Origin of the sequence: Klebsiella sp. JN_Kp122, assembly GCF_040062085.1 — a bacterium.
Classification (GTDB): domain Bacteria; phylum Pseudomonadota; class Gammaproteobacteria; order Enterobacterales; family Enterobacteriaceae; genus Klebsiella; species Klebsiella aerogenes.
In genome coordinates, this window is sequence record NZ_JBEAHW010000028.1 from 1 (window position 1) to 46,148 (window position 46,148).

Sequence of the window (46,148 nt, forward strand, 5' to 3'; positions counted from 1 at the left end):
CCTCCGACCGCTCGGTTCGTAGCCGAGTACTCTATCCAGCTGAGCTACGGATGCAAAATGGCGGTGAGGCGGGGATTCGAACCCCGGATGCAGCTTTTGACCGCATACTCCCTTAGCAGGGGAGCGCCTTCAGCCTCTCGGCCACCTCACCACACAACACGCCTCTTGCGAGTGCTTCGAAGAACTTGTTTCTGCTCTTCGTCGCTGCGATGGCGCACATATTACTTTCTGAGACTTATAAGTCAAACAATTTTTCGAGAGCTTTTTCCGTTTGCACACTTCACGCGCAATTAGCCTGCAAAAACGGCAAAAAGAGTATTTTATCAACAGGAAATAGCCCTTTACGGCCATTCAAAAGCGACAACGAAAAATGACGTACGGCGAATAAAAACAAAAGAGAGGATGTCGCGAGAGAAGAAACAGGAGAAGAAAAGAGAAAAACGACCGCCGGAGGGATGCGCCTCACAATAAAGCGAGGCGCGGAAAGCTTAGTAACTGGACTGCTGGGATTTTTCAGCCTGGATACGCTGGTAGATTTCTTCACGATGTACAGAGACTTCTTTAGGGGCGTTGACACCAATACGTACCTGGTTACCCTTAACCCCTAAAACTGTCACAGTGACCTCATCTCCAATCATGAGGGTCTCACCAACTCGACGAGTCAGAATCAGCATTCTTTGCTCCTTGAAAGATTAAAAGAGTCGGGTCTCTCGCATCCCGGCATTATCCATCATATAACGCCAAAAAGTAAGCGATGACAAACACCTCGCGGTGTAAGCAGTCACGGCATCACATTCTGTTAAACCTAAGTTTAGCCGATCTACACAACTTCAACCCGACTTTATCGTTATCAGTACTTATGACGCAAGGTGCCGTAATCCTCTGGTTACGGCACCTATACCCGTCATACTTCAAGTTGCATGTGTGTTGGCTTTCCTCGCTCACCCCAGTCACTTACTTGAGTAAGCTCCTGGGGATTCGCTGCGTCGCCGCCTTCCTGCAACTCGAATTATTTAGGGTAAATGCGTTTATAGTTATTACAGTTTTGCGCTGACCCAGCCTTTCACACTGGCTAACGCAGCAGGGAGAGCAGACGCATCGGTACCGCCGGCTTGCGCCATATCCGGACGACCGCCCCCTTTACCGCCCACCTGCTGGGCGACCATACCAACCAGCTCCCCTGCTTTCACGCGGTCTGTCACATCCTTAGACACACCTGCAATCAGAGAAACCTTACCATCCGCTACCGTAGCTAATACAACGACCGTCGAACCGAGCTGGTTTTTCAGATCATCAACCATGGTACGCAGCATTTTCGGCTCAACGCCGGCCAGCTCGCTGACCAGCAGCTTAACGCCGTTAATTTCTTCGGCTTTACTGGAGAGATTAGCGCTCTCCTGCGCTGCAGCCTGCTCTTTCAGCTGCTGCAGCTCTTTTTCCAACTGACGGGTACGCTCAAGCGCCGCGCGAACTTTATCGCCGATGCTGTGGCTATCGCCCTTCAGCAGCTGCGCGATATCACTGAGCTGATCGCTCTGCGCATGCAGGCTGGCAATCGCCCCTTCGCCGGTCACCGCTTCAATACGGCGCACGCCTGCGGCGGTACCGGATTCAGAGGTAATACGGAACAGGCCAATATCACCGGTACGCGCTGCGTGAGTACCGCCGCACAGCTCGGTGGAGAAATCGCCCATCCGCAGTACGCGAACGCGATCGTCGTATTTCTCGCCAAATAGCGCCATAGCGCCGGATTCACGCGCGGCATCGATATCCATAATATTGGTTTCGATAGCCAGGTTACGACGGATCTGCGCGTTGACCAGATCTTCTACCGCACGAATCTCTTCCGGCTTCATCGCTTCAAAATGCGAGAAGTCAAAACGCAGCGCTTTATCGTTAACCAGTGAGCCTTTCTGCGCCACGTGGGTACCGAGGACCTGGCGCAGCGCCGCGTGCATCAGGTGCGTCGCGGAGTGGTTGAGACGGATACGCTGACGGCGAGCCTGATCGACATCGGCCTGCACCGCGTCACCCACTTTCAGGGAACCGCTGGCGACTTTACCGATATGACCAATAGCCTGGCCGTACTTCTGCGTATCGCTGACCGCGAAGGAGAAGCCAGCGCCTTTCAGTTCGCCTTTATCGCCTACCTGACCGCCGGATTCCGCATAGAACGGCGTCTGGTCAAGGACTACAACCGCATCCTGACCCGCGCTGACGCTATCAACCGCTTTGCCGTCGATGAACAGCGCAGTAACTTTGCCGTTCAGCTCCAGATGATCGTAGCCTTTAAATTCCGATGCGCCGTCAACGCGAATCATCGCGTTATAGTCAGCGCCGAAACCGCTGGACTCACGTGCGCGGCGGCGCTGCTCTTCCATCGCGGCTTCAAAGCCTGCTTCGTCAACCTTGATGTTGCGCTCGCGGCAGACATCCGCAGTCAGGTCAACCGGGAAGCCATAGGTGTCATACAGACGGAAGGCGGTTTCGCCGTCCAGCGTGTCGCCTTTAAGCTTCGACAGTTCCTCATCCAGCAGCGCCAGTCCACGCTCCAGTGTGCGCGCAAACTGCTCTTCTTCGGTTTTCAGCACCTGCTCAACCAGAGCCTGCTGCTGTTTCAGCTCTTCACCGGCGGCGCCCATCACGTCGATAAGCGGAGCAACCAGTTTCCAGAAGAAGGTGTCCTTCGCGCCCAGCATGTTGCCGTGACGAATCGCGCGGCGAATGATACGACGCAGCACGTAGCCGCGGTTTTCATTCGACGGGATCACGCCATCAGCAATCAGGAATGCGCAAGAACGAATGTGGTCGGCGATAACGCGCAGCGACTTGTTAGTCAGATCGGTCGCGCCGGTGACTTTCGCCACGCTCGCAATCAGATTGCGGAACAGGTCGATGTCATAGTTGGAGTTAACGTGCTGCAGAACAGCGGCAATACGCTCAAGCCCCATACCGGTATCAACGGACGGCTTCGGCAGCGGCTCCATAGTACCGTCAGCCTGACGGTTGAACTGCATGAAGACGATGTTCCAGATCTCAATGTAACGGTCGCCATCTTCTTCCGGGCTTCCCGGAGGGCCGCCCCAGATGTGGTCGCCATGGTCAAAGAAGATTTCGGTGCATGGGCCGCACGGACCGGTATCGCCCATCTGCCAGAAGTTATCAGAAGCAAACGGCGCGCCTTTGTTGTCGCCGATGCGGATAATACGCTCGCGCGGAACGCCCACTTCATTGGCCCAGATGTCGAAAGCTTCGTCATCGGTCTCGTAAACGGTAACCCACAGTTTTTCTTTCGGCAGGGCGAACCAGTTCTCACCGGTCAGCAGTTCCCATGCGTATTTGATGGCATCCTGCTTGAAGTAATCGCCGAAGCTGAAGTTGCCCAGCATTTCGAAGAAGGTGTGGTGACGCGCGGTGTAACCGACGTTTTCCAGATCGTTGTGTTTACCGCCCGCACGCACGCAACGCTGCGCGGTGGTCGCGCGCGAATAATTACGTTTGTCGAGACCAAGGAAGACATCCTTGAACTGGTTCATCCCGGCGTTGGTAAACAGCAGGGTCGGATCGTTGTGCGGCACCAGGGAGCTGCTGGCAACTACCTGATGTCCCTTACTATGGAAAAAGTCGAGAAACGCCTGACGGATCTCAGCGGTGCTCTTGCTCATAATTATCCTGAAATCAAGCTACACTTCATCCTTCAAGTCGCCTCTGACCTGGCGGAACGTCCTCTCCCGGTAGTGAACTCACGTACGCCCCAGAAGCTGTTCTCTCTTGCCGCCGTGATGCAGCTTGAATGATTTTGTGTATAAGGAATAATCGCCCTGGACGCTGATTATGCAATCACAAGCAGCGGCCCGACGGAATAAAGTGGGAATAAGATAAGTTTTCTTTAGAGGGAAGTAAAATCCCCGATGGGTCAATCTGCAAAATTTCGCCAGATTTCCTGGATATCTTCCATCAGATAGCCGCGGTACAGCAAAAATCGCTGGATTTTAACTTTTTCAGTAAAGGCGGTAGGTAACGGTTCGCCGTATTTACGCTGCGCCTGCTCTTTCGCCAGCGCCGCCCAGTCGATTTCACACTCGCGCATCGCGCTTTCGATGTCGCTGCGGCCAATGCCCTTTTGATTCAACTCCTGGCGGATACGTGCCGGCCCGTAGCCCTTGCGGCTCCGGCTGGCAATAAACTGGCGAACAAAACGCTGGTCATCAAGATAGCGGTTTTCCAGGCACCAGCCGACCACCTGTTCGAGCTCTTCCGGCGTGATGTCCAGTTTTTCAGGGCCGTTTTTACTCATTACCGGCGCCGCCAGCTTACGCCGCAGCTCCTGTTCGCTATGATCGCGCATCGCCAGAATACGAATTGCGCGATCCAACAGACGCGCATAGCCGGAGCGGCGTGGTGAAGTCTCAGTCACAGGCACCTCGATAATCTAAGAAAAGCAAAAGGGCCGCATCAGCAGCCCTTTGTCACTCTTTTAGACGATATCAGAAATCTTGTTCGGTTTCTTCTGCGTCGTTGCCGTCAACCGCGAAGTCCGGCGTGGAGTCCTGGTTGTTGAGCAACAGTTCGCGAACTTTCTTCTCAATTTCTTTCGCCGCCGCCGGGTTATCTTTCAGCCAGGAGATTGCGTTCGCTTTACCCTGACCGATTTTGTCGCCGTTGTAGCTATACCAGGCGCCCGCTTTTTCAATCAGCTTCTCTTTCACGCCGAGGTCAACCAGCTCGCCGAAGAAGTTGATGCCTTCACCGTAGAGGATCTGGAATTCAGCCTGTTTGAACGGCGCGGCGATTTTGTTTTTCACCACTTTCACGCGGGTTTCGCTGCCGACAACGTTGTCGCCCTCTTTCACCGCGCCGATGCGGCGAATGTCCAGACGCACGGAAGCGTAGAACTTCAGCGCGTTACCACCGGTGGTGGTTTCCGGGTTACCGAACATCACGCCGATTTTCATACGGATCTGGTTGATGAAGATCAGCAGCGTGTTGGACTGCTTCAGGTTACCAGCCAGTTTACGCATCGCCTGGCTCATCATACGCGCCGCGAGGCCCATGTGAGAGTCGCCGATTTCGCCTTCGATTTCCGCCTTCGGCGTCAGCGCCGCCACGGAGTCGACGACGATAACGTCTACCGCGCCGGAACGCGCCAGCGCGTCACAGATTTCCAGCGCCTGCTCGCCGGTATCCGGCTGGGAGCACAGCAGGTTGTCGATATCAACGCCCAGCTTGCGGGCATATACCGGATCCAGCGCGTGTTCGGCATCGATGAACGCACAGGTTTTGCCTTCACGCTGCGCTGCGGCGATAACCTGCAGCGTCAGGGTAGTTTTACCCGATGATTCCGGCCCGTAGATCTCAACGATACGGCCCATTGGCAGACCGCCTGCGCCGAGCGCGATATCCAGAGAAAGCGAACCGGTGGAGATGGTTTCCACGTCCATGGAACGGTCTTCACCCAGGCGCATGATGGAGCCTTTACCGAATTGCTTTTCGATCTGGCCCAGTGCTGCCGCCAACGCTTTCTGTTTGTTTTCGTCGATCGCCATTGTTACTCCTGTCATGCGAGGTGAAGCGCGTTCGCTTCGCCGTTAATATTTGTTCAGTTGAGGCAATTATACTGTATGGTCATACAGTATCAAGTATTTTGTAGAAATTGTTGCCAGAGCAGATTTAACGCATAGGCCGTCGCCTGACGACGCACCGCTTCGCGGTCTCCGGCAAAGCATTCGCGGCGGGTCACGCCCTGCCCGTTCGCACAGGCGACGCCGAACCACACGGTGCCGACGGGCTTCTCCGCGCTGCCGCCGTCCGGGCCGGCGATACCGCTGACCGATACCGCATAGGTGGCGCGCGCCGCGCGTAGCGCACCAATTGCCATCTCGACAACCACCGGTTCGCTCACCGCGCCGTTATCCAGTAACGTCACTTCGCTCACGCCAATCATCTGCGATTTGGCTTCGTTGCTATAGGTCACGAAACCGCGCTCAAACCACGCTGAGCTACCGGCAATATCGGTCAGCGCTTTGGCTATCCAGCCGCCGGTGCAGGACTCCGCGGTGGTCACCGTCGCGCCCTGCGCTTTCAGCGCCAGCCCAACCTGTTCGCTTAGCTGCATTAATTCTGAATCGGTCATTTTCGCCCCGCTTAAGCCAGATAAAGAGGCCATCAAAGATAGCACTTTCGGCAGAGATATGGGGACGAGCTGGTGATTTTACGAGGGGGGATCCAAAAATGGGCCGTCCCGCTGCAACCAGGACGACCAGACAACCCGTTACTTCATACTATTGACGATGAGCTCGACGTTATGGCGCAGCATTTTAACGTAGCTATCGGCCACGCCGCCCGGCTTAGACAGCGCTTCCGGATAGAGTTCGCCGCCCGGTTGCGCCCCCGTCGCGCCAGCGATTTGCTGCACCAGACGCGGGTCCAGCTGGTTCTCCATAAACCAGGTATGCACGCCATCGGCTTTGATTTGCTTAATCAACGCCGCCACCTGCGCCGCGCTAGCTTCGCTCTCGGATGAGAGTCCCTGCGGCGCAAGGAACGTCACGTGGTAAGCGCGGCCAAAATAGCCGAAAGCATCATGGCTGGTCAGCACTTTACGCTTCACCTGCGGGATGGCGCTAAACTGCGCCTTCGCCCAGCCGTCAATTGCCGTCAGCTGCTCGATATAACGCTTACCGCGGCTCTGGAGCGCCGCTTTATCCTGCGGGTCGGCTTTCACCAGGCCATCAAGGATATTCTGCGCGTACAACGCGCCATTAGCGGCGCTATTCCAGGCGTGCGGATCGGTCACCGTTTTACCGTCTTCATCGAGGGTATGCGTCTTAACCCCTTTTGACGCCACCACTAATTCGCCCTTAAAACCGGACGCTTTCACCAGCCGATCCAGCCACCCTTCCAGACCAAGCCCGTTGACCACCACCACGTCGGCTTTGCTGAGCAGCGCGCTATCCTTCGGTGAAGGTTCAAAGGTGTGCGGATCGCCATCCGGCCCTACCAGCGTATCGACATGAACATGCTCGCCGCCGACCTGCTGCACCATATCGCCCAGCACCGAAAAACTGCTTACCACGTTCAGCGTTTTTGCTATCGCCCCCTGCGCCATCAGCCCCACGGCTAACGCCATCACCACTGCACTTCGTTTCATCATTTCCTTACCCCATTAATTTGCGCCAGCCAACGACCAGCCGGCTGCGCGTGCCAAAAAACACTGAAATAAAAAACAGTACGCTGGCGGTCAGCACGATGGCGGGCCCGGCGGGTAAATTCACTGCCCACGAAAGGCTCAATCCCATCCAGGCGCAAAATGCGCCGATCGCCGCCGCCAGCAACAAAATGCCCGGCAGCGTTCGTGCCCAGCAGCGCGCCGCTACCGCGGGCAACATCATCAGCCCTACCGCCATTAGCGTGCCGAGCACCTGGAACCCCGCCACCAGATTCAGTACCAATAGCGCGAGAAACAGGCCGTGCAGCAGCGCCGGTAGCCGCCACGCGTTGACCTGTAGCCAGGCGCTATCGAACGCCTCGCTGACCAGCCCGCGATAAAACAGCGCAATGCACAGCAGCGTCAGGCTCGCCACGCCGGTGACAAAGAACGCCGCGTCGCTATCCACCGCCAGAATCGAACCGAACAGCAGGTGCAGCAGATCGACGCTGGAGCCGCGCAGCGAGACCAGCGTGACGCCAAGGGCCAGCGAGCCGAGGTAAAACCCGGCAAAACTGGCGTCCTCTTTCAGCGGCGTTCGCCGGCTGACCCACCCCGCCACCAGCGCCACCGCGATCCCGGCGATAAATCCGCCAACGCTCATCGCCAGCAGCGACATGCCGTTAAGGAGATAACCCGCCGCCACTCCTGGCAGAATGGCGTGCGACAGCGCATCGCCCATCAGGCTCATCCGTCGCAGCAGCAATAGCACGCCTAACATGGTGGTGCTCAGCGACAGCGCGAAGCACACCACCAGCGCCCGGCGCATAAAGCCAAATTCAATAAAAGGTTGAAAAAAGGTATGCCAGATCATGCCTGCCTCGCGGTGTTGAAGGCGGGAAGCACGCTTGACGTCTCGCCCCAGCGCGCGTGCTGGGGTTCAAGCAGCAGCGTCTCGGGAAAGAAATCGGCCACGCACTGGTTATCGTGCAGCACCGCCAGTATCGTTTGCCCCTGGCGGTGCATATCGACGATAAGCGCCATCAGCTCGCGGCTGGTGGCCTCATCGACGCCGGTAAACGGCTCGTCCAACATCACCAGCGGCGCCTGTTGCACCATCACCCTAGCAAAGAGCATACGCTGGAACTGGCCGCCCGAGAGCTCTTCAATTGGCGTATTAGTCAGCGCGCTGATCCCCACCCGCTCAAGCGCCGCGGCGATGCGCCGACGCTCGCCGCCGCCCAGACCGCGCAGCAGCGAGACCCGCGGCCAGGCCCCCTGACTGACGACATCGCGCACCAGCAGCGGAAACTGTGATTCCAGGGCATGGCGCTGCGCCAGCCAGCCAACCACGGGCCGCCCTTTGCGCCAGTTCAGCCGGCCGCTAACCGGCGGAATAAATCCAGCCAGCGTTTTCAGCAGCGTCGATTTACCGCAGCCATTAAGCCCGACAATCGCCGTCAGGCTTCCCGCCGCAATCACGCCGCTCATCGCCGGAGTGATTGCCATGCCTTCATACCCGGCAACCAGATGATCCAACTCAATCATGGCAGCGCCACCGCCCACCATGTGGCCAGCCATAGCGCCGCCAGCAGTCCGCAGGCGATTGCCACGCGCGCCGCGCCGGATGCCATAAAAACCGATGTGAACATATTCCCGCCCCAATAAAATGTTATAACATAACAGTATGGGATTCAGAAAAGAATGTAAATCTGCGTCAGCAAGAGGAAATGTAACAAAGGTCAACAAAAGGCATGCAGAAGGGAAAAAACGGATGGATAAGCGCGGCGTCCCGGGGCTACCAACCGGATACCAGACCGTAGCCCGGATAAGGCGCTACGCGCCGCCATCCGGGGAACTCGAAATATGTCGGCTGGATGAAAGGATCAATACCCGCCGCGGGCCTGCGAAACCGCCAGCCCCAGCTGCCAGACAGCCATCGCGTAGTGGGTGCTGTGGTTATATCGGGTGATAGTGTAGAAGTTCGGCAGACCATACCAGTACTGGTACCCGGTGCCGATATCCAGCCGCAGCAGACTGGCCTGCTGATGGTTGCCAAGCGGCTGCGTTGGGGTTAATCCCGCCGCCGACAGCTGTGAAACGCTGTATTTGGTTTTAAAGCCGTTATCCAGACCCGGCGCCTGGCCCAGCGCCTGCACCGCGACGGTATCGCCGCTCACCCAACCGTGCTGTTTAAAGTAGTTCGCCACGCTGCCGATGGCATCAACCGGATCCCACAGGTTGATATGACCGTCGCCGTTGAAGTCCACCGCGTATTGCTTATACGACGACGGCATAAACTGGCCGTAGCCCATCGCGCCGGCAAAGGAGCCTTTCAGATCCAGCGGGTCATCGCTTTCGCTGCGCGCCATCAGCAGGAAGGTTTCCAGCTCAGAGGAGAAGTATTCAGCGCGGCGCGGATAGTTAAACGACAGCGTCGCCAGCGCATCGAGGATGCGGGTTTTGCCCATCACCCGGCCCCAACGGGTTTCCACGCCGATAATGCCGACGATGATTTCCGGCGGTACGCCGTAGACCTGATATGCGCGGTTCAGCGCGTCCTGATACTGGTTCCAGAACACCACGCCGTTCTGCACGTTATCCGGCGTAATAAACTGTTTCTTATAGCGTAACCAGGCGCCGTTTGGCCCGGTCGGCGGCAGCCCGCTCGGCGCCTGGCGATCCATCAGTCGCAGCACGTAGTCCAGGCGCTTAGCCTGCGACAGGATCTCCTGGAGCTGCTGTCTATCAAAGCCGTGCTTCGCCACCATCTTATCGATGAACTGCGCCGCCGCTGGGTTATTGGCGAAATCGCCGCCCATCTGCATCACGTTATGCTGCGGTTCCAGCAAAAAGCCGCCGGTTCCGCTCGCCATCTCCGCTTCCGCGGGGGTCTTAGGTTTGCTGCTGCAGGCAGCCAGAAGTGCACATAAAGGGAGTAAAGCCAGATAGCGACGCTTCAACATGGGAATTCCATTTAACAAAATCGGCAAAGGGTAATTATGGTAAAGCATGCGCCCGCCAACAAGGAAGCGGCAATACATTTGCAGACAAAATAGTCCTTTTTTTGCACGTTCTCCGAGTTCGATCCGCACGTTAATTTTTTCACTCATCGCGAACAAACTTTCAAAATAAAATATTTATCTTTCATTTTGCGATCAATTTAACACTTTTAAACCTTTCAAAGTGATTAAAATCAGCCTCCAGTTAGCAAGAAAAATAACACGCTGAAGGAGAGAACAATGATTGAAATCGTTACCCACGGCGCTGAGTGGTTCATCGGCCTGTTTCAGAAAGGCGGCGAGGTGTTTACCGGTATGGTGACCGGTATCCTGCCGCTGCTGATAAGCCTGCTGGTGATCATGAACGCGCTGATCAACTTTATCGGCCAGCAGCGGATCGAAAAGCTGGCGCAGCGCTGCGCCGGCAACCCGCTTACCCGTTACCTGCTGCTGCCCTGCATCGGCACCTTTGTCTTCTGCAATCCCATGACCTTAAGCCTTGGCCGCTTTATGCCGGAGAAATACAAACCGAGCTACTACGCGGCGGCCTCCTATAGCTGTCATTCGATGAACGGGCTGTTTCCGCACATCAACCCCGGCGAGCTGTTTGTTTATCTCGGCATCGCCAACGGCCTCACCACGCTAGGCCTGCCGCTTGGCCCGCTGGCGGTGAGCTACCTGCTGGTTGGCCTGGTAACCAACTTCTTCCGCGGCTGGGTCACCGACCTGACCACCTCTATTTTCGAGAGAAAAATGGCGATTCAACTTGACCAGAAAGTGCGTCTGTCAGGAGCGACATCATGAGCCGTATTCGTATTGAAAAAGGGACCGGCGGTTGGGGCGGCCCGCTTGAACTCGACGTTGTTGAGGACAAAAAGATTGTCTATATCACCGCAGGCACCCGCCCGGCGATCGTCGATACGCTCGCCAGCCTGACCGGCTGGCAGGCGGTTGATGGATTTAAAGAAGGTGAACCGGCGGAAAGCGAAATTGGCCTCGCCATTATTGACTGCGGCGGCACCCTGCGTTGCGGCCTCTACCCGAAGCGCCGTATTCCGACCATCAACATCCACGCCACCGGTAAATCCGGGCCGCTGGCGCAGTATATCGTCGAAGATATTTACGTCTCCGGAGTCAAAGAAGAGAACATCAAACTGCTGGAAGATAGCGGCGAGACGGCAGTGCACCCACTCCCCGCCGCGGGCCGCGATTACGATGCCAGCAAGAAGATTACCGAACAGAGCGACGGCCTGCTGGCTAAGGTCGGGATGGGGATGGGATCGGTGGTTGCGGTACTGTTCCAGGCCGGGCGTGACACCATTGATACGGTGCTGAAAACCATTCTGCCGTTTATGGCCTTCGTCTCGGCGCTGATCGGCATCATCATGGCCTCCGGCATCGGCGACTGGATTGCCCACGGCCTGGCGCCGCTCGCCAGCCATCCGCTGGGGCTGGTGACGCTGGCGCTGATCTGCTCCTTCCCGTTGTTATCGCCGTTTCTCGGCCCCGGTGCGGTGATAGCCCAGGTGATCGGCGTGCTGATTGGCGTCCAGATCGGCCTTGGCAACATTCCACCGCATCTCGCCCTACCCGCGCTGTTTGCCATTAATGCCCAGGCCGCCTGCGATTTTATCCCGGTAGGCCTGTCGCTGGCCGAAGCCCGTCAGGATACCGTACGCGTCGGCGTGCCGTCGGTGCTGGTCAGCCGCTTTCTCACCGGCGCGCCAACCGTGCTGATCGCGTGGTTCGTTTCCGGATTTATTTACCAATAAGAGGTTCCTGAAGATGACCGTCATTTACCACACCACTATTACCCGTATCGGCGCCAGCGCGGCGACGGCGCTGGAAGAACAGATGCTCATTACCTTCCGCGAGGGCGCCCCGGCGGATATCGAAGAGTATTGCTTTATTCACAACCACGGCGAGCTGTGCGGCGAGCTGCGCCCGGGCGCAGAGCTACAGCTCGGCGATCGGCATTATCCGGTGACCGCCGTCGGCGAGGTCGCCGAGCAAAACCTGCGCGAGCTGGGCCACATCACCCTGCGCTTTGACGGCCATCGTCAGGCGGAGTTTCCCGGAACCGTTCACGTCGCGGGCCCGGTACCGGACGCCATCGCGACCGGCTGTGTACTGAAATTTGTTGCTTAGAAGGAGAGAAAGATGAATCAGGTTGCTGTTGTCATTGGTGGCGGACAAACCTTAGGAGAGTTTCTGTGCCGCGGTCTAGCCGCCGAGGGCTACCGCGTGGCGGTGGTCGATATCCAAAGTGAAAAAGCCAGCCGCGTCGCCCAGGAGATCAACGCTGAATATGGCGAAGGTACGGCATACGGCTTCGGCGCCGACGCCACCAGCGAAGCCAGCGTCACGGCGCTGGCTCACGGCGTGGATGAGATTTTCACGCGCGTCGATCTCCTGGTCTACAGCGCCGGTATCGCTAAGGCCGCCTTTATTAGCGACTTCGCGCTGGGCGATTTTGACCGCTCACTGCAGGTCAACCTGGTGGGCTATTTCCTCTGCGCCCGCGAGTTCTCACGGCTGATGATCCGCGATGGCATTAAAGGTCGCATCATTCAGATCAACTCGAAATCCGGCAAAGTCGGCAGTAAGCATAACTCAGGCTATAGCGCGGCGAAGTTCGGCGGCGTCGGGCTGACCCAGTCGCTGGCGCTGGATCTGGCGGAATACGGCATTACCGTGCATTCGCTGATGCTCGGCAATCTGTTGAAATCACCGATGTTCCAGTCGCTGCTGCCGCAGTACGCCACCAAGCTCGGCATTGATGAGAGCGAAGTCGAGCAGTACTACATCGATAAGGTGCCGTTGAAACGCGGCTGCGATTACCAGGATGTGCTGAACGTGTTGATGTTCTACGCCAGCCCGCAGGCATCGTACTGCACCGGGCAGTCGATTAACGTCACCGGCGGCCAGGTGATGTTTTAAAAGGTTCCCGGATGGCGCTGCGCTTATCCGGGCAACAAAACTGTAGGTCGGGTAAGGCGTTAGCCGCCACCCGACAAAAAACGGTACCCGGGTTGTACCCGGCATCACACCTTCAGGAGACATTATGGTTACCGCACTCATTACCGTCGCCGCTATTGCCTGGCTTTGCCAACTGGCGTTCGGCGGCTGGCAGATCCGCCGCTTCAATCGCGCCTTTGATAGCCTTTGCCAGCAGGGCCGCGTCGGCGTCGGCCGCTCCTCCGGGCGCTTTAAACCGCGCGCGATTGTCGCTATCGCCGTCGATGAAAACGATCGTATTTGCGATACGCTGTTGATGAAGGGACTCACCGTCTTCGCCAGTCCGCAAAAAATCCCCACGCTTAGCGGTAAACATCTCGAGGAATTGCAGCCTGATGTGATCTTTCCCAATGATCCGCTCTGTCAGAATGCACTATCATTAGCGCTTAATCCGAAACATGCATAATTTCGTTGTGAAAGTTAATATCTTGCGAAATTATCACTTCGAAACTTAAACGCAGGATACAACGCCTATGAAACCACGTCAGCGCCAGGCAGCCATTCTCGAGTACCTGCAATCGCAGGGCAAATGCTCGGTCGAAGAGCTGGCGCAACACTTCGACACCACCGGCACCACTATCCGCAAGGATCTGGTGATTCTGGAGAATGCCGGGACCGTCATCCGCACCTACGGCGGCGTAGTGTTAAATAAAGACGAGGCCGACCCGCCTATCGACCACAAGACGCTGATCAACACCCATAAGAAAGCGCAGATTGCCGAGGCCGCCGTGCGATACATCCACGATGGCGATTCAATTATCCTCGACGCCGGCAGCACCGTGCTGCAGATGGTGCCGTTGCTGAGCCGCTTCAATAACATCACGGTGATGACCAACAGCCTGCATATCGTCAACGCGCTTTCCGAGCTCGATAACGAGCAGACCATCCTGATGCCGGGCGGCACCTTCCGTAAAAAATCGGCCTCTTTTCACGGCCAACTGGCGGAAAACGCCTTCGAACAATTCAGCTTCGACAAGCTGTTTATGGGCACCGACGGCATTGATCTGGTCGCGGGCGTCACCACCTTTAACGAGGTCTATACCGTAAGTAAGGCGATGTGCAACGCCGCCCGCGAAGTGATCCTGATGGCCGACTCATCCAAGTTTGGCCGTAAAAGTCCCAACATTGTCTGCGGTCTTGAACGCGTGGATAAATTGATTACCGATGCCGATATTGACCCTGAATTCCAGCGGGCGCTGGAAGCCAAAGGTATTGAAGTCATTATTACTGGAGAACATCATGAGTAACTTTTTGTTAGAGGCCGGACGCCAGACCCTGATGCTTGAGCTGCAGGAGGCGAGCCGCCTGCCGGAACGCCTGGGCGACGACTTCATCCGCGCGGCGGAAACCATTATCCACTGCGAGGGCAAACTGATTGTCTCCGGTATCGGTAAATCCGGCCACATCGGTAAAAAGCTGGCGGCAACCTTCGCCAGCACCGGCACCCCGGCCTTTTTCGTCCATCCGGCGGAAGCCCTGCACGGCGATCTCGGTATGCTCGATAGCCGCGACGTGATGCTGTTTATCTCCTACTCCGGTAGCGCGAAAGAGCTGGATCTCATCGTGCCGCGGCTGGAAGAGAAATCCATTCCGCTGCTGGCGATGACCGGCAAATCCACCTCGCCGCTGGCGCTGGCGGCGAAAGCGGTGCTGGATATCGCCGTGGAGCGCGAAGCCTGCCCGATGCATCTGGCGCCGACCTCCAGCACCGTCAACACGCTGATGCTGGGCGACGCGCTGGCGATGGCGGTGATGCAGGCGCGCGGTTTCAATGAAGAAGATTTCGCCCGTTCCCACCCGGCGGGCGCCCTCGGCGCGCGTCTGCTGAACAAAGTGCATCACCTGATGCGCCGCGACGAAGAAGTGCCGCGGGTCAATGCCGAGGCCAACGTCATGGACGCCATGCTTGAACTAAGCCGAACCGGGCTCGGCCTGGTGGCGGTCTGCGATGAAGCCAACCGCGTGCAGGGCGTTTTCACCGACGGCGACCTGCGCCGCTGGCTGGTTGCTGGCGGTACGCTCAACGATAGCGTCACTCGGGCGATGACCCGCAACGGCGTAACGCTGCAAGCGGAAAGCCGCGCGGCGGAAGCCAAAGAGCGGCTGATGAAACACAAAATCAGCGCCGCGCCGGTCGTGGATGAAAACGGCCAACTGGTCGGCGCCATCAACCTGCAGAACTTTTACCAGGCAGGGATCCTTTAAGCCCCAGTCGTTTCGCCAGCCGATGCAGGTTGGCGACGTCCAGCTCCAGCGCACGGGCGGTCGCCGCCCAGTTGCGCTGGTTCGCCTCCAGGGCGCGGCTAATCGCTTCTCGCTGAAAAGAGTCAGTCGCCTCGCGCAAATTGACGTTTTCCGTCGCCGGCGCCGCTGCCGCCGTCTCAGTCGGCAACATCGGCGCCGTCACCGCAAACTGGAAATGCTGCGGCTCCAGTACCACTTCATCACCGGCCTGGGTGGCCCGCGCCAGCACCACCGCCCGGTGAATAGCATGCTCCAGTTCGCGCACGTTGCCCGGCCAGGACCACTGCTGCAGCCTGTTTCGCGCCGCCTCAGCCAAAATGACCCGCGCCAGCCCCATCCGCAGGCGGCACTGCTCACAGAAATAGCCCGCCAGCAGCACCACATCGTTCTCCCGTTCGCGTAGCGCCGGAACCGACAGCGGGAAGACGCTCAGCCGATGATACAGATCGGCGCGAAAGCGCCCTTCCACCACCTCCTGGCGCAGATCGCGGTTCGTCGCCGCCAGCACCCGCACATCGACCCGCAGGCTGCGGTCATCGCCGACGCGCTGAATATCGCCATACTGCAACACGCGCAGCAGCTTCGCCTGCAACGCCAGCGACAGTTCGCCGATTTCATCAAGGAACAGGGTGCCGTTATCAGCCATCTCAAATTTACCGCTGCGGTTGCTGATAGCCCCGGTAAATGCCCCTTTCACATGGCCGAACAGCTCGCTCTCCGCCACGCTTTCCGGCAGCGCCGCGCAGTTGAGATAGACCAGCGGATTGGCGGCTCGCGGCGATCCCTGGTGCACCGCCTTCGCCACCAGCTCTTTACCGGTGCCGGTTTCGCCGCTTATCAGCACGTTTAAATCCGAGGCGGCGACGATATCGATCTCTTTTTTCAGCTGCAGCATGGGCGCCGACAGGCCGATAATCTCCTGACGCTCAGGCTGCGCGTCATTCACCGGTTGCACCGGCAACACATTTTGCGCCTCAAGGCGGGCGATGAGCAGCGCGTTATTCAAGGCGCCAGCCACCAGCGCGGCAATTAGCCGCAGCTCTTCATCGCTAAAGCTATCGAAACGGTCGGCATCCATGCCGTCAAGGGTCAGCGCGCCAATCAGCGTCTGCCCGGCGAACAGCGGCAGGCCAACGCAGGCGTGAACCTTCAGACTCTCATGACCGGGGATCAGCCCGTCGTAGGGGTCAGGCAGATCGCTATCCGCCGGGAAGCGCACCACATCCCCGGCACGCGCAATCGCCTCAAGCCGCGGGTGTCCTTCCAGGGCAAAGCGCCGACCAAGCACATCCTGCGCCAGGCCATCGATCGCCAGCGGCACAAACTGATGCGCCTCATAGCGCAGCAGTGCCGAGGCATCGCAGCCGAGGATCTGCCGCAGGGTAGTAATCAGGCGCGAAAAACGGTCGGCATGACCGATATCGCTTTGTAAATCAATGGCGATTCTCGCCAACTCGTCGACGGAAAAACTCATTGCCGCTCCATTGTCATTTTGACAATACACATTGTCATAACGACTATTTTAATCATTGTCATTTTGACAGCAACTAAAATCAGAAAAAATTAAAAATAGATAATTATCAATTAGTTAAAAAGTTGGCACGCAACTTGATATAAGCCAATCAACTGAGTTTAAACACACTGTATTGATTGAGGTTGCTATGTCTATTGCGGTTAAAAATAACATTCTTTGGGTTGGCCAACGCGATTGGGAAGTCCGTGATTTCCACGGCACCGAATATAAAACGCTGCGCGGCAGCAGCTACAACAGCTATCTCATCCGCGAAGAGAAAAACGTGCTGATTGATACCGTCGATCATAAATTCAGCCGCGAGTTCGTGCAGAACCTGCGCAGCGAAATCGATCTGGCTGACCTCGACTATATCGTCATTAACCACGCCGAAGAGGACCATGCCGGCGCGCTGACCGAACTGATGATGCAGATCCCGGATACGCCGATTTACTGCACCGCCAACGCCATCGACTCGATCAACGGCCACCATCATCATCCTGAGTGGAACTTCCACGTGGTGAAAACCGGCGATACTCTCGATATCGGTAATGGTAAACAGCTGATCTTCGTGGAAACGCCGATGCTGCACTGGCCTGACAGCATGATGACCTACCTGACCGGCGACGCGGTGCTGTTCAGCAACGACGCCTTCGGCCAGCACTACTGCGACGAACACCTGTTCAACGATGAAGTGGACCAGATTGAACTGTACGAACAGTGCCAGCGCTACTACGCCAACATCCTGACGCCCTTCAGCCGCCTGGTGACGCCGAAAATTACCGAAATCCTCGGCTTCAACCTGCCGGTGGATATGATTGCCACCTCCCACGGCGTGGTCTGGCGCGATAACCCGACGCAAATCGTCGAGAAATACCTCGAGTGGGCGGCGGATTACCAGGAAGATCGCATCACGATTTTCTACGACACCATGTCCAATAACACCCGTATGATGGCGGACGCCATCGCTCAGGGGATCACTGAAGTCGACCCGCGAGTAGCGGTAAAAATCTTCAACGTCGCCCGCAGCGACAAAAACGACATTCTCACCAATGTGTTCCGCTCGAAAGGCGTGCTGGTGGGCACCTCCACCATGAACAACGTGATGATGCCGAAAATCGCCGGGCTGGTGGAAGAGATGACCGGGCTGCGTTTTCGCAATAAACGCGCCAGCGCCTTTGGCTCACACGGCTGGAGCGGCGGCGCGGTAGACCGTCTGTCCACCCGCCTGCAGGATGCCGGTTTTGAGATGTCGCTGAGCCTGAAAGCCAAATGGCGCCCGGATATCGACGCGCTGGAACTGTGCCGCCAACACGGTCGCGACATCGCCCGCCAGTGGGCCCTCTCTCCGCTGCCGGTTGCTGAAGCAGCGACAACGCCGGAACCACAGGATTGCGTCTGCGCCGCCGCCGCGGCCGCCGATCTCGGTCCCATGATGCAGTGCAGCGTGTGCCAGTGGGTCTATGACCCGGCGAAAGGCGAACCTAACCAGGATGTACAGCCGGGTACGCCGTGGAATGAAGTGCCGGACAATTTCCTCTGCCCTGAGTGTTCTCTTGGCAAAGATGTCTTTGACGTACTGGCAACGGAGGCAAAATGAGTGATGGCATCGTCATCATCGGCTCGGGCTTCGCGGCCCGTCAGCTGGTGAAAAATATCCGTAAGCAGGATACGCAAATCCCGCTGACGTTAATCGCCGCCGATAGCATGGATGAGTACAACAAACCGGACCTCAGCCATGTCATCAGCCGCGGGCAGAAGGCCGACGATCTGACCCTGCAAAGCGCCGGCGAGTTCGCCGAGCAGTACAATCTGCGTCTGTTTCCCCATACCTGGGTAAGCGATATCGACGCCGAAAACCGGTTAGTGAAGAGCCAGGATAACCAGTGGCGCTACGACAAACTGGTGCTGGCCACCGGCGCGACGCCGTTTATCCCGCCGGTGCCGGGACGCGAGCTGATGCTGACGCTGAACAGCCAGCGCGAATATGGCGCGGCGCAGAGCCAGCTGCACGACGCGAAGCGCGTGCTGATCGTCGGCGGCGGCCTGATTGGCTGTGAACTGGCGATGGATTTCTGCCGCGCCGGTAAAGCGGTAACGGTAGTCGACAATTCAGCCAGCGTGCTGGCGGCGCTGATGCCGCCGGAGGCCAGCAGCCGCCTGCAGCATCGGCTTACCGAGATGGGCGTACATCTGATGCTCAAGGCGCAGCTTGAGGGGTTAGAGCAAACCGCCGATGGCATTCGCGTCAGTCTCGATCGCCAGCGCGCGATAACCGTCGATGCGGTGGTGGCCGCCGCCGGCCTGCGCCCGGAAACGTCGCTGGCGCGCCATGCCGGATTGCAGATTAACCGCGGCGTGGTGGTCAATAACCAACTGCAAACCAGCGACCCGGCGATTTATGCGCTCGGCGACTGTGCGGAAATCAACGGTACGGTACTGCCGTTCCTGCAGCCGATTTTACTCAGCGCCATGTGCCTGAGTAAAAACCTGCTGGCGCAAACGGGCGAGCTCACCTTGCCGCCAATGCTGGTGAAAGTGAAAACGCCGGATCTGCCGCTGCATCTGGCCGGTGACACCCGCCGCGACGATCTGACGTGGAATATCGTGGCCGCCAAAGAGGGGCTGGTGGCGAAAGGCGTGGATGCCGAAAACCAGCTGCGGGCCTTTGTGGTGAGTGAAGACAAAATGAAGGAAGCCTTTGCGCTGCTCAAGCAACTGGTGAGGTGATTTCCGTCCAGGCGACCCTGTTTTGCCGGGTGGCGCTACGCTTACCCGGCCTACGGTCCGTGCGGCCTGCCTTTAATTTATTCACCATGCTGGCTGAAACTGCCGCTGTTGGTGGCCTCAAAATCGCTGAGACGTTACCGGCAGTCCTGGTAGCCCGGCTAAGCGCAGCGCAAGCCGGGAAAATAACCAGCCTAGCGCGCCAGATTATCGTAGCCGCGCCAGCGATAATTTAGCACCGACAGCGCCCAACAAACGACGAACAGCCCCACCACCACAAACCCGGCATCGCCGAGGTTATCGTTTAACGCCCCTACCCAGCGCCACACCCCGCCGCTTAGGGCGAACTTATCCATTAACAGCCCCAGCGCTTCCAGGCCGCCGATAAACAGTGCCACCACCACCGAGGTGCCGGTGATGGTCATATTGTAATAGAGCTTGCGCTGCGGCTTGCTGAACGCCCAGCCGTAGGCGCCGACCATCAGCACATTATCAAGCGTATCCACCAGCGCCATACCGCTGGCGAACAGTGCCGGGAAGACCATTATCGACCAAATCGAAATGCCGCTCGACGCGCCGGCGGCGGAAATACCCAGCACGCCGATTTCGGTGGCGGTATCAAAGCCGAGACCGAACAAAAAGCCCACCAGATACATCTGCCAGCTGCGGCTTATCAGCCGGAAGGTTTTGCCAAACAGCCAGCTCATCATGCCGCCGCCGCTAACGATTTCGTCGCTGACCTTTTCACCGCGCTTCCACGCCTGGAAGCTGCGCCACACGCTGCGCAAAATCACCAGATTGACCAGCGCCATTGCCAGCAGGAACATCGCCGATACCGCGGTGCCAATCACGCTGCCGGTATCGTGTAGCCAGCTCATCTGCTGGCTGAAGGCGGTGGCCGTCGCGGCAATCGCCGCCGACGCCAGCACTACGATCGACGAATGCCCTAGCGAGAACCACGCCCCGACGCCAAACGGCCGCCGCCCCTGCTGCATCATTTTGCGGGTGACGTTATCAATCGCCGCAATATGATCGGCGTCGACCGCATGGCGCAGGCCGTAACCCCAGGCCAGCAGACTGGCGGCCATCAATGCCCCGCTGTCGCCAAACGCCTGAAACGCCCATAGCCAGGCCAGGGCGTTCGCGGCGATAAGTCCCAGTACCAGCGCCGCCGCACGCGGCTGTTGGCGTAAAATCATCGTTATCATCTTAAATCCTTTGAGACTGCCAGCGGGCGGCGGCCACCACCGCCTGACCGTAGGCGATCGCGCCATCGCCAGCAGGAAGCTGCTGCGGCAAAAGCAAAGTAAAATCAGAGAGGTAATCGCTGAGGCGGGCGGCGAGCAGCTGATTATGCAGTACGCCGCCGCTACAAACGATCGTCGCGATCCTGCAGGAAGCGGCGCGGTCGCGCGCCAGCGCCGCCAGCCCGCAGGCCAGCGCATCATGAAAGGCCCAGGCTTTCTGCGCGGGCGTCGCCTGCCAGCGCAACCACTGTCGCCAGAAGGTGGCTAAATCCAGCTCGCCGCCGCGCCAGGGCAGCGTGATCGGATGGCTGACGCCCGGACAGCTGGCGGCCAGCGCCTCCAGCCGACAGGCCGCCTCGCCTTCGTAGCTCAGGGTTTCCGGCGCGCAATCCAGCGCGCAGGCGACGGCATCAAACAGCCGTCCGCAGGAAGAGGCGCGCGGCGAATTAATGCCGCGTTCGATGGCCTGCGCCAACAGCGGCCAGTTTCGCTGCCCCAGCGCGGCGGTTTGCGGGTATGACTGCCAGTCGGGAATAAATGCCAGGCACTGGGCCAACAAATTTCGCCACGGCTGGCGCGCCGCCAGATCGCCGCCCGGCAGCGCGACGGCCGGGAGGCCGCCAAGATGTTCGCATTCGCGGTAGCTCACCCGCAGGCATTCGCCGCCCCACAGCGCGCCGTTTTCCCCCATCCCGATGCCATCAAGGGTCAGGGCGATCACATCGCCGCCGTCGAGCGGCCAGCGGTGTTCCGCCAGACAAGCCGCCGCGTGGGCATGGTGATGCAGTACCGGCTCGACCGGTATCGACATTGACGCCGCCCACTGTGTCGAGCGATAGCCGGGATGGGCGTCAACCGCTACCCGTTGCGGCGCAAATGCATAAATGCTCTGCATTAACCGCAGCGCACTGCGCCACTGTTGCTCGACGCCCTCCTCGCCGAGATCGCCAAAATGCTGGCTCAGCACCGCTTCGTCGCCGCGCGCCAGGCAGAAGGTATTTTTCATATCTGCCCCCAGCGCCAGCAGCGGCGGAATATTATCCAGGCCCGGCGGCAGCGGCAGCGCATCCGGCACGTAGCCTCGGGCGCGGCGCAGCATCTCACCGCTTGAGCGCACCAGCGAATCGTCCATACGCTGCACGATATCGCGATTATGTAGCAGAAAACCGTCGGCGATAGCGGCTAAGTCGGTGAGCGCTTCGTGATTACTCAATGCCGGAGGGCGGCCGCTGAGGTTGCCGGAGGTCATCACTATCGGGCGCGCCAGCGCCTGCAGAAGTAAATGCTGCAGCGGATTAGACGGCAGCATCACCCCGACTTCCGCAAGCCCTGGCGCAATCTCGTCACACAGGCCGGGAACCTGCGCTTTAGCCAGCAATACAATCGGCGCGGCGGGCGAGCGCAGCAGCGTTGCCGCCGCGGCGGGTAACCCCGTTGCCGTCGGCAGCATTACCGCCAGCGGTTTTGCCGGGCGCCGTTTACGCGCGCGCAGCGCTGCCACCGACTCGCTATTGCCGGCATCGCAGGCCAGATGAAAACCGCCAATCCCTTTTATCGCCACAATATCGCCCGCCGCCAGCCGCGCGATGGCCGCCTGCAGCGCCGCTTCAGCGAATAGCGTTAGCGTTCCCGCCCGCCACCCCAGCTGTGGGCCGCAATCGGCACAGGCCACCGGCTGGGCGTGAAAACGGCGATCGGCAGGCTGCCGGTACTCGGCAGCGCAGCGCGGACACAGCGGGAACGGCGCCATCGCGGTATAGGGACGATCGTATGGCATGGCGCGAATGATGGTGAAACGCGGCCCGCAGTGGGTACAGTTGATAAAGGGGTAGCGGTAGCGGCGTTCTTGCGGATCGTTCATCTCCGCCAGGCACGCCGGGCAGGTTGCGGCATCGGGAACAATCTGCGTGCACATACTGCCGCCGCCGCTGTGGCGAATGGTGAAATCCTGAGGAAGCCTGTGCCAGTGAAACGGGATGCAGTCGGTGCTGTCAATGCGCGCCAGCGGCGGGCAGTCACGAGCCAACGCGGCAGAAAAGCCACCGTCGTCGCCGATCAGCCTGACCAGCACGCCGTCGCCGTCGTTACAGACATCGCCGCCGCGCGCCATTTGCCGCGCCAGTTGCCAGACGAAGGGGCGGAAACCCACCCCCTGCACTTTGCCGCGAATGCGGATTTGCACCCCGTTCATGCGGCGTATTACCAGGCCAGCGCCGTACGGCGACGTTTTTCGAGGTTCATCTGCTCAAGCTTGTTGCGGTCGACGCAAACCAGCGCGTGGGTCGGGCAGGCTTCAATGCAGGCCGGACCGCTATCGCGCTGGTGGCACAGGTCGCACTTGTTGGCTTCGGCTTTTTCCGCCATGACGTTCAACCCGGCGCCGCTATGGCGAACGACCGGGCGCACCACCACTTCCATCGCCCCATACGGGCAGGCCACGACGCAGGTTTTACAGCCGATGCAGCGCTCCTGCATCACGTGGACAAAGCCTTTATCGCGGCTGATGGCGCCGTTCGGGCAGACGTTGGCGCATGGCGCGTCTTCACATTGACGACAGGCCGTCGCCGTCGACACATTGACGCCTTTGATCACGTGAATACGCGGCAAGAACGACTGCGGCGTCAGCGCGGCGCAATCCTGATTTTCCTGATGAGAGACCACGCAGGCCACTTCACAGGTGCGGCAGCCGATGCATTTGCTCGCATCGGCGATAATGAAACGGTTCATCCATTTCTCCAGCGGAAAGAAGTTAACGCGCCGGATTATGCATAATACGTTCCAACTTTTATTTTATTGAAATATAAGAGAATTAAATTAAACTCCGCTGTCATCGTCACAACTGACGATGACAGATGACGACATCAGGCATGCGGGCCGCGCGCCAACGACTCGCGTTCAATCAGCTCGCCGGGGAAAGTTTGCTGATATTTAAATTCCCCGCCGTCGAGCATAAAGATCAGCCTGTTGATGCTCTCTTTCATCATTTCGGTGACCGGAATTTTAACGCTGGAGAGCGAAGGGATCACATACGGCGCCAGCGCGATGTCATCGAAACCGATCACCGATACCTGCTGCGGCACCGCGATCCCCTGCTGGTGCAGTTGCTTAATCGCGCCGATCGCCATGTCGTCATTACTGGCGACCAGCGCGCTGAAACTTACGCCGCGTTGGCAGAGCGCTTCGACAGCGGCGGCTCCGGTTTGTGGCGTCCAGCGCCCTTCGACGATCAGTTCTTGCCGCACGGGAAGCCCCAGGCCTGCCAGCGCGTCTTTATAACCAGAGAGACGCTCAACCCCGGTAGGCGAATCCAGCGAACCGGTGATAAACGCAATGTCGCGATGCCCGCTGGTAATTAACTTTTCAACCGCCATCCGCGCCGAGGCTTTGTGATCGGACCATACGCAGTGGCTGGCGTGGCGGCGCAGGCGACGGTTCAGCACCACGATCGGCTGCTCATGATTGTCGATTATCTCATCCATCTCATCGACGCTAAGAAAGCGCGGATAGATGATGATCGCATCGCAGCGCATATCGAGCAGATACTGAATCGCCTCGCGCTCCTCTTGCGCGCTGTGTTTGCCGTCGGCCAGGATCAGCTGCCGCCCCTGATCTTCCGTCAGCCGCGCCACGTGAAACAGCAGCTCGCTGAAATAAACGCCGTGATAAAGGGTGTTGGTTACCACCAGTCCGATAGTCTGGCTTTTTTTGGTCGCCAGATTACGCGCCAGCAGATTCGGCCGATAGCCGCTTTCGGCAATTGCCTGAAACACCCGGTCTTTGGTTTCCTGGCTGACATAGCCGTTGCCCGACAGCACCCGCGACACGGTCGCCTTTGATACTCCCGCGCGCTTCGCAACCTCCAGCATCGTTGCCATGGGGTTCTTCCTGTAACTTAAGTTGCCTGCAGTGTACTGCACGTCTCGCCGTTTTTCAGCAGTCGGCATCGCCCTGATGTTGCTCTGCCCCTGCCCACAAAGCGATCAAAATCACAAATTTGCAAAGTGATTTTTTTAATTCTTGTATGACTCAATGAAACTAATCATGATTTTGTGGAACCGGTTTCCTATGCATATACCGCGCATAGCCGCCGTCAGGCGCTGGCGTGTAATCAGTACCCTATTGATAAAACAGGATAAAATCCGATGTCTAAAAATTATGCAGCCCTGGCGAACCAGATCCTGACGGCGCTCGGCGGCGCAGATAATGTCGTTGCCGTGACCCACTGCATGACCCGCCTGCGCTTCGTGGTGAAAGATAACCAACGCGTGGACGCCCCGGCGCTGAAAGCGCTGCAAGGGGTACTTGGCGTCGTGCGTAGCGATAACCAGTGTCAGGTGATCATCGGCAATACCGTCTCGCAGGCGTATCGCGAGGTGCTGAATCTGCTGCCCGGCGAGTTGCGCCCGGCGGAGCCGCAGGGGAAACCGCCGCTGACCTTAAAACGCGTCGGCGCCGGGATCCTTGATGCGCTGATCGGCACCATGTCGCCGCTGATCCCGGCGATTATCGGCGGATCGATGGTCAAACTGCTGGCGATGATCCTGGAAATGAGCGGCGCGTTGCCAAAAGGCTCGCCGACGCTGACCATTCTGACGCTTATCGGCGACGGCGCGTTCTTCTTCCTGCCGCTGATGGTTGCCGCTTCCGCGGCGGTAAAATTCAAAACCAATATGTCGCTGGCTATCGCTATCGCCGGGGTACTGGTGCATCCGGGATTCATCGAGTTAATGGCTAAAGCCGCGCAGGGAGAACACGTTGAGTTCGCCTTCATTCCGGTTACCGCGGTGAAATACACCTACACGGTGATCCCGGCGCTGGTGATGACCTGGTGTCTCTCTTATATCGAACGCTGGGTCGATCGCATCACCCCGGCGGTGACGAAAAACTTCCTTAAACCGATGCTGATCGTGCTGATTGCCGCGCCGCTGGCGATCCTGCTGATTGGCCCGCTCGGCATTTGGATCGGCAGCGCGATCTCCGCGCTGGTGTACACGATCCATAGCTATCTCGGCTGGCTGTCGGTGGCGATCATGGGCGGACTCTGGCCGCTGCTGGTGATGACCGGGATGCACCGCGTCTTTACGCCAACCATCATTCAAACCATCGCCGAAACCGGCAAAGAGGGGATGGTGATGCCATCGGAAATCGGCGCCAACCTGTCGCTGGGCGGATCGTCGCTGGCGGTGGCGTGGAAAACCAAAAACCCGGAGCTGCGCCAGACCGCATTAGCGGCGGCGGCATCGGCGATTCTGGCCGGGATTTCCGAACCGGCGCTGTACGGCGTGGCGGTACGTCTGAAACGCCCGCTGGTCGCCAGCTTAATCAGCGGCTTTATTTGCGGCGCGGTGGCGGGAATCGCCGGGCTGGCCAGCCATTCGATGGCGGCGCCGGGGCTGTTCACCAGCGTCCAGTTCTTCGATCCGGCCAATCCGATGACTATCGTTTGGGTCTTTGGCGTGATGGCGCTGTCGGTGGTGCTCTCCTTTGTGCTGACGCTGCTGCTCGGTTTTGAAGATATCCCGGTAGAAAATGCCGCCGCCGACGCCAGACAGCGCCAGGGCGCGGCCACTCACGCCTGAACACTTTTTTGAACGCGAGGTAACGCATGTCGAGTTTTCCACACGGATTTTTATGGGGCGGCGCTCTGGCCGCCAACCAGTCTGAAGGCGCTTATCTTGAAGGCGGCAAAGGGCTGACGACCGTTGATACTATTCCGCACGGCGCCCATCGCCTGGCGGTGAAGCTGGGCCAGGAAAAGCGCTTTACGCTTCGCGAAGATGAATTCTACCCAAGCCACGTGGCGATCGATTTTTACCATCGCTATAAAGAGGATATCGCCCTGATGGCGGAGATGGGGTTTAGCGTCTTCCGCACCTCTATCGCCTGGAGCCGACTGTTCCCGCGCGGCGATGAACAACAGCCAAACCCGGAAGGTATCGCCTTCTATCGTGCGATGTTTGAAGAGTGCAGAAAGTATGGGATCGAACCGCTGGTCACCCTGTGCCACTTTGATGTACCGATGCATCTGGTGACGGAATATGGCTCCTGGCGTAACCGGAAGATGGTCGATTTTTTCAGCCACTATGCGCGCACCTGTTTTGAAGCGTTTGACGGACTGGTGAAATACTGGCTCACCTTCAATGAAATCAACATTATGTTGCATAGCCCCTACTCCGGCGCCGGTCTGGTATTTGAGGAGGGAGAAAATCAGGAACAGGTGAAATACCAGGCCGCGCATCACGAGCTGGTGGCCAGCGCGCTGGCGACAAAAATAGCCCATCAGGTTAACCCGCAAAACCAGGTCGGCTGCATGCTGGCGGGCGGTAATTTCTACCCCTATTCCTGTAAACCGGAAGATGTCTGGATGGCGTTGGAAAAAGATCGTGAAAACCTGTTCTTTATCGATGTGCAGGCACGCGGCGCGTATCCGGTGTGGGCCGCGCGGGTATTCCGCGAGAAAGGCGTCACTATTGCCAAACAGCCGGGCGACGACGAAATCCTCAAAAACACCGTTGATTTTGTCTCCTTTAGCTATTACGCCTCGCGCTGCGCGTCAGCGGAGATGAACGCCAGCAATACCAACGCCGCCAATATCGTCAAGTCGCTGAAGAATCCGTACATTGCGGCCAGCGAATGGGGCTGGGGCATCGATCCGCTCGGCCTGCGCATCACCATGAACATGATGTATGACCGCTATCAGAAACCGCTATTCCTCGTGGAAAACGGGCTCGGCGCGCGCGATGAAATTGACGCCAACGGCGAAATCAACGACGACTACCGCATTAGCTATCTGCGCGAGCATATCAAGGCGATGCGCGACGCCATCGATGACGGCATTCCGGTCATCGGCTATACCAGCTGGGGCTGTATCGATTTGGTCTCCGCCTCCACCGGCGAGATGAGCAAGCGCTACGGTTTCGTGTACGTCGATCGCGACGATGCCGGTAACGGCACACTTGCGCGCAAGCGCAAGAAATCGTTCTGGTGGTATAAGAAGGTCATCGCCAGCAACGGGGCGGATCTGGAGTAGTCGGTATTGCCGGGTGGCGGCTTACGCCTTACCCGGCCTACGGCCCGTACGACCTGCCGTTATTTTATTCACCACGCTGGCTGAAACTGCCGGTGTTGGTGGCCTCAAAATCGCTGAGACGTTCCCGGCAGGCCGGGGCAGCCCGCATGGATGCGGGCTGAGGGCCGTGTTTTGCACGGACGCTGCCTCGGCCCGACCCGAAGCCTGCCGGGATAAGTCGAAGGAACCACGAAGTGGCGATTTTGGCGGCCAGAGCCCGGGAGTACAGAGGGCGGCGGCGACTGGCCGCCCTCTGTGCGCTCCCTGCGCCATGAGAGCCATAACGCAGAAAAAATATCGGGAGCGCAATGTGCTCTGAATTAACACAAAACACGTGTTTTTCCCGGACCCAAACGGTTGCAAAACGATAACAATATCAACGGTCCGTACCATTTATAGCCCGGCGAAGCATTAGCGCAAGCCGGGGAACGCCTGCTCCTCGGCCGCTTCCAGCGCGGCAAAACCGCCCTGCTCCTGCCAGCCATCAAGCCGCGCGTATACCGTCGCGACGGCATCCTTAACAGGCTGAGTCATCGGGTAATAGAAACCGACAATATCAGGCTGAATGCCCACAAAAATCACCTCGCCAACATCCTCTTTTAACTGATCGATAAGATAGTTAAGCGGCATGTTGTGGGTGGTCATCATAAACATGTCGGCGATATCGTCCGGGTCGACAATACGGATTTCGCCGGGATTAAGCCCCATATCGGTCGCGTCGACGATCAGTAGCCGGGTCGGGCGCAGCTCGCGGATGGCGACGATATCGTTTTCCGGCGCGCTACCGCCGTCAATCACCACCCAGCCGCCGATCGGATTGGCCGCGCACATTTCCGCCAGCAGCGGGCCTGCGCCGTCATCGCCCATCATGCTGTTGCCGACACACAGTAAAACGTCAGTCACGTAGTCTCCTCACCATCAGATAGATGGCGCTTTCCTGGTGAATATCGTGCAGCATGCTGAGCAGGGTTTTACTCCACGCCTGCTGCTGCGGGGTCTGCGCGGACTGCGCTTTATCAAAGGCGTTAGCCAGCATCGCCACGTGATTGCTGTCGATAACGATCTCGCCATACTTCGGCACGCCTTCCATTTTGCGCCGCGCGGCGCTGCCCGCCTCCAGCGTACCGATCCACGCCAGATAGTCCTCCCACGGGCAGCTTAACGCCGCCTCCAGGCAGTCAATGACGCCGAGGTGGTGGCCAATCGCCAGGCTGTAATAGACCACCTGCTGCGCCTGATCCGGCGTCGCGTCGTTCTCATCAATAAATTTACGGCTCAGCTGACTGAACACCACCGTCTCGCTCATCGGATACGCGCCCCCTCGACCACCTGATTCAGGTGCGTGACGATCTCGGTCAGACGCGGATCTTTCTCCGCTTCCAGCCAGCGCAGTACCTGGTTATCGCCCTGTCCCAGTAGACGCATATAGTCGTCGGCGATCTGGCGGCCATAGCGATAGCCGGCCAGACGGCGCGCTTCGCGATCGATACGCACCCGCAGCGGCTGCACCATGTTGGGATGCAGCAATTCGGTTGGCTGGTCGTCAAGCTCGCCCGGCTGGCGGGCATGGATTTTTTGCTCCAGCAGACCAAGCGCCATCGCAAAACCGTACAGCGTGGCGGCAGGCGTCGGCGGACAGCCCGGAATATAGACATCGACCGGCACGATTTTGTCGGTGCCGCCCCATACGCAATACAGATCGTGGAAGATACCGCCGCTGTTGCCGCAGGCGCCGTAAGAAATGCAGATTTTCGGATCCGGCGCCGATTGCCAGGCGCGCAGCGCCGGCGAACGCATCGCGCGGGTCACCGCGCCGGTAAACAGCAGAATATCGGCATGGCGCGGCGACGGCACTACTTTAATCCCGAAGCGTTCGGCATCGAAAAGCGGCGAAAGGGTGGCGAAAATCTCGATTTCGCAGCCGTTACAGCCGCCGCAGTCGACGCGGTAAACGTAGGCGGAACGTTTGATTTTTTTCAGCAGCGAGGCCTTCATGCTGGCGATGGATTCATCCACCGACATCGGCAGCGGAATGCCGTTTTCATCGCGCGGGCCTAATAAATTGCTCATCAGCTGGCCTCCCTCATGTGGCGAGTCAGTTCAATACGATCGGATGGCACCAGGCATTTCTGACGCTTGCATTCCGGGCAGGTCTCAAAACTTTCGCGGTGCAGTTCGGCGCGGGTATCGCCGTTGTGCTTAAGCAGCGCGATAGCGTAGTCGATCTCTTTTTGTACCGCGAAAGGCCGTTCGCAGACCCGACAGTGACAGATGGCAAAGCGCGACTGCTGGAGGAAATCCTCTTTTTTCCACACCGCCAGTTCATACTCCTGCGACAGCTTAATCGCCGCCGTCGGGCAAACTTCTTCACAGCGGCCGCAGAAAATGCAGCGCCCGAGGTTGAACTGCCACGCCAGCTGGTTAGTCGCCAGGTCGGTCTCTACCGTCAGGGCGTTAGACGGACAGGCATTCACGCAGGCCGCGCAGCCGATGCACTGCTGCGGATTGTGTTCCGGTTTGCCGCGGAAGTTTTTATCCACCGGCATAGGCTCCAGCGGATAGGAGTGGGTCGCGGTGCCGGTCTTGATGACTTTTTTGATAAAGGTAAACATGGCGATTCCTTATTTCAGCGGCGAGTTTTTACGCTCGATGCTGTAGCGCTCCAGCTCTTTGTACGGCACCACTTTGCTTTTCTTCTTACGTACATCGACCACCGTCATGCGGTCGGTACAGGAGTAGCAAGGGTCGAGGCTGCCAATAATCAGCGGCGCGTCGGAGACGGTGTTGCCGCGCAGCATATAGCGCAGGGTCGGCCAGTTGGCGTAGGTCGCCGCACGGCAGCGCCAGCGGTACAGTTTTTGGTTGTCGCCGGTCATGCTCCAGTGGATATCGTCGCCGCGCGGCGCTTCCGAGAAGCCCAGCGCGAAGCGGTGCGGAATATAGGTGAAGCCATCCACCATCAGCGGGCCGCCGGGCAGATTGTCGAGACCGAAATCAATCATATTCAGCGCGGTATAAACTTCGTTGATACGCACCTTGAGGCGGGAAATCACGTCGCAGCCCTGCTCGCTGTGAACTTCCATCGGCAGCAGACCGTAACCAACGAACGGGTGATCGGCGCGAGTATCGCGGGCGTGGCCGCTGGCGCGGACCATCGGGCCGACGTTACTGAAGTCGCGGGCGATTTCTGGATCCAGACGGCCAATACCGACGGTGCGCTGTTCCATGTTCGGCGTGCTGAGCAACATATCCACCAGCTCCTGCACATCGCGGCGCATCTGCTGCGCCAGCTGGCGGGTCTGGATCATGTCCTCTTTCAGCAGATCGCGGCGAATCCCGCCGATCAGGTTCATACCGTAGGTTTTACGCGCGCCGGTGAGGATCTCCGCCATCTTCATTGAGGTTTCGCGCACGCGGAAGAACTGCATAAAACCGGAGTCAAAACCGGTGAAGTGGCAGGCCAGGCCAAGGTTCAGCAAGTGCGAGTGCAGGCGTTCTACTTCCAGCAGAATGGCGCGGATCATCTGCGCGCGCTCCGGCACCACGATGCCCATCGCGTTTTCCACCGAGGTGGTATAGGCGGTACTGTGGGCGAAGCCGCAGATGCCGCATACCCGGTCCGACAGGAACGTTACTTCGTTGTAGCCCATGCGGGTTTCCGCCAGCTTTTCCATCCCGCGATGGACATAGAACAGGCGGTAATCAGCGTCGATAATGTTCTCGCCGTCGACAAACAGACGGAAGTGTCCAGGCTCATCGGAGGTGACGTGCAGCGGGCCAATCGGCACCACGTTGTTTTTCTTACTACCGAGCTCGTTAATGAACTCGTAGGTCTCCGCGTCGGTGGTCGGCGCCGGGCGCTGGCGGTAGTCCATGCTGTCTTTACGCAGCGGATAGAGTTCATCCGGCCAGTCGTCCGGCAGCACCAGGCGGCGCTCGTCCGGCAAGCCCACCGGCACCAGACCGTACATATCGCGTACTTCGCGCTCGCCCCATACCGCCGCCGGCACGCGCGGGGTCACCGACGGATATTCCGGTTTGTTAGCGTCGACTTCCACGCGCACGGTGATCCAGCACTTAGTGCCCTGCTCCATCGACAGCACATAGTAAACCGCGTAGTGGCCGTTCAACTTACGTTCGTCGTTGCCGAACAGTACCGACAGCCAGCCCCCCTGCTTGTAGTACAGGAACTCGACCACTTCCGGCAGGTAGTTAACCTTCACGGTGACGGTAAGCTGATCTTTGGTCTGCCAGGCTTCATCCAGCACCACGCCAGGAAAGGCCTGGTGCAGCGCCGCAAGATAGTGTTGACCGATTTTTTCTTCAGACATGCTCAAATTCTCTCAATCACGCCACCAGCAAGGAGACGAAAGCTAAAAAGGCGAAACCAAACCCGGCCCAGGTAACGCGGGAGGTGGCACAAAAGCGCAGACGCGCCATGCTGTTTTCGAACAGCGCGATAATCAGCACCCCCGCCACCAGCTTGAAGATGGCGACCACCAGCGCCAGCAGCAGGCCTGGCGCGCTAAAACTGGTCATCTGTCCCCACGGGATAAATATGCCGACGAACATCTGCAGCACCACCAGCTGTTTCAGGCTGATGCCCCACTTCAGCATCGCGAAACCGCTGCCGCTGTACTCGGAAAGCGGCCCTTCCTGCAGTTCCTGTTCGGCCTCGGCTAAATCGAACGGCAGTTTGCCCATTTCGATAAAGGTGGCGAAAGCGCAGGCGCACAGCGCCAGGATCAGCGGGATGCTGCGCGCGGCGGGCCAGTGGTAAACGGTATCGGTAATCGCGCTAATATGGGTGGAGCCGGCAACCTGCGCCGCGACCCACAGCCCAAGCAGCAGGATCGGTTCGACCAGCACGCCGAGCATCGCTTCACGACTGCTGCCGATGGCGGTGAACGGACTGCCGGTATCCAGGCCGGAAATGGCGAAGAAGAAGCGGGCGATGGCGAACAGATAGATAAGCGTAATCAGGTCGCCCAGCCCCGGCAGCGGTGAATCTACGGTCACCACCGGCAGCGCGGCGGCGATGGTCAGCATCACGCCAACCATCACAAACGGCGTCAGGCGGAATACCCAGCCGGAAGCGTCCGGGCCCACGCTCTGGCGGCCCAGCAGTTTCAGGATATCCCGATACTCCTGCAGTACGCCCGGCCCGCGGCGGTTATGCAGGCGCGCGCGGGCAACGCGGGTCAGGCCGGACAGCAGCGGCGCGACGGCAAACAGTACCAGCGCCTGTATTAATGCAACGAATAGGTTCACTCTCAGGCTCCTCGCGAAATCACAATCACCACCAGTACCGCCAGTTCGATCAGCGCCACGCCGCGCAGCAAGGCGGGCGCGGCGGCGTTCTGCCAGCCGGGCACCAGCCGTACCGGATTCAACCAGTGACGCAGCTTCAGCAGCGGCGCAAAGGCTTCTTTCACCGGCATGGCGAAGCCGTGGGCGGTGACCACCATCGCTTGTTCATGGTCATAGCCGCAGACCCACGCCGCGCCGCGCGAGCGCGCCGGCAGGCGGTCGCCTTTGAAGAAGATCATCAGCAGGAACGGCAGCAGCGGACAGGCAATCAGCAGAATGGCGATCAGCGGCTGCGACACGACGCTTGTGGCCTGCGCAGGAAACGGAATAACGTGGCCGACCAGCGGCAACAACCATGGCGCCGCCACGCCGCCGATGACGCAGCACGCGGCGGCAAGCATCACGCTTAAGGTCATCAGCCAGGGCGCGCAGGTGGCGTTTTCCGCCTCTTTACTGCGCGGCGCGCCGAGGAAGGTGACGCCGTAGACTTTGGCCATACACATCACCGCCAGCGCCCCGGTAATCGCCAGGCCAACCGCCAGCAGCGGCCCCAGCAGACGGCCGATAAACACCTCGCCGGTGCTCAGCTTGAAGAAGGATTGATAGATAACCCATTCGCCGGCAAAGCCGTTCAGCGGCGGCAGCGCGGCCATCGCCATCAGCCCCACCAGCATGGCGAGTGAAATCAGCGGCATTTTTTTACCGATGCCGCCCAGCTTCTCGATATCGCGATGCCCGGTACGGAACCACACCGCCCCCGCACCAAGGAACAGCGTGGTTTTGAACAGGCTGTGGTTGATCAGGTGGTACATGCCGCCGATAAAGCCCAGCACCATCAGCGCATTATTGCCGGTAGCAATACCGGTGACGAACGCGCCGAGGCCAAGCAGAATAATGCCGATGTTTTCCAGGGTGTGGTAAGCCAGCAGGCGCTGGATATTATGTTCCATCAGCGCGTACAGCCCGCCGATAAAGGCGGTAATCATTCCCAACACCAGCAGCAGCACGCCCCACCACAGCGGTGGCACGCTACCGGCCAGCGACACGGTCAGGATGCCGTACAGACCGACCTTCATCACCACTGTAGAAAACAGCGCGGCGGCCGGGGCGCTGGCGCCCGCATGCGCCTGCGGCGCCCAGCCGTGCAGCGGGATCACCCCGGCGAGCAGGGCAAAACCGAGCAGACCCGGCAGCCACAGCGCCATGTTCTGCGGCGCGCCAGCGGCCAACTGGCTAATCGCCGCCAGATCGAGAGTGCCGTAGAACGACCACACCAGCCAGCAGGTCCACGCCAGCAGCAGGGTACCGAGACGCCCCAGCGCAAACCACAGTTTGCCGGACTGCGCGCAGCCGGTAAGGAACGCGGCGCACAGCGCCATGATTTCCGCCATCACCACCAGGCTGCCGAAGTTAGTCACCACCACCGCGCAGGTGGCGGCAGCCAGCAGCAGGTTAACCAGCAGGCCGTTGGATTTGACCTGCGGATGACGATGCCAGGAAATGTTAAACAGCGAAATCGGCAGCGCCGACAGGCCGATGGCCAGCAGCCACAGAGCGTTAATCCCGCCCACCCGCATCGCCAGATGCAGATACTGCAGCATGCCGCCGTTGATCCGCTCCGGCGCGATCAGCGCCGAGAAGCCGGCGACGATTAACATCGCGCTGGCGACCGCGCCGCCGATCCCGGCAATCGCGCCGCTCAGCGGTTTACGCAAACTAAATAAAAACGCCAGCACCGCGCTGGCGGCATACCAGGCAACCGCCTGATTCACTAATGCAACCACGCTCATTTCACGCCCCCTTGTTGCGCCTGAAACAGCGACAAATCGCCGAGGTCGGTATTAAAGGTCAGTTCGCGCTTACGCTTGCTGGACTTAGCAATGTCGCGAATATCCACCAGCACTAAGGCTTTGGTCGGACAGGTCCGCACGCACGCCGGGCCCTGCTCATCAAAGTGGCAGAGGTCGCATTTCACGGCGATAGCGCGAACGCCAGGCACCCAATCGAGCAGCGAGCTGACGCGGGCCGGAGCCGGCGGCGCGGCGGGCGCCATCGGCGTGTTAGCGTTGGCGGGAATATCCAACGGGCGGCTGCCGGAGAATTCAATCGCGCCGAACGGGCAGGCGATGCCGCACAGTTTGCAGCTCACGCACAGGCTTTCATTCAGCTGTACCGCGCCGTCAACGCGAGTAATGGCGTTGACCGGGCACACCGCGGCGCAAGGCGCGTCTTCACAGTGGTGGCACATCTGCGGCGCAGACTCTTTTTCATTACGCATGACCTGCAGGCGCGGCATACTTTGCAGGCCATACTGGCGGTGCGTCTCGGAACAGGCGGCTTCGCAGGTGCGGCAGCCGATACAGACGCTGGAATCAGCAATTACAAAACGGTTCACCGGGTCATCCTCGGGTGAAAGTCACTTTTGACGAAATCAGGCCGCGCAGGTGTCGGTTTCGACACTTGTCGACACTTCATAATTAATGGACCTGCGCCAGATGGCTTAAATCCACCGGCTGGTCGCGCTCCATGGCCTCATACAGGCGGTCATAGACGGTGGCGATGATCGCCAGGTAGTGTTCCAGCACCGCTTCGCGGGAACGGTTACTGATGCGACCGTCAATTACGCCTTCCGCATCCAGCGTCGCCTGGGCGATCAGCCGTTTGTCATCGCCATTTTTGCTTTCTACGTAATATTCAATGGTGTGGCTGTTAAAGCCTTCCGCCAGCGCGACATATACCTGAAAGTGGCCGAACAGCACGAAGCACAGCTCTTTGTCCGGCGCGCAGCTCATCGCGTGATGCAGACGCGCTTTCGACAGGGTGATGCCCTGAACCAGCGAGTTGCAGTAGGTGTGCCACTGCTCCTGATGCTGGCGGTGACGATCGGCGATGTAGTCCGCCTTTTCACTTAATTCCCAAATTGTCATCCCGGATCCTCCCGTTACATGAGATGCACCGGTTAAGCATTTTCCATGCCAAAGTTTATTTGTTTGAATTTAAAGGAATTATTATAAAACCACGCGCCATCACGACATGTCGATGACAGCCGCACGTCGTCGTCATCGACAGTTCCCCCGCCGTTTATGGTCTCCTGGCATCGTTATTGCATATAGCCGCCATAGTATTAACGGAGGCCAACATGCACGAAATCACGCTAAGCCAGCGGGCGCTGGAAATTATTGAGCAACAGGCGCGGCAAAACGGCGCGCGCCGGGTCACCGGCGTGTGGCTGAAGGTCGGCGCGTTTTCCTGCGTGGAGGCCAGCGCCCTCACCTTCTGTTTTGAACTGGTGTGCCGCGGCACGCTGGCGGAAGGCTGCGCGCTGCACATTGCCGAGCAACAGGCCGAATGCTGGTGTGAACGCTGTCAGCAGTATGTGCATCTTGTCTCTCAGCACGTCCGCCGCTGCCCGCACTGCGATAACGACCAGTTGCAGATCGTGGCGGATGATGGCTTACAGATTCAGCGTTTAGAATTGGAGTAAAAGATTATGTGTACGACATGCGGCTGCGGAGAAGGCAACCTTTATATCGAAGGCGATGAACATAACCCGCACTCGGCGTTTCGCAGCGCCCCCTTTGCCCCCGCCCCGCGCCAGACCATGACCATCACCGGCGTGAAAACCGATAACTTCTCCCCGACCCGCAGCGCGCAAGGCGATCTGCATTACGGCCACGGCGAAGCCGGTACCCACGCGCCGGGCCAGAGCCAGCGGCGGATGCTGGAAGTCGAAATCGACGTGCTGGATAAAAACAACCGCCTGGCGGCGCGCAACCGCGCGCGCTTCGCGGCGAATAACCAACTGGTGCTAAATCTGGTCTCCAGTCCCGGCTCCGGTAAAACCACCCTGCTCACCGAAACCCTGACCCGCCTGAAAGGCATCGTCGACTGCGCGGTCATTGAAGGCGATCAGCAGACGGTCAACGATGCCGCGCGCATCCGCGCCACCGGCACGCCGGCGATTCAGGTCAATACCGGCAAGGGCTGCCATCTCGATGCGCAAATGATTGCCGACGCCTCTGCGCGCCTGCCGGCTGGCGATAACGGCATTCTGTTTATCGAAAACGTCGGTAACCTGGTCTGCCCGGCCAGCTTCGATCTTGGCGAACGCCATAAAGTGGCGGTGTTGTCGGTCACCGAAGGAGAAGATAAACCGCTGAAGTATCCGCATATGTTTGCCGCCGCCAGCCTGATGCTGCTCAACAAAGTCGACCTGCTGCCGTATCTCAACTTTGACGTTGAGAAATGCCTCGCCTGCGCGCGGGAAGTGAATCCGCATATCGAGATTATTTTGCTCTCCGCCACCAGCGGCGAAGGCATGGACCAGTGGCTTAACTGGCTGGAGACGCAGCGATGTGCATAGGCATTCCGGGGCAAATTCGCACGATTGACGGGGTGATGGCGAAGGTGGAAGTGTGCGGCATTCAGCGCGAAGTCGATCTGACCCTGGTCGGCGCCGTCGATGAACAGGGCCAGCCGCGCATCGGCCAGTGGGTGCTGGTCCACGTCGGGTTCGCCATGAGCGTGATTAACGAAGCCGAAGCGCGCGATACCCTCGACGCGCTGCAAAACATGTTCGAGGTGGAACCGGACGTCGGCGCGCTGCTATACGGCGAGGAGCGATAATGCGTTTTGTTGATGAATACCGCGCGCCGGAGCAGGTGCTGCAGCTGGTCGAACATCTGCAGCAGCGCGCCCGGCTGCTGGACTACAGTGAAGCCCGCCCGCTGCGGATGATGGAGGTCTGCGGCGGCCATACCCACGCCATCTTCAAATTCGGCCTCGACCAGCTATTACCGAACAATATTGAATTTATTCACGGCCCCGGCTGCCCGGTGTGCGTTCTGCCGATGGGCCGCATTGATGCGTGTATCGAGATAGCCAGCCGTCCGGGGGTGATTTTCTGCACCTTTGGCGATGCGATGCGCGTGCCGGGAAAAAACGGGTCGCTGCTGCAGGCAAAGAGTCGCGGCGCCGATGTGCGAATCGTTTACTCGCCGATGGACGCCCTGCGGCTGGCGCAGCAGAATCCGCAGCGCGAGGTAGTTTTTTTTGGTCTCGGTTTCGAAACCACCATGCCCGCCACCGCGCTGACGCTGCGTCAGGCCCGCGAGCGCAACGTCGACAACTTCTACTTTTTCTGTCAGCACATCACCTTGCTGCCAACGCTGCGCAGCCTGCTGGACCAGCCGGACAACGGTATCGATGCGTTTCTCGCCCCCGGCCACGTCAGTATGGTGATTGGCACCGACGCCTACGGTTTCATCGCCAGCGACTATCATCGGCCATTAGTCGTTGCTGGATTTGAACCAGTTGATCTACTGCAAGGCGTGATCATGCTGGTTGAGCAGAAAATAGCGCAGCGCAGTCAGGTAGAGAATCAGTACCGTCGCGTGGTGCCGGATGCCGGTAACGCGCTGGCGCAGGCGGCAATCGCCGAAGTCTTTTGCCTGAGCGGCGATAGCGAATGGCGCGGCCTGGGGACGATCAACGATTCCGGCGTTTGCCTGACGCCAGATTATCAACGCTTTGACGCCGAGGCCCATTTCCGCCCGGCGCCGCAGCGCGTTTGCGATGACCCGCGCGCCCGCTGCGGTGAAGTGCTGACCGGGCGTTGTAAACCACACCAGTGTCCGCTGTTTGGCCGCGTCTGCAATCCGCAGAGCGCCTTTGGCGCGCTGATGGTCTCCTCAGAGGGCGCCTGCGCCGCCTGGTATCAATATCGCAGTCAGGAAAATAAAGCATGAAAAGCATTCAGTTAGCTCACGGTAGCGGCGGTCAGGCAATGCAGCAACTCATTGGCGAGCTGTTTATGCAGGCCTTCGCCAACCCCTGGCTGGCCGAACAGGAAGATCAGGCGCGTTTAGATCTCGCCGGGCTTGCCGCCCAGGGCGATCGGCTGGCCTTCTCAACGGACAGCTACGTCATTGACCCGCTGTTTTTCCCCGGCGGCGATATCGGCAAGCTGGCGGTCTGCGGCACCGCCAACGACGTGGCGGTCAGCGGCGCCCTGCCGCGCTATCTCTCCTGCGGGTTTATCCTCGAAGAGGGGCTGGAGATGGCGACGCTGGAAGCGGTGGTGCGCAGTATGGCAACTACCGCTCAGCAGGCCGGGATTGCCATTGTGACCGGCGATACCAAAGTGGTGCCGCGCGGCGCCGCGGATAAATTATTCATCAATACCGCCGGTATTGGCGCCATCCCCGGCGATATTCACTGGGGAGCGCAGCAGATTAGCGCCGGCGATGTGCTGCTGGTCAGCGGCACGCTCGGCGATCACGGCGCCACCATTCTTAACCTGCGCGAACAGCTGGGGCTGGACGGCGCGTTATCCAGCGACTGCGCAGTGCTGACGCCGCTTATCCAGACCCTGCGCGAGATTCCGGGCATTAAAGCGCTACGCGACGCCACCCGCGGCGGCGTCAACGCGGTGGCGCACGAGTTCGCCGCCGCCAGCGGCTGCGGTATCGAACTGCATGAAGCGAAGCTGCCGGTCAACGATACGGTGCGCGGCGTCTGCGAACTGCTGGGGCTGGACGCCCTGAATTTCGCCAACGAAGGTAAACTGGTGATTGCCGTCGCCAGAGAAGCCGCGCCGCGCGTACTTGAGCATTTACGGTCTCACCCGCTCGGACAGAATGCCGCGATAATTGGCGACGTTGTCGAGCGGGCCGGCGTGCGCTCTGTCGGGTTATATGGCGTTAAACGGACGCTCGATCTTCCCCACGCCGAACCGCTGCCGAGAATTTGCTAACGACTGAACGGGCCCGGAAGGTGGCAGTCGCCATATCGGGGCGACCTCAACGGCGGCAACAATTGTTTTATTAACAGACTATTATTTGATTCATCTCTTTATTCTGCGCCGCGCTGCGGCGCTTTTTGGACTTAAGCAATGTCGTATACACCAATGGGCGATCTCGGGCAGCAGGGTCTGTTTGATATCACCCGTATTTTATTACAGCAGCCCGATCTGGCCGCGCTGAGCGAAACGCTAACCCGTCTGGTGCAGCAATCCGCGCTTGCCGACCGGGCGGCGATTATCTTGTGGAACCACGGCAACCATCGCGCCGCCAGGTACGCCTGCGACGACGCCGGGCAGCCGGCAAGCTACGAAGATGAAACCGTACTGGCGCACGGCCCGGTACGCCGCCTGCTGTCGCGCCCCGACGCGCTACATTGCGACAACGCGACCTTCGCCGAAACCTGGCCGCAGCTGGCCGCCAGCGGCATTTACCCGGAATTCGGCTACTACTGCCTGCTGCCGCTGGCGGCGGAAGGCCGCATCTTCGGCGGTTGTGAGTTCATCCGCGACGACAACCGGCCATGGAGCGAAAAAGAGTACCAGCGCCTGCATACTTTCGCGCAGATTGTCGCCGTCGTGACCGAGCAGATCCAAAGCCGGGTCAGCAACAACGTCGATTACGACCTGCTGTGCCACGAGCGCGATAACTTCCGCATCCTGGTGGCCATCACCAACGCCGTCCTGTCGCGCCTCGATATTGACGAGCTGGTCAGCGAGGTGGCGAAAGAGATCCACCGCTATTTCCGCATCGACGCCATCAGCGTGGTGCTGCGCAGCAACCGCAAAGGCAAGCTCAACATCTACTCTACCCACTATCTCGACGCCAGCCATCCGGTCCACGACCAAAGCGAAGTCGATGAAGCCGGCACGCTAACCGAGCGGGTGTTTAAGAGCAAAGAGATGCTGTTACTCAATCTGCATGAGCACGACTCGCTGGCGCCGTATGAAAAAATGCTCTTCGAGATGTGGGATAACCAGATCCAGACCCTGTGCCTGTTGCCGCTCATGTCCGGCAATACGCTGCTCGGGGTGCTGAAGCTGGCGCAGTGCGATGAGCAGGTGTTTACCACTACCAACCTTAAACTGCTGCGGCAAATCGCCGAGCGCGTATCGATAGCTATCGATAACGCCCTCGCCTATCGCGAGATCCAGCGGCTGAAAGAACGGCTGGTGGATGAAAACCTGGCGCTCACCGAACAGCTCAACAACGTCGAAAGCGAGTTCGGCGAAATCATCGGTCGCAGCGAAGCGATGCACAGCGTGCTTAAACAGGTGGAGATGGTGGCGCAGAGCGACAGTACGGTGCTGATCCTCGGTGAAACCGGCACCGGTAAGGAACTGATTGCCCGCGCTATTCATAACCTGAGCGAGCGCAACGGCCGACGGATGGTGAAAATGAACTGCGCGGCGATGCCCGCGGGCCTGCTGGAAAGCGATCTGTTCGGCCACGAGCGCGGCGCTTTTACCGGCGCCAGCGCCCAGCGCATCGGCCGTTTCGAACTAGCGGACAAAAGCTCGCTGTTCCTCGATGAGGTCGGCGATATGCCGCTGGAACTGCAGCCGAAGCTGCTGCGCGTTCTCCAGGAGCAGGAATTCGAACGCCTGGGCAGTAATAAACTGATTCAGACCGATGTACGGCTGATCGCCGCCACCAACCGCGATCTCAAACAGATGGTTATCGATCGTGAATTCCGCAGCGATCTTTACTATCGGCTCAATGTGTTCCCGATCCACCTGCCGCCGCTGCGCGAACGCCCGGATGATATTCCACTGCTGGTGAAAGCATTCACTTTCAAAATCGCCCGCCGTCTGGGGCGCAACATCGACAGTATTCCCGCGGAGACCCTACGCACGCTTTCGCGCATGGAGTGGCCGGGCAACGTGCGCGAGCTGGAAAACGTCGTCGAGCGCGCGGTGTTGCTAACCCGCGGCAACGTACTGCAACTGTCGCTGCCGGAAATGCATATTGAACAGGAGACGCTGGCGCCGGAAGTGCTGCCGGAGGAAGGCGAAGATGAATATCAGCTGATCGTCCGGGTACTGAAAGAGAGCAACGGCGTGGTGGCCGGGCCAAAAGGCGCCGCCCAGCGCCTGGGGCTCAAGCGCACGACGCTGCTGTCGCGAATGAAGCGTTTAGGCATTAATAAGGATCGGTTATTCTAGCCCGGCGATATGTCTCTCATAGCGTGGAGATTCTCCCGGAGGCGGCGCATTGCGCCTTCTCCGGGCTACCAAATCGCGCGGGACCGTAGGTCGGATAAGCGTAGCGCCATCCGACAAAATAACGGCGCGAGCAATCGAATACGGGGCCGCCCCTGAGTTAATCCCCTTAACAATCCCTTCTCAGCCTAATCATTACCCCAACATCTAAATAAGAATTATTTTCATTTATAAATAGCTTGTGCTATATAACATAGCAAAGGCTATAAACGATGATTAATTAATCGCAATACCGTGAGGGATCCTATGACGCATCTGCCGCCGTTCAAGTGCCTGTTGTTCTCCGCCGCATTAGCGCTGCTTGCCATCGCCCCCGCTCAGGCGCAAGAAAAATTTAAAGTCATTACCACCTTCACCGTGATCGCCGATATGGCGCAGAACGTCGCCGGCGACGCCGCCGATGTCAGCTCAATCACCAAGCCGGGCGCGGAAATTCACGAATATCAACCGACGCCGGGCGATATCAAACGCGCGCAGGGGGCGAAGCTTATTCTCGCCAACGGTCTCAACCTCGAACTGTGGTTCGCCCGTTTTTATCAGCACCTGAACGGCGTACCGGAAGTCGTGGTCAGCAACGGTATTCAGCCGATGGGTATCAGCGATGGCCCCTACAACGGCAAACCTAATCCGCACGCCTGGATGTCGGCGGATAATGCGCTGATTTACGTCGATAACATTCGCGATGCGCTGGTGAAATACGATCCCGTCAATGCCGACACCTATCGCCGTAACGCCGAGGCCTACAAAGAGAAGATCCGCCAGACTATGGCGCCGCTGAAGGCCGAACTGGCGAAACTGCCGGCGGACAAACGCTGGCTGGTCACCAGCGAAGGCGCATTCTCCTATCTGGCGCGCGATAACGGCCTGCAGGAGCGTTATCTGTGGCCGATTAACGCCGACCAGCAGGGCACGCCGCAGCAGGTGCGTAAAACCATCGACACCATGAAGAAGGAGCATATCCCGACCATCTTCAGTGAAAGCACCATCTCCGACAAACCGGCGCGACAGGTCGCCCGTGAAGCCGGCGCCCACTATGGCGGCGTACTGTATGTTGACTCGCTAAGCGCCGCCGACGGCCCGGTGCCGACCTATCTTGACCTGCTGCGCGTCACCACCGAAACCATCGTCAAAGGGATCAACGATGGCCTGAGGAAACAGTCATGATTGCGCCACAAGCGGGACTTATCGTTGACCAGGTCACGGTGACCTATCGCAACGGCCACACCGCTCTGCGCGATGCCTCGTTCAGCGTACCGCGCGGATCGATTGCCGCGCTGGTGGGGGTCAACGGCTCCGGTAAATCGACGTTGTTCAAAGCGCTGATGGGCTTCGTGCGCGTCGGCCACGGCGATATCGCCATTCTCGGCCAGCCGGTCAACCGCGCGCTTCGGCAAAATCTTGTTGCCTACGTACCGCAATCGGAAGAGGTGGACTGGTCTTTTCCGGTGCTGGTGGAAGATGTAGTAATGATGGGCCGCTATGGCCATATGGGCTGGCTGCGGCGGGCGAAGCCCCGCGACCGGCAGATTGTTGATGCCGCGCTGGCCCGCGTAGGGATGAGCGAATACCGCAAAAGACAAATTGGCGAGCTCTCCGGCGGGCAGAAAAAGCGCGTGTTCCTCGCCCGCGCCATTGCTCAGGAAGGCAAAGTGATCCTGCTCGATGAGCCGTTTACCGGCGTCGATGTGCAGACCGAGGCGCGGATCATTGCCCTGCTGCGAGAACTGCGCGACGAAGGCTGTACCATGCTGGTTTCTACCCATAACCTCGGTTCAGTCAGCGAATTTTGCGATTACACGGTGATGGTGAAAGGCACCGTGCTGGCCAGCGGCCCGACGGAGACCACCTTCACCGCCGAGAACCTGGAGCTGGCCTTCAGCGGCGTGTTGCGTCACGTCACGCTCACCGGCGCGGAAGAGCGCATTATTACCGACGATGAGCGGCCGTTTATCAGCCATCGCGCGGCGGGGGGCCAACGATGAGCTGGCTGCTGGAGCCGTTTGGCTATCAATACATGCTCAACGCGATGTGGGTCTCGGCATTAGTCGGCGGCGTCTGCGCCTTTCTCTCCTGCTACCTGATGCTCAAAGGCTGGTCGCTGATTGGCGACGCCCTCTCCCACTCGATCGTTCCCGGCGTCGCCGGCGCTTATATGCTCGGCCTGCCCTTTGCGCTGGGCGCGTTTCTCTCCGGCGGCCTGGCGGCAGGCAGCATGCTGTTTCTTAACCAGCGTTCGCGGCTTAAAGAGGACGCCATCATCGGGCTGATTTTCTCCTCGTTTTTCGGCATCGGTCTGTTTATGGTGTCGCTGAATCCGACCTCGGTGAACATTCAAACTATTATTCTCGGCAATATTCTCGCCATCGCTCCGGAGGATATTATCCAGCTGGCGGCGATTGGCTTTATTTCAATGGCGATCCTGTTGCTGAAGTGGAAAGACCTGATGGTCACCTTCTTCGATGAGAACCATGCCCGCTCGATTGGCCTTAACACCAGCGGCCTGAAGCTGCTGTTTTTCACCCTGCTGGCCGCCTGCACCGTGGCGGCGCTGCAAACCGTCGGCGCGTTTCTGGTCATCTGTCTGGTCGTGACGCCCGGCGCCACCGCCTGGCTGTTAACCGACCGCTTCCCGCGTCTGCTGGCCATTGCCGTCGCTATCGGCAGCCTGACCAGCTTCTTCGGCGCATGGCTGAGCTACTACCTTGATGGCGCCACCGGCGGCATCATCGTGGTGGCGCAGACGCTGCTGTTCTTAGCTACCTTTGTCTTCGCGCCGAAGCACGGCCTGCTGGCCAACCGCCGCCGCGCCAGGGAGGCCTCATGCTAACGATGCTGCTTGAACCATTACAGTTCCCGTTTATGGTCAACGCGATGCTGGTGGCGACGATCGTCGCCGTCCCCTGTGCGCTGCTGTCGGTATTTCTGGTATTAAAAGGCTGGGCGCTGATGGGCGATGCCATGAGCCACGCGGTGTTTCCCGGCGTGGTGGTGGCCTACATTATCGGTATCCCCTTCGCCATCGGCGCGTTTATTGCCGGCTTATTCTGCGCCGTCGCCACCGGTTTTCTCGACGATAACAGCCGCATCAAGCGCGATACCATTATGGGGATCGTCTTCTCGGGGATGTTCGGCGCCGGGCTGGTGCTGTACGTGGCGATTCAATCCGAGGTCCATCTCGACCATATTCTGTTTGGCGATATGCTGGGGATATCCACCAGCGATATCGGGCAAACGGCGGTGATTGCGCTGGCGATTGCGCTGATTATCGGGCTAAAGTGGCGCGATTTTTTACTGCACGCCTTTGATCCGAACCAGGCCAAAGCCAGCGGCCTGCGCTGCGGGCTGCTGCATTATGGTCTGCTGTGCATGATCGCGCTGACTATCGTCGCGACGTTAAAGTCGGTGGGGATTATTCTGTCGATTTCGCTGCTGATAGCACCCGGCGCTATCGCCCTGCTGCTGACGCGGCGCTTTGTCAGCGCATTATTGCTGGCAACGGTAATCGCCGTGGGCTGTTCGCTGGCGGGCGTCTGGCTGTCGTTTTATCTCGATAGCGCCCCGGCGCCAACCATCGTGGTGCTATTTACCGCGCTGTTCGTGCTGGCCTTTGTCGCCAGTACGGTCCGTGACGGTCAGAAACAGAGGGCGTCAGCAACGCTCCCCGGTGGCGGTTAACGCCAGCGCGAGCAGGGAGAATTGTCGGATGGCGCTACGCTTATCCGACCTACAGTCCGTGCGGCCTGCCTTTAATTTATTCACCATGCTGGCTGAAACTGCCGGTGCTGGCGATCTCAAAACCCCCGGTGGCGCTGCCGCTTACCGGGGCTACAGCGCTTTGCGATTTGGTAGCCC

44 protein-coding genes and 1 tRNA gene are annotated in these 46,148 nt (G+C 59.0%); 21 read left to right on the forward strand and 24 right to left on the reverse strand.

Features of this window, described 5'->3' with window-relative positions:
• Nucleotides 1–58 precede the first annotated feature (58 nt).
• The 10 genes from ABLU78_RS12670 to mltB all read right to left on the reverse strand — a co-directional run bounded on the left by ABLU78_RS12670 (nt 59) and on the right by mltB (nt 10,113).
• Nucleotides 59–151 (reverse strand) — tRNA-Ser (locus ABLU78_RS12670).
• 337 nt (nt 152–488) lie between these two features.
• Nucleotides 489–674: a carbon storage regulator CsrA gene (csrA, locus tag ABLU78_RS12675; protein ID WP_000906486.1), complete on the reverse strand. Its 186-nt coding sequence runs from the start codon at nt 672–674 to the stop codon at nt 489–491.
• Between the two features lie 363 nt (nt 675–1,037).
• Entirely contained in the window at nt 1,038–3,665 is a 2,628-nt protein-coding gene (alaS, locus tag ABLU78_RS12680; RefSeq protein ID WP_015703239.1) for an alanine--tRNA ligase, read from the reverse strand.
• A 251-nt stretch (nt 3,666–3,916) separates the two neighbouring features.
• Nucleotides 3,917–4,417, reverse strand: a complete 501-nt coding sequence (gene recX, locus ABLU78_RS12685) for a recombination regulator RecX (RefSeq protein WP_042894995.1) — start codon at nt 4,415–4,417, stop codon at nt 3,917–3,919.
• A 70-nt stretch (nt 4,418–4,487) separates the two neighbouring features.
• Entirely contained in the window at nt 4,488–5,546 is a 1,059-nt protein-coding gene (gene recA, locus ABLU78_RS12690; RefSeq protein WP_015370055.1) for a recombinase RecA, read from the reverse strand.
• A gap of 89 nt (nt 5,547–5,635) precedes the next feature.
• Entirely contained in the window at nt 5,636–6,133 is a 498-nt protein-coding gene (gene pncC / locus ABLU78_RS12695; RefSeq protein ID WP_020078118.1) for a nicotinamide-nucleotide amidase, read from the reverse strand.
• Between the two features lie 138 nt (nt 6,134–6,271).
• Complete coding sequence (locus tag ABLU78_RS12700) at nt 6,272–7,150, reverse strand: metal ABC transporter substrate-binding protein (RefSeq protein ID WP_015703242.1); 879 nt, start codon at nt 7,148–7,150, stop codon at nt 6,272–6,274.
• 7 nt (nt 7,151–7,157) lie between these two features.
• On the reverse strand, nt 7,158–8,021 hold the full coding sequence (locus ABLU78_RS12705) for a metal ABC transporter permease (RefSeq protein ID WP_048229353.1): 864 nt from the start codon (nt 8,019–8,021) through the stop codon (nt 7,158–7,160).
• Complete coding sequence (locus ABLU78_RS12710) at nt 8,018–8,728, reverse strand: ATP-binding cassette domain-containing protein (RefSeq protein WP_072049887.1); 711 nt, start codon at nt 8,726–8,728, stop codon at nt 8,018–8,020. Before ABLU78_RS12710 ends, ABLU78_RS12705 begins: the two co-directional genes overlap by 4 nt.
• 305 nt (nt 8,729–9,033) lie before the next feature.
• Nucleotides 9,034–10,113, reverse strand: a complete 1,080-nt coding sequence (mltB, locus tag ABLU78_RS12715; protein WP_020078114.1) for a lytic murein transglycosylase B — start codon at nt 10,111–10,113, stop codon at nt 9,034–9,036.
• A gap of 276 nt (nt 10,114–10,389) precedes the next feature.
• Here mltB and ABLU78_RS12720 point away from each other — a divergent pair, with 276 nt between their 5' ends.
• The 7 genes from ABLU78_RS12720 to gutQ all read left to right on the forward strand — a co-directional run bounded on the left by ABLU78_RS12720 (nt 10,390) and on the right by gutQ (nt 15,372).
• Complete coding sequence (locus ABLU78_RS12720) at nt 10,390–10,953, forward strand: PTS glucitol/sorbitol transporter subunit IIC (RefSeq protein WP_015370048.1); 564 nt, start codon at nt 10,390–10,392, stop codon at nt 10,951–10,953.
• Nucleotides 10,950–11,921, forward strand: coding sequence for a PTS glucitol/sorbitol transporter subunit IIB (locus tag ABLU78_RS12725; protein WP_015370047.1), 972 nt, complete (start codon nt 10,950–10,952; stop codon nt 11,919–11,921). The genes ABLU78_RS12720 and ABLU78_RS12725 overlap by 4 nt, the downstream gene beginning before the upstream one ends.
• Nucleotides 11,922–11,934: 13 nt before the next feature.
• The gene (gene srlB, locus ABLU78_RS12730; RefSeq protein ID WP_015703247.1) at nt 11,935–12,297 is read left to right on the forward strand and encodes a PTS glucitol/sorbitol transporter subunit IIA; all 363 of its coding nucleotides are present in this window, start codon (nt 11,935–11,937) and stop codon (nt 12,295–12,297) included.
• A gap of 12 nt (nt 12,298–12,309) precedes the next feature.
• The gene (gene srlD / locus ABLU78_RS12735; protein WP_008806161.1) at nt 12,310–13,089 is read left to right on the forward strand and encodes a sorbitol-6-phosphate dehydrogenase; all 780 of its coding nucleotides are present in this window, start codon (nt 12,310–12,312) and stop codon (nt 13,087–13,089) included.
• A gap of 124 nt (nt 13,090–13,213) precedes the next feature.
• Nucleotides 13,214–13,573, forward strand: a complete 360-nt coding sequence (gutM, locus tag ABLU78_RS12740) for a transcriptional regulator GutM (RefSeq protein ID WP_015703248.1) — start codon at nt 13,214–13,216, stop codon at nt 13,571–13,573.
• Nucleotides 13,574–13,640: 67 nt separating this feature from the next.
• Nucleotides 13,641–14,414 (forward strand): DNA-binding transcriptional repressor, encoded by a 774-nt coding sequence (locus tag ABLU78_RS12745; RefSeq protein WP_032708956.1) that lies wholly within the window; start codon nt 13,641–13,643, stop codon nt 14,412–14,414.
• Nucleotides 14,407–15,372, forward strand: coding sequence for an arabinose-5-phosphate isomerase GutQ (gutQ, locus tag ABLU78_RS12750; RefSeq protein WP_048229355.1), 966 nt, complete (start codon nt 14,407–14,409; stop codon nt 15,370–15,372). The genes ABLU78_RS12745 and gutQ overlap by 8 nt, the downstream gene beginning before the upstream one ends.
• On the opposite strand, the gene norR is transcribed toward gutQ, so the two are convergent.
• Nucleotides 15,335–16,885 carry a nitric oxide reductase transcriptional regulator NorR gene (gene norR, locus ABLU78_RS12755; RefSeq protein ID WP_015370042.1) on the reverse strand — a complete coding sequence of 517 codons (1,551 nt, stop codon included), beginning with the start codon at nt 16,883–16,885 and terminating at the stop codon, nt 15,335–15,337. The two genes, gutQ and norR, sit on opposite strands and share 38 nt — an antisense overlap.
• 187 nt (nt 16,886–17,072) lie before the next feature.
• On the opposite strand from norR, the gene norV reads away from it, so the two are divergent.
• Together norV and norW are read left to right on the forward strand one after the other, a co-directional pair.
• Nucleotides 17,073–18,521, forward strand: a complete 1,449-nt coding sequence (gene norV, locus ABLU78_RS12760) for an anaerobic nitric oxide reductase flavorubredoxin (RefSeq protein WP_048229357.1) — start codon at nt 17,073–17,075, stop codon at nt 18,519–18,521.
• A complete protein-coding gene (gene norW / locus ABLU78_RS12765; protein WP_032712394.1) occupies nt 18,518–19,651 on the forward strand; it encodes an NADH:flavorubredoxin reductase NorW in 1,134 nt (377 codons plus the stop codon). The genes norV and norW overlap by 4 nt, the downstream gene beginning before the upstream one ends.
• Before the next feature lie 191 nt (nt 19,652–19,842).
• Here norW and ABLU78_RS12770 read toward each other — a convergent pair whose 3' ends face one another.
• From ABLU78_RS12770 to ABLU78_RS12785, 4 genes are all read right to left on the reverse strand, one after another.
• Nucleotides 19,843–20,856: a HoxN/HupN/NixA family nickel/cobalt transporter gene (locus tag ABLU78_RS12770; protein WP_042895005.1), complete on the reverse strand. Its 1,014-nt coding sequence runs from the start codon at nt 20,854–20,856 to the stop codon at nt 19,843–19,845.
• 1 nt (nt 20,857) lies between these two features.
• Nucleotides 20,858–23,086, reverse strand: coding sequence for a carbamoyltransferase HypF (gene hypF, locus ABLU78_RS12775; RefSeq protein WP_171824316.1), 2,229 nt, complete (start codon nt 23,084–23,086; stop codon nt 20,858–20,860).
• 8 nt (nt 23,087–23,094) lie between these two features.
• Complete coding sequence (gene hydN, locus ABLU78_RS12780) at nt 23,095–23,622, reverse strand: electron transport protein HydN (protein WP_015370036.1); 528 nt, start codon at nt 23,620–23,622, stop codon at nt 23,095–23,097.
• 134 nt (nt 23,623–23,756) lie between these two features.
• Nucleotides 23,757–24,770, reverse strand: coding sequence for a LacI family DNA-binding transcriptional regulator (locus tag ABLU78_RS12785; protein WP_015703256.1), 1,014 nt, complete (start codon nt 24,768–24,770; stop codon nt 23,757–23,759).
• Nucleotides 24,771–25,037: 267 nt separating this feature from the next.
• Here ABLU78_RS12785 and ascF point away from each other — a divergent pair, with 267 nt between their 5' ends.
• Both ascF and ABLU78_RS12795 read left to right on the forward strand, forming a co-directional pair.
• Nucleotides 25,038–26,474 carry a PTS cellobiose/arbutin/salicin transporter subunit IIBC gene (gene ascF, locus ABLU78_RS12790; protein ID WP_015703257.1) on the forward strand — a complete coding sequence of 479 codons (1,437 nt, stop codon included), beginning with the start codon at nt 25,038–25,040 and terminating at the stop codon, nt 26,472–26,474.
• Between the two features lie 26 nt (nt 26,475–26,500).
• Nucleotides 26,501–27,925, forward strand: a complete 1,425-nt coding sequence (locus tag ABLU78_RS12795) for a 6-phospho-beta-glucosidase (protein ID WP_015703258.1) — start codon at nt 26,501–26,503, stop codon at nt 27,923–27,925.
• Between the two features lie 450 nt (nt 27,926–28,375).
• Here ABLU78_RS12795 and hycI read toward each other — a convergent pair whose 3' ends face one another.
• The 9 genes from hycI to hycA form a co-directional block, all read right to left on the reverse strand.
• Complete coding sequence (gene hycI, locus ABLU78_RS12800; RefSeq protein WP_048229361.1) at nt 28,376–28,867, reverse strand: hydrogenase maturation peptidase HycI; 492 nt, start codon at nt 28,865–28,867, stop codon at nt 28,376–28,378.
• Entirely contained in the window at nt 28,860–29,270 is a 411-nt protein-coding gene (locus ABLU78_RS12805) for a formate hydrogenlyase maturation HycH family protein (protein ID WP_015370031.1), read from the reverse strand. The genes hycI and ABLU78_RS12805 overlap by 8 nt, the downstream gene beginning before the upstream one ends.
• Entirely contained in the window at nt 29,267–30,034 is a 768-nt protein-coding gene (locus tag ABLU78_RS12810) for an NADH-quinone oxidoreductase subunit B family protein (RefSeq protein ID WP_015703259.1), read from the reverse strand. The genes ABLU78_RS12805 and ABLU78_RS12810 overlap by 4 nt, the downstream gene beginning before the upstream one ends.
• Nucleotides 30,034–30,576 carry a formate hydrogenlyase complex iron-sulfur subunit gene (locus ABLU78_RS12815; RefSeq protein ID WP_015370029.1) on the reverse strand — a complete coding sequence of 181 codons (543 nt, stop codon included), beginning with the start codon at nt 30,574–30,576 and terminating at the stop codon, nt 30,034–30,036. The genes ABLU78_RS12810 and ABLU78_RS12815 overlap by 1 nt, the downstream gene beginning before the upstream one ends.
• A 9-nt stretch (nt 30,577–30,585) precedes the next feature.
• Nucleotides 30,586–32,295, reverse strand: coding sequence for a formate hydrogenlyase subunit HycE (gene hycE, locus ABLU78_RS12820; RefSeq protein WP_015370028.1), 1,710 nt, complete (start codon nt 32,293–32,295; stop codon nt 30,586–30,588).
• A gap of 16 nt (nt 32,296–32,311) precedes the next feature.
• Nucleotides 32,312–33,235 (reverse strand): respiratory chain complex I subunit 1 family protein, encoded by a 924-nt coding sequence (locus tag ABLU78_RS12825; RefSeq protein ID WP_045412503.1) that lies wholly within the window; start codon nt 33,233–33,235, stop codon nt 32,312–32,314.
• Between the two features lie 2 nt (nt 33,236–33,237).
• Nucleotides 33,238–35,064, reverse strand: coding sequence for a formate hydrogenlyase subunit 3 (gene hycC, locus ABLU78_RS12830; RefSeq protein ID WP_045412506.1), 1,827 nt, complete (start codon nt 35,062–35,064; stop codon nt 33,238–33,240).
• Entirely contained in the window at nt 35,061–35,669 is a 609-nt protein-coding gene (locus ABLU78_RS12835) for a 4Fe-4S dicluster domain-containing protein (protein WP_015370025.1), read from the reverse strand. The genes hycC and ABLU78_RS12835 overlap by 4 nt, the downstream gene beginning before the upstream one ends.
• A gap of 82 nt (nt 35,670–35,751) precedes the next feature.
• Nucleotides 35,752–36,201 carry a formate hydrogenlyase regulator HycA gene (hycA, locus tag ABLU78_RS12840; protein ID WP_015370024.1) on the reverse strand — a complete coding sequence of 150 codons (450 nt, stop codon included), beginning with the start codon at nt 36,199–36,201 and terminating at the stop codon, nt 35,752–35,754.
• Between the two features lie 212 nt (nt 36,202–36,413).
• Between hycA and hypA the strand changes: the two genes are divergently transcribed.
• From hypA to ABLU78_RS12890, 10 genes are all read left to right on the forward strand, one after another.
• Nucleotides 36,414–36,758 carry a hydrogenase maturation nickel metallochaperone HypA gene (gene hypA / locus ABLU78_RS12845; RefSeq protein ID WP_015370023.1) on the forward strand — a complete coding sequence of 115 codons (345 nt, stop codon included), beginning with the start codon at nt 36,414–36,416 and terminating at the stop codon, nt 36,756–36,758.
• 6 nt (nt 36,759–36,764) lie between these two features.
• Nucleotides 36,765–37,637: a hydrogenase nickel incorporation protein HypB gene (gene hypB, locus ABLU78_RS12850; RefSeq protein WP_015370022.1), complete on the forward strand. Its 873-nt coding sequence runs from the start codon at nt 36,765–36,767 to the stop codon at nt 37,635–37,637.
• Nucleotides 37,628–37,900: a HypC/HybG/HupF family hydrogenase formation chaperone gene (locus ABLU78_RS12855; RefSeq protein ID WP_015370021.1), complete on the forward strand. Its 273-nt coding sequence runs from the start codon at nt 37,628–37,630 to the stop codon at nt 37,898–37,900. The genes hypB and ABLU78_RS12855 overlap by 10 nt, the downstream gene beginning before the upstream one ends.
• Nucleotides 37,900–39,021, forward strand: coding sequence for a hydrogenase formation protein HypD (gene hypD / locus ABLU78_RS12860; RefSeq protein WP_020078097.1), 1,122 nt, complete (start codon nt 37,900–37,902; stop codon nt 39,019–39,021). Before ABLU78_RS12855 ends, hypD begins: the two co-directional genes overlap by 1 nt.
• The gene (hypE, locus tag ABLU78_RS12865) at nt 39,018–40,028 is read left to right on the forward strand and encodes a hydrogenase expression/formation protein HypE (protein ID WP_045412509.1); all 1,011 of its coding nucleotides are present in this window, start codon (nt 39,018–39,020) and stop codon (nt 40,026–40,028) included. Before hypD ends, hypE begins: the two co-directional genes overlap by 4 nt.
• Nucleotides 40,029–40,166: 138 nt before the next feature.
• A complete protein-coding gene (gene flhA / locus ABLU78_RS12870; RefSeq protein WP_047466333.1) occupies nt 40,167–42,239 on the forward strand; it encodes a formate hydrogenlyase transcriptional activator FlhA in 2,073 nt (690 codons plus the stop codon).
• Between the two features lie 303 nt (nt 42,240–42,542).
• Nucleotides 42,543–43,460 (forward strand): metal ABC transporter substrate-binding protein, encoded by a 918-nt coding sequence (locus ABLU78_RS12875; RefSeq protein ID WP_015370017.1) that lies wholly within the window; start codon nt 42,543–42,545, stop codon nt 43,458–43,460.
• The gene (locus ABLU78_RS12880) at nt 43,457–44,278 is read left to right on the forward strand and encodes a manganese/iron ABC transporter ATP-binding protein (RefSeq protein WP_020078093.1); all 822 of its coding nucleotides are present in this window, start codon (nt 43,457–43,459) and stop codon (nt 44,276–44,278) included. Before ABLU78_RS12875 ends, ABLU78_RS12880 begins: the two co-directional genes overlap by 4 nt.
• Nucleotides 44,275–45,123 carry an iron/manganese ABC transporter permease subunit SitC gene (gene sitC / locus ABLU78_RS12885; RefSeq protein WP_015370015.1) on the forward strand — a complete coding sequence of 283 codons (849 nt, stop codon included), beginning with the start codon at nt 44,275–44,277 and terminating at the stop codon, nt 45,121–45,123. Before ABLU78_RS12880 ends, sitC begins: the two co-directional genes overlap by 4 nt.
• Nucleotides 45,117–45,971, forward strand: a complete 855-nt coding sequence (locus tag ABLU78_RS12890; RefSeq protein WP_015703270.1) for a metal ABC transporter permease — start codon at nt 45,117–45,119, stop codon at nt 45,969–45,971. The genes sitC and ABLU78_RS12890 overlap by 7 nt, the downstream gene beginning before the upstream one ends.
• The last annotated feature ends 177 nt before the right edge of the window (nt 45,972–46,148 follow it).

Coding starts and splice junctions, on each gene's coding strand:
- csrA (WP_000906486.1), bottom strand. CDS start 674: ATGCTGATTCTGACTCGTCGAGTTGGTGAGACCCTCATGATTGGAGAT.
- alaS (WP_015703239.1), bottom strand. CDS start 3,665: ATGAGCAAGAGCACCGCTGAGATCCGTCAGGCGTTTCTCGACTTTTTC.
- recA (WP_015370055.1), bottom strand. CDS start 5,546: ATGGCGATCGACGAAAACAAACAGAAAGCGTTGGCGGCAGCACTGGGC.
- pncC (WP_020078118.1), bottom strand. CDS start 6,133: ATGACCGATTCAGAATTAATGCAGCTAAGCGAACAGGTTGGGCTGGCG.
- ABLU78_RS12700 (WP_015703242.1), bottom strand. CDS start 7,150: ATGAAACGAAGTGCAGTGGTGATGGCGTTAGCCGTGGGGCTGATGGCG.
- ABLU78_RS12705 (WP_048229353.1), bottom strand. CDS start 8,021: ATGATCTGGCATACCTTTTTTCAACCTTTTATTGAATTTGGCTTTATG.
- ABLU78_RS12710 (WP_072049887.1), bottom strand. CDS start 8,728: ATGGCTGGCCACATGGTGGGCGGTGGCGCTGCCATGATTGAGTTGGAT.
- mltB (WP_020078114.1), bottom strand. CDS start 10,113: ATGTTGAAGCGTCGCTATCTGGCTTTACTCCCTTTATGTGCACTTCTG.
- ABLU78_RS12720 (WP_015370048.1), top strand. CDS start 10,390: ATGATTGAAATCGTTACCCACGGCGCTGAGTGGTTCATCGGCCTGTTT.
- ABLU78_RS12725 (WP_015370047.1), top strand. CDS start 10,950: ATGAGCCGTATTCGTATTGAAAAAGGGACCGGCGGTTGGGGCGGCCCG.
- srlB (WP_015703247.1), top strand. CDS start 11,935: ATGACCGTCATTTACCACACCACTATTACCCGTATCGGCGCCAGCGCG.
- srlD (WP_008806161.1), top strand. CDS start 12,310: ATGAATCAGGTTGCTGTTGTCATTGGTGGCGGACAAACCTTAGGAGAG.
- gutM (WP_015703248.1), top strand. CDS start 13,214: ATGGTTACCGCACTCATTACCGTCGCCGCTATTGCCTGGCTTTGCCAA.
- ABLU78_RS12745 (WP_032708956.1), top strand. CDS start 13,641: ATGAAACCACGTCAGCGCCAGGCAGCCATTCTCGAGTACCTGCAATCG.
- gutQ (WP_048229355.1), top strand. CDS start 14,407: ATGAGTAACTTTTTGTTAGAGGCCGGACGCCAGACCCTGATGCTTGAG.
- norR (WP_015370042.1), bottom strand. CDS start 16,885: ATGAGTTTTTCCGTCGACGAGTTGGCGAGAATCGCCATTGATTTACAA.
- norV (WP_048229357.1), top strand. CDS start 17,073: ATGTCTATTGCGGTTAAAAATAACATTCTTTGGGTTGGCCAACGCGAT.
- norW (WP_032712394.1), top strand. CDS start 18,518: ATGAGTGATGGCATCGTCATCATCGGCTCGGGCTTCGCGGCCCGTCAG.
- ABLU78_RS12770 (WP_042895005.1), bottom strand. CDS start 20,856: ATGATAACGATGATTTTACGCCAACAGCCGCGTGCGGCGGCGCTGGTA.
- hypF (WP_171824316.1), bottom strand. CDS start 23,086: ATGAACGGGGTGCAAATCCGCATTCGCGGCAAAGTGCAGGGGGTGGGT.
- hydN (WP_015370036.1), bottom strand. CDS start 23,622: ATGAACCGTTTCATTATCGCCGATGCGAGCAAATGCATCGGCTGCCGC.
- ABLU78_RS12785 (WP_015703256.1), bottom strand. CDS start 24,770: ATGGCAACGATGCTGGAGGTTGCGAAGCGCGCGGGAGTATCAAAGGCG.
- ascF (WP_015703257.1), top strand. CDS start 25,038: ATGTCTAAAAATTATGCAGCCCTGGCGAACCAGATCCTGACGGCGCTC.
- ABLU78_RS12795 (WP_015703258.1), top strand. CDS start 26,501: ATGTCGAGTTTTCCACACGGATTTTTATGGGGCGGCGCTCTGGCCGCC.
- ABLU78_RS12805 (WP_015370031.1), bottom strand. CDS start 29,270: ATGAGCGAGACGGTGGTGTTCAGTCAGCTGAGCCGTAAATTTATTGAT.
- ABLU78_RS12810 (WP_015703259.1), bottom strand. CDS start 30,034: ATGAGCAATTTATTAGGCCCGCGCGATGAAAACGGCATTCCGCTGCCG.
- ABLU78_RS12815 (WP_015370029.1), bottom strand. CDS start 30,576: ATGTTTACCTTTATCAAAAAAGTCATCAAGACCGGCACCGCGACCCAC.
- hycE (WP_015370028.1), bottom strand. CDS start 32,295: ATGTCTGAAGAAAAAATCGGTCAACACTATCTTGCGGCGCTGCACCAG.
- hycC (WP_045412506.1), bottom strand. CDS start 35,064: ATGAGCGTGGTTGCATTAGTGAATCAGGCGGTTGCCTGGTATGCCGCC.
- hycA (WP_015370024.1), bottom strand. CDS start 36,201: ATGACAATTTGGGAATTAAGTGAAAAGGCGGACTACATCGCCGATCGT.
- hypA (WP_015370023.1), top strand. CDS start 36,414: ATGCACGAAATCACGCTAAGCCAGCGGGCGCTGGAAATTATTGAGCAA.
- hypB (WP_015370022.1), top strand. CDS start 36,765: ATGTGTACGACATGCGGCTGCGGAGAAGGCAACCTTTATATCGAAGGC.
- ABLU78_RS12855 (WP_015370021.1), top strand. CDS start 37,628: ATGTGCATAGGCATTCCGGGGCAAATTCGCACGATTGACGGGGTGATG.
- hypD (WP_020078097.1), top strand. CDS start 37,900: ATGCGTTTTGTTGATGAATACCGCGCGCCGGAGCAGGTGCTGCAGCTG.
- hypE (WP_045412509.1), top strand. CDS start 39,018: ATGAAAAGCATTCAGTTAGCTCACGGTAGCGGCGGTCAGGCAATGCAG.
- flhA (WP_047466333.1), top strand. CDS start 40,167: ATGTCGTATACACCAATGGGCGATCTCGGGCAGCAGGGTCTGTTTGAT.
- ABLU78_RS12875 (WP_015370017.1), top strand. CDS start 42,543: ATGACGCATCTGCCGCCGTTCAAGTGCCTGTTGTTCTCCGCCGCATTA.
- ABLU78_RS12880 (WP_020078093.1), top strand. CDS start 43,457: ATGATTGCGCCACAAGCGGGACTTATCGTTGACCAGGTCACGGTGACC.
- sitC (WP_015370015.1), top strand. CDS start 44,275: ATGAGCTGGCTGCTGGAGCCGTTTGGCTATCAATACATGCTCAACGCG.
- ABLU78_RS12890 (WP_015703270.1), top strand. CDS start 45,117: ATGCTAACGATGCTGCTTGAACCATTACAGTTCCCGTTTATGGTCAAC.